General features: G+C 60.2%; 38 protein-coding genes and 1 pseudogene. 11 read left to right on the top strand and 28 right to left on the bottom strand.

Annotation, left to right across the window (positions count from 1 at the left end):
- Nucleotides 1-1,166: 1,166 nt before the first annotated feature.
- Nucleotides 1,167-2,447, bottom strand: a complete 1,281-nt coding sequence (locus AWB72_RS16650) for an integrase domain-containing protein (protein ID WP_244285654.1) — start codon at nucleotides 2,445-2,447, stop codon at nucleotides 1,167-1,169.
- Nucleotides 2,448-3,513: 1,066 nt separating this feature from the next.
- Here AWB72_RS16650 and AWB72_RS16655 point away from each other — a divergent pair.
- Nucleotides 3,514-4,683 (top strand): acyltransferase family protein, encoded by a 1,170-nt coding sequence (locus AWB72_RS16655; protein ID WP_087128326.1) that lies wholly within the window; start codon nucleotides 3,514-3,516, stop codon nucleotides 4,681-4,683.
- 76 nt (nucleotides 4,684-4,759) lie between these two features.
- On the opposite strand, the gene AWB72_RS16660 is transcribed toward AWB72_RS16655, so the two are convergent.
- The 6 genes from AWB72_RS16660 to AWB72_RS16685 form a co-directional block, all read right to left on the bottom strand.
- Nucleotides 4,760-6,184 (bottom strand): DUF2142 domain-containing protein, encoded by a 1,425-nt coding sequence (locus AWB72_RS16660; RefSeq protein ID WP_087128328.1) that lies wholly within the window; start codon nucleotides 6,182-6,184, stop codon nucleotides 4,760-4,762.
- A gap of 100 nt (nucleotides 6,185-6,284) precedes the next feature.
- Nucleotides 6,285-6,635: an EamA family transporter gene (locus AWB72_RS16665; protein ID WP_087128329.1), complete on the bottom strand. Its 351-nt coding sequence runs from the start codon at nucleotides 6,633-6,635 to the stop codon at nucleotides 6,285-6,287.
- Nucleotides 6,632-7,681 (bottom strand): glycosyltransferase family 2 protein, encoded by a 1,050-nt coding sequence (locus tag AWB72_RS16670; protein WP_087128331.1) that lies wholly within the window; start codon nucleotides 7,679-7,681, stop codon nucleotides 6,632-6,634. The genes AWB72_RS16665 and AWB72_RS16670 overlap by 4 nt, the downstream gene beginning before the upstream one ends.
- A gap of 967 nt (nucleotides 7,682-8,648) precedes the next feature.
- Nucleotides 8,649-9,398 carry an ABC transporter ATP-binding protein gene (locus AWB72_RS16675; protein ID WP_087128333.1) on the bottom strand — a complete coding sequence of 250 codons (750 nt, stop codon included), beginning with the start codon at nucleotides 9,396-9,398 and terminating at the stop codon, nucleotides 8,649-8,651.
- A 1-nt stretch (nucleotide 9,399) separates the two neighbouring features.
- Nucleotides 9,400-10,179 carry an ABC transporter permease gene (locus AWB72_RS16680; protein ID WP_087128335.1) on the bottom strand — a complete coding sequence of 260 codons (780 nt, stop codon included), beginning with the start codon at nucleotides 10,177-10,179 and terminating at the stop codon, nucleotides 9,400-9,402.
- A 173-nt stretch (nucleotides 10,180-10,352) separates the two neighbouring features.
- Nucleotides 10,353-11,771 (bottom strand): DUF2142 domain-containing protein, encoded by a 1,419-nt coding sequence (locus AWB72_RS16685; protein WP_159459374.1) that lies wholly within the window; start codon nucleotides 11,769-11,771, stop codon nucleotides 10,353-10,355.
- A gap of 152 nt (nucleotides 11,772-11,923) precedes the next feature.
- Between AWB72_RS16685 and AWB72_RS16690 the strand changes: the two genes are divergently transcribed.
- The gene (locus AWB72_RS16690; protein WP_087128392.1) at nucleotides 11,924-12,871 is read left to right on the top strand and encodes a glycosyltransferase family 2 protein; all 948 of its coding nucleotides are present in this window, start codon (nucleotides 11,924-11,926) and stop codon (nucleotides 12,869-12,871) included.
- A gap of 2 nt (nucleotides 12,872-12,873) precedes the next feature.
- Nucleotides 12,874-13,278 (top strand): GtrA family protein, encoded by a 405-nt coding sequence (locus AWB72_RS16695; RefSeq protein ID WP_087128338.1) that lies wholly within the window; start codon nucleotides 12,874-12,876, stop codon nucleotides 13,276-13,278.
- Nucleotides 13,279-13,295: 17 nt separating this feature from the next.
- Here AWB72_RS16695 and AWB72_RS16700 read toward each other — a convergent pair whose 3' ends face one another.
- The 7 genes from AWB72_RS16700 to rfbB form a co-directional block, all read right to left on the bottom strand.
- Complete coding sequence (locus tag AWB72_RS16700) at nucleotides 13,296-15,149, bottom strand: glycosyltransferase (protein WP_087128339.1); 1,854 nt, start codon at nucleotides 15,147-15,149, stop codon at nucleotides 13,296-13,298.
- Between the two features lie 17 nt (nucleotides 15,150-15,166).
- The gene (locus AWB72_RS16705) at nucleotides 15,167-18,754 is read right to left on the bottom strand and encodes a glycosyltransferase (protein WP_087128341.1); all 3,588 of its coding nucleotides are present in this window, start codon (nucleotides 18,752-18,754) and stop codon (nucleotides 15,167-15,169) included.
- 90 nt (nucleotides 18,755-18,844) lie between these two features.
- Entirely contained in the window at nucleotides 18,845-19,792 is a 948-nt protein-coding gene (locus AWB72_RS16710; protein WP_087128343.1) for a glycosyltransferase family 2 protein, read from the bottom strand.
- A gap of 21 nt (nucleotides 19,793-19,813) precedes the next feature.
- Nucleotides 19,814-20,692 (bottom strand): dTDP-4-dehydrorhamnose reductase, encoded by an 879-nt coding sequence (rfbD, locus tag AWB72_RS16715; protein WP_087128344.1) that lies wholly within the window; start codon nucleotides 20,690-20,692, stop codon nucleotides 19,814-19,816.
- Entirely contained in the window at nucleotides 20,689-21,240 is a 552-nt protein-coding gene (gene rfbC / locus AWB72_RS16720; protein ID WP_087128346.1) for a dTDP-4-dehydrorhamnose 3,5-epimerase, read from the bottom strand. Before rfbC ends, rfbD begins: the two co-directional genes overlap by 4 nt.
- A complete protein-coding gene (gene rfbA, locus AWB72_RS16725; protein ID WP_087128348.1) occupies nucleotides 21,225-22,118 on the bottom strand; it encodes a glucose-1-phosphate thymidylyltransferase RfbA in 894 nt (297 codons plus the stop codon). The genes rfbC and rfbA overlap by 16 nt, the downstream gene beginning before the upstream one ends.
- A gap of 10 nt (nucleotides 22,119-22,128) precedes the next feature.
- Nucleotides 22,129-23,190: a dTDP-glucose 4,6-dehydratase gene (rfbB, locus tag AWB72_RS16730; RefSeq protein WP_087128349.1), complete on the bottom strand. Its 1,062-nt coding sequence runs from the start codon at nucleotides 23,188-23,190 to the stop codon at nucleotides 22,129-22,131.
- Nucleotides 23,191-23,534: 344 nt separating this feature from the next.
- On the opposite strand from rfbB, the gene AWB72_RS16735 reads away from it, so the two are divergent.
- The 3 genes from AWB72_RS16735 (at nucleotide 23,535) to AWB72_RS29750 (ending at nucleotide 26,009) form a co-directional block, all read left to right on the top strand.
- Nucleotides 23,535-24,398 carry a symmetrical bis(5'-nucleosyl)-tetraphosphatase gene (locus AWB72_RS16735; RefSeq protein ID WP_087128351.1) on the top strand — a complete coding sequence of 288 codons (864 nt, stop codon included), beginning with the start codon at nucleotides 23,535-23,537 and terminating at the stop codon, nucleotides 24,396-24,398.
- Nucleotides 24,399-24,715: 317 nt separating this feature from the next.
- Nucleotides 24,716-25,354 (top strand): RNA-guided endonuclease IscB, encoded by a 639-nt coding sequence (gene iscB / locus AWB72_RS29745; protein WP_342065766.1) that lies wholly within the window; start codon nucleotides 24,716-24,718, stop codon nucleotides 25,352-25,354.
- Nucleotides 25,260-26,009, top strand: a complete 750-nt coding sequence (locus tag AWB72_RS29750) for an HNH endonuclease (RefSeq protein WP_342065748.1) — start codon at nucleotides 25,260-25,262, stop codon at nucleotides 26,007-26,009. The genes iscB and AWB72_RS29750 overlap by 95 nt, the downstream gene beginning before the upstream one ends.
- 40 nt (nucleotides 26,010-26,049) lie before the next feature.
- Here AWB72_RS29750 and AWB72_RS16745 read toward each other — a convergent pair whose 3' ends face one another.
- The 6 genes from AWB72_RS16745 to AWB72_RS16770 form a co-directional block, all read right to left on the bottom strand.
- On the bottom strand, nucleotides 26,050-26,865 hold the full coding sequence (locus AWB72_RS16745) for a lysophospholipid acyltransferase family protein (protein WP_087128353.1): 816 nt from the start codon (nucleotides 26,863-26,865) through the stop codon (nucleotides 26,050-26,052).
- 3 nt (nucleotides 26,866-26,868) lie between these two features.
- A complete protein-coding gene (locus AWB72_RS16750; RefSeq protein ID WP_087128355.1) occupies nucleotides 26,869-28,146 on the bottom strand; it encodes a dihydroorotase in 1,278 nt (425 codons plus the stop codon).
- Nucleotides 28,147-28,156: 10 nt separating this feature from the next.
- The gene (locus AWB72_RS16755) at nucleotides 28,157-29,218 is read right to left on the bottom strand and encodes an aspartate carbamoyltransferase catalytic subunit (RefSeq protein ID WP_087128357.1); all 1,062 of its coding nucleotides are present in this window, start codon (nucleotides 29,216-29,218) and stop codon (nucleotides 28,157-28,159) included.
- 78 nt (nucleotides 29,219-29,296) lie between these two features.
- Nucleotides 29,297-29,812: a bifunctional pyr operon transcriptional regulator/uracil phosphoribosyltransferase PyrR gene (gene pyrR, locus AWB72_RS16760; RefSeq protein WP_087128359.1), complete on the bottom strand. Its 516-nt coding sequence runs from the start codon at nucleotides 29,810-29,812 to the stop codon at nucleotides 29,297-29,299.
- The gene (ruvX, locus tag AWB72_RS16765; RefSeq protein WP_087128360.1) at nucleotides 29,799-30,245 is read right to left on the bottom strand and encodes a Holliday junction resolvase RuvX; all 447 of its coding nucleotides are present in this window, start codon (nucleotides 30,243-30,245) and stop codon (nucleotides 29,799-29,801) included. Before ruvX ends, pyrR begins: the two co-directional genes overlap by 14 nt.
- A complete protein-coding gene (locus AWB72_RS16770; RefSeq protein WP_040050817.1) occupies nucleotides 30,242-30,820 on the bottom strand; it encodes a YqgE/AlgH family protein in 579 nt (192 codons plus the stop codon). Before AWB72_RS16770 ends, ruvX begins: the two co-directional genes overlap by 4 nt.
- A 30-nt stretch (nucleotides 30,821-30,850) precedes the next feature.
- On the opposite strand from AWB72_RS16770, the gene AWB72_RS16775 reads away from it, so the two are divergent.
- Complete coding sequence (locus AWB72_RS16775; RefSeq protein ID WP_087128362.1) at nucleotides 30,851-32,356, top strand: cryptochrome/photolyase family protein; 1,506 nt, start codon at nucleotides 30,851-30,853, stop codon at nucleotides 32,354-32,356.
- Here AWB72_RS16775 and AWB72_RS16780 read toward each other — a convergent pair.
- Both AWB72_RS16780 and AWB72_RS16790 read right to left on the bottom strand, forming a co-directional pair.
- On the bottom strand, nucleotides 32,353-33,744 hold the full coding sequence (locus tag AWB72_RS16780) for a FimL-related protein (protein WP_087128364.1): 1,392 nt from the start codon (nucleotides 33,742-33,744) through the stop codon (nucleotides 32,353-32,355). The genes AWB72_RS16775 and AWB72_RS16780 overlap by 4 nt on opposite strands.
- Before the next feature lie 269 nt (nucleotides 33,745-34,013).
- Nucleotides 34,014-34,184, bottom strand: coding sequence for a rubredoxin (locus AWB72_RS16790; protein ID WP_025527884.1), 171 nt, complete (start codon nucleotides 34,182-34,184; stop codon nucleotides 34,014-34,016).
- Nucleotides 34,185-34,462: 278 nt separating this feature from the next.
- Here AWB72_RS16790 and AWB72_RS16795 point away from each other — a divergent pair, with 278 nt between their 5' ends.
- The 3 genes from AWB72_RS16795 to AWB72_RS16805 all read left to right on the top strand — a co-directional run bounded on the left by AWB72_RS16795 (nucleotide 34,463) and on the right by AWB72_RS16805 (nucleotide 36,656).
- Nucleotides 34,463-35,338, top strand: a complete 876-nt coding sequence (locus tag AWB72_RS16795; RefSeq protein ID WP_087128367.1) for a hydroxymethylpyrimidine/phosphomethylpyrimidine kinase — start codon at nucleotides 34,463-34,465, stop codon at nucleotides 35,336-35,338.
- A 67-nt stretch (nucleotides 35,339-35,405) separates the two neighbouring features.
- The gene (locus AWB72_RS16800; protein WP_087128369.1) at nucleotides 35,406-36,182 is read left to right on the top strand and encodes a DUF72 domain-containing protein; all 777 of its coding nucleotides are present in this window, start codon (nucleotides 35,406-35,408) and stop codon (nucleotides 36,180-36,182) included.
- A 39-nt stretch (nucleotides 36,183-36,221) separates the two neighbouring features.
- A complete protein-coding gene (locus AWB72_RS16805) occupies nucleotides 36,222-36,656 on the top strand; it encodes a hypothetical protein (RefSeq protein ID WP_087128370.1) in 435 nt (144 codons plus the stop codon).
- Nucleotides 36,657-36,767: 111 nt separating this feature from the next.
- Here AWB72_RS16805 and groL read toward each other — a convergent pair whose 3' ends face one another.
- From groL to AWB72_RS16830, 4 genes are all read right to left on the bottom strand, one after another.
- Nucleotides 36,768-38,408: a chaperonin GroEL gene (groL, locus tag AWB72_RS16810; protein WP_040050823.1), complete on the bottom strand. Its 1,641-nt coding sequence runs from the start codon at nucleotides 38,406-38,408 to the stop codon at nucleotides 36,768-36,770.
- A gap of 96 nt (nucleotides 38,409-38,504) precedes the next feature.
- The gene (locus tag AWB72_RS16815) at nucleotides 38,505-38,795 is read right to left on the bottom strand and encodes a co-chaperone GroES (protein ID WP_006999126.1); all 291 of its coding nucleotides are present in this window, start codon (nucleotides 38,793-38,795) and stop codon (nucleotides 38,505-38,507) included.
- 1,093 nt (nucleotides 38,796-39,888) lie between these two features.
- On the bottom strand, nucleotides 39,889-40,764 hold the full coding sequence (locus AWB72_RS16820) for a lipid A biosynthesis lauroyl acyltransferase (RefSeq protein WP_087128393.1): 876 nt from the start codon (nucleotides 40,762-40,764) through the stop codon (nucleotides 39,889-39,891).
- Nucleotides 40,765-42,256: 1,492 nt separating this feature from the next.
- Complete coding sequence (locus AWB72_RS16830) at nucleotides 42,257-44,188, bottom strand: PAS domain-containing hybrid sensor histidine kinase/response regulator (RefSeq protein ID WP_159459375.1); 1,932 nt, start codon at nucleotides 44,186-44,188, stop codon at nucleotides 42,257-42,259.
- A 219-nt stretch (nucleotides 44,189-44,407) separates the two neighbouring features.
- Here AWB72_RS16830 and AWB72_RS29440 point away from each other — a divergent pair.
- Nucleotides 44,408-44,790: pseudogene (locus AWB72_RS29440) on the top strand (hypothetical protein).
- 267 nt (nucleotides 44,791-45,057) lie between these two features.
- On the opposite strand, the gene AWB72_RS16840 reads toward AWB72_RS29440, so the two are convergent.
- Nucleotides 45,058-45,354, bottom strand: a complete 297-nt coding sequence (locus tag AWB72_RS16840) for a response regulator (protein WP_244285655.1) — start codon at nucleotides 45,352-45,354, stop codon at nucleotides 45,058-45,060.
- A 293-nt stretch (nucleotides 45,355-45,647) separates the two neighbouring features.
- The coding region (locus AWB72_RS16845) for a response regulator (protein ID WP_342065760.1) at nucleotides 45,648-46,050 on the bottom strand (403 nt) is incomplete at its 5' end.

Below are 46,050 nucleotides of genomic sequence, written 5' to 3' on the forward strand. Positions count from 1 at the left end.
GCGTCGCGTTGTGACAGGCGGGCATCGAGTTATTCCCAGCTTCTGCGGTACGCCTCGCGCGGGAACAGCGCGTCGCGAAACGCGAGCTCCTTCAATCCCTGGAGTTTGCGCTTTAGGGAGTCAATGAAGTGGCGGTAATCAAGCGCGTGGCGGTTGTCGTGCGCACGTGAGCCGCGAGCGGTGCTGTGGACAGAACGCCGGACACGTACAGTCGAGGCGATCGCCGTTGCACGCCTCAGCCGGTGGCCCCTCAGGCGCGCCCGCACACCGCAAGTATTGCGGGCCCGACTTTTAGGGCGAGCAACGCTCTCCGGAGAGCGTCCCACTGCGTTGCCCGGGCAATTCAACCCGTTGATCCGTATAGGAAATCCGCTTGTTACAAAATGCGCCGGATATTCACACCCCCCTTATTCGGCTCACTTTTCGCCATGCGGAATGGCGGTTGCGCGGCATGGATCCGGCTGTTCATGGCGATTACAACGGCATGACACGCTGGAACAGGCGGCGGGCCTCGGTACTTTCGCCGCCAAAGGAAGTCGCCGACCGTTCCTCGCTTAACCGAGATCTCACAATGTAAAAAGTGTGCCGGATAAGGGGGATGTAAATATTCGGCACGTTTTCTAACGGGCCGATTTCCCATAGGAACCAACGGGTTGCCATTTCCTGCACCGATGGTGGGACGCTCTCCGGAGAGCGTTACTCGACGCTAAAGTGCGGGCCCGCAGTGTTGCGCCGCTATGACAAGATCCAGTTGGCTAGACACGAAACACGTCGTCCGAAGCCGGCGCCGTCGAAGGTCCGGTCTGTCTTGGCTATGCTAGTCCACCCAAGTTTCTGGGCAGCGGACGTGGATGAGTGTAGTGACGAGGTAGTCGCACAGTTGCATCACCACAGTCGTCGCGGGTCGAAGAGGTTCGGACCCGCGCGATCGCATGGTCACCCTCGTCCCGGAAAAAGCGTGCACTTTGGCCGGGCAACTCGTGCGACTACCGCGAAAGACGACGAGCGACGCGGTGTAGGCTAGCGCACGGCGTCTGCCTCGCTTGCGCAGGGAATTGTTTCGATGACCGTTCATCGAAACAAGCGTCGACCCTCGACTTTCGCCCGATATGCGAAATCCGTCGCCACTGATGACGACTGCCATGTCGCCCATGGCGACGGTAACCCTATTCAGCAAGCAGTGAAAGCTGGTCCGGCGTGGCGTTGCTGATCGTCTGAGCCAACCGTGGCCCTTGGAGGAACTCGTTAGGCGCGGATGTTACCGGTGCTTCGATCTCGCCGGCGTTTGCAGGCGTAACAGTCGGCAAAGGACCGCCTTTTGCAAGTAACCGATAAAGCGCCTGCCTTGAAATTCTCAGGCGCTTTGCGGCCTCTGATTTGACGCCGTTCGCCGCATCAAGAGCGGCGATCGCCTGCTCGAAGCTCACCACAGGTCGCGACAGGCGCTCCGCCGTCGCGAAGGTTGAGATGTAGGCTGTCGCCTTCGATGCCAGGCTATGCCCCGCGGCTTCGACCAGCTGTTGCATGGCCCTTTGGTGAAGTTCCGGATCGGGCCGATGATCAGGCAGTTTGATCGGTGCCGGCACCCCGGTTATAGCCTCGTACATCTTCTGGAGGTAAGCGTGGCGCAGTCCGTGAACCGTGACGCCCAAGCCACTACGCGTGATGCCCTCCTTCTGGAGAACGTGGTAGAAATGGCGGTACCACCGCTTGAGCGACCATGGCTCCGGAATCATTGAACCGGTGCGCGGATTCGCGAGCCTCGCTGCACGGATGAGGACTTCGTATTGCCATTCAGCATCGATCGGCACGAGCCGGGGCCTGCCGCCCTTCGTACCATCGATGACGTGCAAGTGGCCCGAAACGCGCAGGCATTGCAGTGGACGCAGAAGCATGCTTTCTTGCGCGCGCAAGCCGAACGTCGCTTGCAGTTCGACTTGAATGGCGACCCACCGATCATGCTCGCAGAGCCGGGAGATCACTTCGTTGACGTCAACGTTAGCCGCCTCCCAGGATTTATCTTCCTGCGCGACGTAATAGCGGCGATAACCGTCGGGCCGCTTGATGTAGTCATCGACCGTGCCCACGAGCTGGTGCTTTTTCATCCAGGCGGCGAGCGTGCGCCAGTAGGTCAGTTTGTTTTCGACCGTGCCGGGCGCCTGGTCTTTTTCCGCGACCCAAAGCTTCACGAGAAACGCGATGTGCTTTTCGGAAAGGTTCCAAGGCGACTGTAGAGCGAAGCCGCCCTTTCGCAGTTCGCGAAAGCCGGCGATCAGATGCCGTACGCGATAGGTCTGCGTCTTGATGGAGATTGCGTTAGACGTGACGCGCGTCGTGCTGTGGGGTTTCGATAGGTGCCGATTGAAGAGTTCGGCGAGCTCTTTGGTGAGCCGCTGAGGCAGCCCTGCATTGTCCAACAGGGGTAAAAAGTTGAATTGGATCTTCATGACCGTCGCATCAAAAGCGACGTTCTCACCTATCAGAAGAACGTCCCGGGTTGTTGGAATACTGCACGCTTTGCTTTCCGGGATCTTAGAGATCAGATTTTCGATTCACCCGGCGCAGGGAAGCACTGCCGCCTGATGATCCATGCGCCGGACGAACCGATGCACGGCTACTTGACCGCAGGCGTAAGCCCGTCGAGCCAAGCAATTCCTTTTGCGCTTTTTGGTATCGGCAGCGCGAGCCGACAAAATGGGATATAGAAATCCGCACTCAGGGTGCAAGTGATTTCCCGTCTTGCGAGCTTGTTCATCACGATCGCCTCGATTTGGAACCGCGCGATTCAAGCTTGGCGAGAGTCGCCCTCGACGAAAGGCATAGGTGACGTTCGCACTGTCCGTGCGAAGTTGTTCTCAGACGATGCGAAACTGCGTTTCGCTTGGAAAGCCAATGCTAGCGCCGTTCTCGGAGCACTCAGTTTTCGGCACGGCGCACATGGCCAAGATCGCAGGGTCACTGCGCGGGCGAAGAAAGTAGCGTCCGTCGGACGCTGCGAGGACAGAGACGTAGTGCATTGCACTAGGGTCGATGCGTTGGAACGCGGATAGGTGAATAAGATGATGCGCCCAATCGCGCTCGAACGTTGGCGGAAAGCTTGCGATTTTGCTATCTCTTTCAGGCTTTTCCGTCAGACACCGGTCGGTCGAACGTGACCGGTCCGGGCCGATCGGCCGATCGTCATGGATACGTCGCGAAGCGTCCCGAACCGGTTCTCAAATGCGACTGCAGACATGACCGTCCACCGGCGATTTGGTAGCAACTAAGTACGTGCGTCTGGGGTTTTGTCTCTACATCAGGGAAGCGGGCGCAGTGGCGCAGTCGCACTCCGCGTTACTGCGCTGCGTGGAGCCAAATCCGTTTGAGCCAACGGCTCGGTTTGGATCCGTCCCTTCCGGAACCTTTACGTAATCTCCTCTACGCAACAGTAGTGTGATGCGTGAAATTAAGGCAGACTGTCGCGTCTTTTGCTCGCCTGACTTGATAATACTATCCCGCTGATCACTGCCCGAAATGACTATTGGATCCACGTCCGCCATCACGACCAAAACGGTCAAACTCGACTTCATTCAGGCTTTGCGTGGAATAGCCGCCCTGGGCGTCGTACTGTGCCACGCGCGTTTCCGTGTGATGGACACGCCCTGGTGGGACTTCGCGCAACGCTATGTCGTCTGGGGCGCGGGTGGTGTCGACCTGTTTTTCATCATCAGTGGCTTCATCATGGTGTACACCACTCGCAACTCGGGTGGTTCCGCGCGCGATGTGGTCCGCTTCGCGCTGCGACGATTTGCGAAGGTCTGGCCGCCCTACGCCCTCGTATCGATCGTTTCGATTTTCTTGGTATCGAGCGGATGGACCTACGTTAGGCACGAAAGCGGGCACTTATTCCGCAGTCTTCTGTTCCTTCCGATCAAAGCTGAAGAACCCATGTATCTCGGCGCCGGAATGATGCCCCTGCCAGTGGGTTGGACACTGAATTTCGAGGCGTATTTCTACGTTGTGTTTGGTATATCGATGCTATTCCGGCGCATGCGATGGGTGGCGTTTTTCGGTTGGATGCTCCTGACCCTCGTTGCCCTACCCGCGATTCAGGGCCAACTGACATTGATCCCGCTCGTACAGATGGGGTTCCGCTCCGCCTATCTATCGATGATCACCAATCCCATCATTTGGGACTTCGTTGCAGGCGTGCTGATTGGTTTGGTGTTCTTGTCTGGACTTGTCATCACGGCACGTGCCGCTTGGCTACTTTTGGTGACAGGCTTGACGATTGCGCTGTGGGGCTTCGCCGGGAATATCGGCATTGTTGCCGGAATAGCGCCAGGTCTGCGCGGATGGGGCGGATTTTCGATCCTCATCGTGCTCGCGTACGCGATGCTGGTGAAAGTTCACACGCTGCACGTCCCGCGATCATTGGTTGCCCTCGGCGACGTGTCGTTCACCTTGTATTTGATTCACGGCCCGGTCTTCGCGCTGATCGACCGCTTCTTTGCTCACGTTCACCATCCTGAACTATTGCAAACGTGGGCCAACGCCTTTTTGTCCACCGGATTGTCGGTCGTGGCTGCTGCCGCCGTGGGAGGTCTGCTTGAACGGCGACTTCACGATGCTACGTTGAGCCGACTGCTTAAGCTGTTCTCATTGCAGAAGACGGTGCGCGCAACGGACGGGATTGCTCGTTGAGACGGCATAGTTATCTGGGCAACGGGCCGAACATGCCGTTGCCCAGATTCGACGTCATTCTTATCTTGCTCAGGCTTTAGAGATAGAAACGCTGCAGTACCGCTTTCAACACCTCTACGTACGAGTAGATCGGAAAAGCCATTAGCAAGGCTATTGCGATCGCCCTGAGTTGGATTCCGTCGCTGGCGTACACGGGCTCCTCCGCCCTCCGCGCTACCGCCATCGATGTAGCAAGCGCGAGCAACGGCGCTAGCCCGAGAAAATATCGTCCTTGTACGCCTTCGACGACATCTTTACCCACCGGCGTCCAAAACAGATAGAGCGATCCAAAGATCATGCCAAGACAAGCTAGACACGCAAGCACGACGACGCCTGCGTTCAAGAGCGAATGGACTGTGATCCGCCTCAGTTCGAACACCGGAAGAATAAGCGCCAGAAGAAAACTGCCAAACGCAACGCGGTAGTACGCTGTGTTCATATGCGTATCCAGCCAGCCAAGAACGCCGACAAAGCTCTCCCAATAAAAGGCGCCCCACACTTTGAACGTCGCCAGCGCAATGTGCGGAACACTCTGCAGGTGCGAGAGAAGGAAATGTATTTGCCCTGGAATCGAACGCGGAGGTGTTACGGCGATCCATGCCGTATAGCTGAACAGCTTGGTGACGGCAACGGATAGCAGCCCGGTTCCGACGGCCGCAATCACGCGCCGCAGCGGATGATATGGGGTTTCTTCGACGCCAAACCGAAGCCCCGGCAAGAACGCCAACAGCAATAACCCGACATAAGGCGGCCGCGCCGTGATACACAGCGTCGCCAGCAATGCCCCGGCGACGAGGTTGCGTGCAAGCAGCACGCGATTATCATGTTGGAACCGATCCGCATACGCGATCAGCAGGAAGCACGCGGGGATCAATAGTACTTCGTCGCTGACGGAAGAGAAGAGCATCAACGCACAAGGCAGCAAACCCACGACGAAGATCGCTAAGGCAACGCGCCGCGCCACGAATATTGCCCACGCCGTAAGCGCAACGCTAACCAGAAGATCGAAGATGCATGCGAGCGTGTAGGTTCGTACCACAGGCTGATTCAGCGCACGGCCAACTCGGAAGGCAAATGCTTGCGGGAGATAAGCATAAGCGGGATAGATCGCCGAACCGGGAAACTCGGCGTCCACCTTATGGCCGGTCCATTGCAGGCCGATCGTGCGGGCGCGCCATGCCGCGTCGTACTTCTTATCGGTCCGCGTAGCCATGGGAAACATTATCTTCGCCAGGTCAACCAGGGCCGAATCCACTTCGCCCCCCGATGAATTGCCTATTCGCTTCGCGATTATCCCGCCGTCCGAGACCTGGAAAGCGCGGTACACATGGAAGATCGCGTCCGGCGTCTGCAGCGGTGGCGTGACCACCGCAAGGTACAGTCCGGTCGGAACAGCAAAACAGACGTAAAAGACGGCAAGCTGTTGCCGGGCCAGGTTGGCAAATCGTTTAAGGTAGCTCATGAATCAGCAGATGCAGTGGCGAGCCAGGCGCGACCGCCGTCGCGCAAGGGCACGTGTCGGCCAAACGGCGAGGAAGAGATGTGCGTCGACTGAACCAGCATTAGCCAAAGCGGCTGGTTACGATCAGTCCGCACATGATCATGATCGTTCCAATCAGGTAACCGCGCGTCAGCGACTCGCCAAACGCAAAATGGCTCGCAATGGGCACGATGACGAAGCAAAGTGCCATGAAGCTATACGCTCGATTGAGCGAGACGAAACGCAGGAGATTGATCCACAGCAGTGTCGCCACGGCATAAATGACGAGGGCGCAAAAAACCGTGACCAGCGCGCGGGGGGACATCCAGGTGCCTGCCGCCTGAATTTCCAGGCCGGCTTTCTTGAACAGTAGCTGGCCACTCGCAATAATTGCGACGCACGCTAACGTCCAGATGATCTGCAAAAAGGTCATGACGCTTTAGGGTTAGTTGTTGACGTCGGCGTGTCGTTCGCTTCAACTGCGTCCATCACTGCATGTTGTCCGTCTAGCGTTCGAGGCAGCAAGCGACCGATCGGCCTTGAAGGCGTGTTGGCGACGTCGTAATTCAGGAAGCTAAGGATCAATTGCAGTCCGATGAGGATAGGAAGCGCGGCAACCATGATCGTGCCGAGCGGCGTAGGGATATGGCTTGAAATGGCGGAGATCCAATGCGAGACGCCAAATGCTAAACCAAAAAGCAGCAAGAGCCCACCGATAACCAGTTCGAATGTGGCCGCTGTCATGTCGCGGAGAAAATAGTTATAAAAAATCCGCTTGAAAAGATTGCTGGCGTGTTTTCCAGAAAACTCGAACAGCACTTTCGATATTTTCAAATTCGATTCTTCGTCCGCGTAATGCGCATCCATGGGAACATCTGCGACGACCGCGCGCAATGTATTCAAGCGAAACAGCATGTCCGTTTCGAAGAAATAGCGCTGACTGATTTTATCGAGTGGTAAATGACTGGCAACCTGAGCGCTGATTGCAGTATAGCCATTGGTTGGATCGAACACATTCCAGTAGCCAGTGGAAATCTTCGTCATGAACGACAAACCCGCATTGCCGATCAGCCGTGCCTTGGGCATCCGGCCAATATGTGTGAGATCGTAGAAGCGATTACCCTTGGTGTAGTCCGCCCAGCCTTCAATGATCGGAAGCGCGAAATACGGCAGAAGGGCAGGATCCATTTGCCCGTCGCCATCGATTTTGACGATCACGTCTGCGCCATTTTCGATTGCCGCACGGTAACCAGTCATAACCGCACCGCCCACGCCCAGATTTTGCTGGTGATACTCGATCCGCACGCGCTCATCGTTGCAATTGTCGCGGACGAAGTCTCCGCTCTTTACCGGACAGCAGTCATCGACCACGTAAATCTGCGATACCTCAGGGCCGATTTTCTCGATCACGCCCAGAATGTGCTCTTTGACCTTGTAACTGGGAATTACGACAGCGATGATGGTGCGCTTTTTTCGCACGATGAATCCCGTAACGTAAGCGGACCTATCCCGCGTTTATTGAGCGAAGCTTGAGCCGTAACAAGCCCGGAAATGTTCGATTTCGAGGACGTCGCGCCTTGCGCATTCCAGCGAGGTCACGTGCAACCCAAATCGGGATAACACTTTACCCGTTAGAGTGCGTTCACACAATCGCGCGCCCAAGCGGTCGTTGACTATTTGCGCAACACGTGCTAGCTGATAGCGCCCGCGATACTTGGCCCGTTCTGTCGGACTTTTTTTGGGTCTTGCCTGAACGGACGGCAACTCACTGTGCCGCGCGAAGGACCTGGCCTTGATGTCTGCGCGTAAGGTCCTGAGCAACAGACGAACTATCATCCTGCTGCAAGACCGCGAGCAACGCGTCGATTACGCCGATATTGTGACGCTTGATACAGAAGTCCATCAGGATCAGTAGGTCCGACACCTGAGACAACGACTTGGTTGTCCAGAAAGATTAGGTATCCACGATGGACGGCAGCCATCCGGACAGGTTATGCCGGTGAATACGTTGCAAGGCAAGCGGCATATCGATATATTCGCGAGACTGCAACGCATGCGCGAACTCGACCGTCTCAAAGTCGCTTTGCTTCGCACTTCGCAAAAGCGAGCTCCGAAAGTCGAGGGCAGCCTGAAGTAAGGAGCGCGCCGATCAGCCAAGGCGCGAACGGAACAATGCCGAACTGGGCGCTCGGACCATAGATACAGATACGGTGCGCGCGCCAGAAGAGCGGTGCTAACTCCGGGTCCAGTAGTGAATCAATCAGCCGGCAATCGGACAAGTCCGCAGCGAAATGTGGTGTCGCAAGCTTCATCTGCGTGCGCTCCGACCTGTATTTTAGTGTTGAATTTTGAATGCTTCGAGCATAGATCCGAACTGACCGAACGTCCGATAATCCCAGCGCAGTCGCACGCCGCGCCGCGAACAGAGCCCCGTCGTCGATTCTGGCTATTTCACACTGGCTTCGTAGGCGGCAAGCACTTCCTCGGTCGCCCCGAACATCCGCACGTTGCCCTGTTCCAGCCACAGCGCCTTTTCGCACGTTTTGCGGATGGTCGCATTGTCGTGCAACGCAAGCACCACAATCTCGGAACGCTCGTGGAGCTCCGCCAATCGCTGGTTAGCCTTTTCCTTGAAAGCGGCATCGCCAACGCCCATGACTTCATCAAGCAAAAGGATATCAGCGTCCACCGCAGTGGATATGGCAAAGCCCAGCCTGACACGCATCCCACTCGAATAGGTTCGGATGGGGAGATCGAGAAAGCTGTCCAGTTCCGAGAACGCGGCGATTCCCTCTTCCTTCTCGGCAATCTCCTCGTCCCTCATGCCAAGAAGAAGACCGCGCAGGCGAATGTTCTGCCGCCCAGTCGAGTTTTCATCCATACCGAGGCTGATATCGAGCAGCGGCACCGTCTTGCCTTGCGTCTCGACGACGCCTGATGATGGCGCGTAAATGCCCGCAAGCACACGCAGCAGCGTCGATTTTCCTGCGCCGTTATGCCCGACTAGTCCGAGTCTGTCTCCGCTTTCGATGCGAAACGAGAGATCGTTCAGTGCTCGCAATACCACCGTGTCGGAACGTTCATTCACGTCCGAATTACGATTGCGCAACGAAGCGAGCCGCTTTTTGAGCGAGCGACTCTGCACGTCATAAATAGGCAAGTCCAGTGACGCGTTTTTAAGGGCGATGTAAGCCATTTCAAATCCAATACGGAATGCGCTTCTCGAAACGCCCCGTAAGCACGAGCGCGATTACCCACCCAATCACGGCAACGCCGGCGCACACAGCCCAACTGAGCATGCTCGGAAAGACACCAACAAGCGGACTGCGCACCAGTTCGATGAAATAGGCGAGCGGATTGAATTCGACGATCCACGAGAATCGGTTGAGCGACGTCGGCTTGTAGATAATGGGCGTGACGTAAAACGCGACTTGCAGCAGCGCAGCGATGATCTGCGGCAAGTCCCTGAAGCGCGCGGAAACGAGCGCAGCGAGCATCGCAATCCAAGTCGCGTTCAGCAGGAAAAGCGCGAAACCGGGAATGATGAGAGGCAGGGCGCGGAAGTCGCGTACTCCAAAAATGAGTAGCAGCGCGACAACTATGATGAGGTTGTGGCCCAGAATGACCGTATTGCGCCACAAAACCTGCAGAATGAAAACCAGGCGTGGTGTGCGTATCTGGCGTATATACGTGGCGCTATTAATGTATGCGAGTGCGCCTTCGCTGACGATGGAGGAGAACATCGTCCAAAACACCAGGCTCACTGCGAGGAACGGCAGGTAGTCGTGCATGTCCTGACCGAATAGCGTGCCGTATACGAGCCCTATGGATGTCACCATAACGCTGGTGCTGATCGTGAGCCAGAAAGGCCCTATGCGCGAGCGAGCGTAGCGCTGCCGAATCTCGAGCCAGCCGAGAAGCATCCAGAGACGCCAACGGACAAGGCTTTCGCGCAGATCGCAGATTGCGACGTACATGCTAGTTATTCTCTAAGGGAAGATATGCGATGCCGCGACAACCACCCGCGACAAACCCGCATTGTAACTGATGCGTCTCCCGGGGAACGTTGAGCTCGGCAGTCATCAGACCTTCAACGGTGTCCGGTTCGCACGGAGTGTGCCGACCCGTTGGGTGGAGCGCGTTTTAGCGGTCATTGCACATAGAACCGGTCGATGATCGTCGTAACCGCCTGCTGAAAAGCATAAAACGGCAGGGCAAGCACGATGAGCGTCAGCACCCGCCTTAGAAGTGCAACACCCTTGCTATCGTTGCGCCAACGCAGGTTCAGCTTGGGCATGGCGAGCGCCAGCAGCGGGAGGAGCGCCGTGAGATAGCGCCCTTGCACACCCTCCACGACCCACTGCCCCACCGGCGTCCACGTGAGATAAAGCGCAGCGAAGGTCAATCCGAAGCAGATGAGCATCGGCAAAACGAGCATCAGCCGCCGCCTGTTGCTTGCCTCATCGAACGAGTTGCGATCAAGCGACGTAGCGATCAACGCGGCGACGCATGCCGCGCCGGCCGCCAGGTAGAAGCTTCTGGTGAGCGGCGCATCCAGCCAGCCGAGCACACCGGTGAAACTGGTGAAATAGAACCAGGCGTTGGTGCGCAGAGTCTCAAGCGCAATCGTGAACACCGCTGCCGGATGATGCTGCAAGAAATTGAGTTGCCCGGACACTGAGCGAGGTGGGCCGGGTGGGAGCCACGCTGGCGACTGAAAGACTTTCATCGCTATGAAACTAGCCGCGCCCGTCGCAACCGCGATGGCGATCCGCGTCCAGCAACGATAACCCTCGCCCTTTGCCACTCGCAGTCCGGGGTAAAACAGCAGAAGCGCGAGCGCGCCGTACGGCGGACGCGCCGAAGCGCATAAGGCAACCGCGGTGCCGAACACCCATCGCCAACGACCTTGCAACACCCATTGCAGCGCGACGAAACGCTCGAAATACGCGATCGTCAAGAAGCATAGTGGAATCATGACGACTTCCTGACTCACGGATGCCGAGATCATCATCGTGGTCGGCAACAACGCAAGGAAAAAAATGAAGCGCGACGACGTTCGCGCAACTCGCAGCGCCCAAGCGGTCAGCAGCATGCTTACCAGTAAGCCCACCAGGCAGGTCAGCCTGTAAGTGCTCCACACGGTCATATGCAATGCACGACCGACCGCCACAGCCAGCGCTTGCGGGACGTATGTGAAGGCCGGATAGATTGCCGTATTGGGAAAACCGGTCTCGATGAGTTCGCCAGTCCACCGAAGCTGCCGCACGGACTCGGCCAAGGCGCGGTTCGCCTTGACGTTGGCGCGCGCTTTAATCGGTTCGTACGTGGTTGCTAATTTGACGGCGTTCGAATCGATTAGCCCGCCCGATGTCCCATCGAAGCGATAGCCCCGCCACTGACCTTCTGATATCTGAATCGCGCGATAGAAATGGTTGGCGGCATCCGGCGTCTGAAAAGGCGGTGTTGCATATACCAAGAACAACCCGAAAGGCATCGCGAAGAAAACATAAATCCTCCACAGTGGAAGCCGGTCGATCTCAGCGAGAAACGCTCCAATTGATCGCATGTGTCGGTGTGGCGCGGGCGGGCCGTTGCAGGACGCCATCGCCGCAGATTGGGAAAGTCCGGATTGTACCGAAGGGCAGACTGCCTATTCACCACAAGCTTAGCTATACAATACGTCAGTCATCGCGGCCCATGCCGATTATCCGGATCATCATGCCCAATCGTTACCCTGACCTGCGAGTGGCCGTCGTCATCCCTTGTTATAACGAAGCGGCCGCCATCGCCTCGGTGATCCGTGATTTCAAGACTCACTTACCAGCAGCTTCGATCACGGCTTTTGATAACAATTCGACGGACGGCACTGCGGACATAGCGCGCGGCGCCGGTGCACGAGTCGTCGCGGTACCGTTCCAGGGGAAGGGAAATGTCGTGCGGCGCATGTTCGCGGACATCGACGCAGACGTCTATGTCATGGCCGACGGTGACGCGACATACGACGCAGCCGTCGCCCCTGAGCTCGTCGATACATTGATCCGTAACAAGCTCGACATGGTGGTCGGCTCCCGCCTGAGTGACGAACAGACCGCTTACCGGCTGGGACACCGGTTCGGCAACGTCATGCTGACGCAATGCGCTGCGACCATCTTCGGGAAAACGTTCAAAGACATGCTTTCGGGGTACCGCGTGTTCTCCCGCCGTTATGCCAAGACGTTTCCTGCGCATTCGAAGGGCTTCGAGATCGAGACCGAACTCGCGGTACACGCGCTGAGCATGCGCATGCCGGTTGCCGAGGTGGCGACCAACTATAAGTCGCGCCCCGAAGGGTCGCACAGCAAGCTGAACACATATCGCGACGGTTTCAGGATTTTGATGACCATCATTCGGCTATTTAAATCCGAGAAGCCGTTTGCGTTCTTCACAGCCGGTTTCGCCATCTGCGCCGCCCTATCCGTGGCTCTCGCGATTCCGGTCTTTCAGACGTTCATTGAGACCGGTCTCGTACCGCGCATTCCGACGGTCATCCTGAGCAGCGGTTTGGCGATGGTTGGCGCGATACTGCTGATCTGCGGCATCGTGCTCGACACGGTCACCCACGGCCGCAATGAGAATAAGCACCTCGCCTATCTTTCGATTCCCGCATGGGACCCGAAGGACGATTGAACATGAGTTCGCAATTTCTGCGCTTCGCTTTTGCGGGCGGCGTTGGCTTCCTGGTCGACGCGGGCGTGCTTTATGTGATGCTCCATCTCGGCGTTGGCCCGTATGCCGGGCGGCTGGTCTCTTTCCTTTGCGCTGTCTTTGTGACGTGGCGGATAAATCGGCGCATCACGTTCGCGGCAACGAATAACCGTTCGATCTGGCGCGAGTTCTATGAGTATCTGCTTGCCATGATCGGCGGCGGCGCGTGCAACTACGGTGCATACGCGCTCGCGCTAAGACTTTTGGGCGCAGATGTCTGGACGCCGCTAGCGGCTGTGGCTGCGGGCTCCATCGCTGGCATGGCGGTGAATTTCATGCTCGCGAAGCTTTGGGTGTTCCGCCACAGCCAAGCGGGCGACCAGCGCTAGCCGCTCGGGGGTCGCCATTACTCGAAGCGGCCGATTCGCGGCGGAAAGGCGAGGCCAAACGTTGCGCCCGAGGCTGGGCCGCCAAGAGCGAGATTCGGGTTGTAGCCGCGGTCATTTGCAAGTTCCGCAGGCGAACGTTCAAATGCCGGACCGTGCCCGCGCGCGGCAAGGTGCGCGTGAATCGTCACGCCGGCCCTCGGCACAAAAACATTGCGCAAACCGCGTTGTGCAACGCGCCGGCACAGCGATACATCGCGGGAAAAGTTTTCGTTGCTCGTCCGATCGAAGCCGCCCGCCGCGATAAAGTCGGACCGACTTATCACCGCGCAGGACAGAGACACAGCCGATACAGTCTGAGTGAGCATGGCGCGGCCGAAGTACCCCGCGCCGCGTCGCGTGATGCCCGCGTGAATCGGCACGCCGCCATCCTGTGACACCAACACTAGCCCGCCTGCGTAAAGATTTTCATCCGGCTGCCACAACGATGCACCCACGACGCCGACATTTTCGCGGCACGCGAGCTTCATCAGCTCATGGAGCCATGACGGGTCCGTCACTTCGACACGTTCATCAACGAAGCAAATGTAGGCATCGTCGACACGATTGACAATATCGTCGATTGACTCGACGATCGACGCGCATTTCAACGACGCGACCAGCTGCGTCAGCGCTTCCTGTGTGTCCGCATTTAACCCGCAGGCAACACCGGCAACGATCGACAGGCGCCGGTTCGCATACCGGGTACGCGAGACGATGCTTGTCACGCAGCGACGCAAGGCGTCCATGTCTCCCCCGTGCGCTATCAAGATGTGAACGGTTGGCGGGACGGCAGGCAAGCCGTAGTCGATCCGGACAAACGGAAATTCGGCTTGCGGCGCGACAACTGTGGCGTTGGTATCCGTCTCGCGCAGATGATCGGAGATCGCCCGCACGGTTGCCATGACGGCGTACGGCTTCTCTTCCACGCTAACCGCCGTGCTGCCTTCGATCGTCCTCCAGTGATACAAGACGTGCGGAATATGCACAACGGCGGCATCGCCGGCCAGTCGCACGCAACGCAGCAACAAATCATGGTCCTGGCTGCCTTCTAAACCTTGGCGGAAACCGCCGACATCGCGCATGAGTTGCGTCTCATACACGCCTAAATGAGAGAACGCGTTGTGTTGAAGAATCAGCTCTGGGTCCCAGTCCGGCTTGAAATGCGGCGTGTGCCGGTGCCCTTCCTCGGAAAGCTTGTCTTCATCACTGTAGAACAGTCGTGCCGCGGGATGCGCATGGATATATTTGGCGACGACGCCCAACGCGTGGGGCGGCAGGACGTCGTCATGGTCAAGCAACGCCACGAACGGTCCACGTGCGAGTTCCAGCGCGCTGTTGCTTGCTTCAGAAATATGACCGTTCACCGCGCGATAGATTATGCGGATGCGTGCGTCGCGTAGCGCGTATTCGCAGAGTACGGCGCGCACGTGAGGGGCCGTGGAGGCATCGTCCGCTATACAGAGCTCCCAATGCGGATACGCCTGGCGCAACACCGACTCGATCATTTCCCGCAAATAGCGCTCTGGCGTGTTGAACACTGGCACAACGACCGAGATGAGCGTATCGATGCCGCCCTCCTCGAGTTGCCGTCGAAACGTTGAAAGCGCAGCGTCGTCGGGACTATCGTATGCGCCGATCCACTTCGGGTATCGGCCTGCCTCCTGCGACACTCCCCCGATGCGCCGCGCCGCGCCGCGCAATCCTTCGCGCCGGATCAGACGGACGGTCGCCCGTGCCGCAGACATCATGCCGCCGGCATCGCGCATCTTAGTTAGCGCACCGTGGAAGCGCTGCCCGGCCTGCGCAAGGCGGCTTTCTGCCTTCTTACTCATGAGAATCCGGTGACACGTCAGAACGACATGGTCGCGGCCGCAGGCTGTGCGGCACTCGCGGCTGCTTCCTTCAGTAATGCGTGCAGTTCGACGGCTTGTTCGTCGAACAGGCGGATGCGGTCCTTATACGGATTGCGATAGCCATCAAGCCTTCGCGGATCGTCAAGCAAAGCGGAGATAGCCGCCGTAAGCTCTGCGGGGTCTTCTGTCAGTGCGATCACCTGTCCATTTTCGCCCTCCACGATGTCTTCCACGGCGCCCCCCGCGTCGGTCGAGATGACCCACACGTCACGAACCAGCGCCTCACGCACCGTCATGCCGAAGCTTTCCTTGCACTGCGTTGGGAAGAGCAGTACGTCGATCCCGGCGAAGAATTGGTCAATATCGTCCTGAGTGTAGGCCGGCACCACATGCAGCTTGCCCTTAACCTTCCAGGTGTGCGTCTCGATGGTGTGCATGCCCAAATTTCGCGCGTTATCCACGACGAACAGTTCATAATTCGAGCGCGGCAGTCGCCTGAACGCATCCTTGATGAGTTGAGCGCCCTTAATGGGCGTTTCACCGCCGACGTAGCCGAAGCGCAGTGAGCGGCCGGACAGCGGCGGACGCTCGATGTGCTTCGCGGGCGCCATAATGCCGTTCTTGTTGAGCAAGATCTTCGCGGGATCGAAGCCGTTATCCGCGTAAAGGCCACGGAAGAACTCGCTTGGAGCGAGCAGCATGGCCGCCGACTTGAGGATGTCGTGCAACCGGAACTGCCGATACGTGTTGAGACCGGCATCATCGACGCACTTGGAGCAAATGTTCAGGTCGATCTTGCGCTGGAAGCAATAGCGATGCTCGCCGGTGATCATGAATTGCCGGCCGCATATCCACCAGGCATCGTGCAATGTGGCGACGTAGGGAATTTTTTCTTCCTGACATACTTCGGCAATGCTTGCGCCGATGCCTTGAATGCTGTGCAAGTGGACCACGTCAGGGCGAACTGCACGCACGGCTTCGCGGAACGCTTTCACCGACTTCGGATTCTCAAAACCGTATGCCGGATCGGCCTCCTGCGGCAGTCCCATACCAAACACGCCTCCTGCGCGCGCCTCATAGCGCTGAAGAGCGTACGCGTGCACCTCGTTTGCAGGCAGCGACGTGAACATGACGTATTCCATGTCCTGCGTGTCGTTGATACGCTTCGCCATCGCTTCAGCGATGATCGTGGCGCCCCCGAAACTGCGCGGCTCGAAGTAGACGTTGACGCCGAGAACGCGCAACTTCTTCCGCTCCGTTTTGTATGGCGCGAGAACCGGCGCCACCTGGCGCTCGGAGATGGATTGCGGTGAATAGTCGGCCAGAACGTGGTCGTAAGCGCGGGCAGCCATGTCATGCCGAAGTTCGGCATCTTCGATTAGTGCGAGCAATGCGTCGCTCCAACCTGCTGGCGTTTCAGCCAGGAAACCCGTATCGCCGTGGCGAATCGCTGTCTTGAACGCGGCTGCGGGCGAGCAGACGGATGGCAGCTTGACGATAGAGGCCTCGAGATATTTGATGTTCGACTTCGCATCGTTGAAGATGCTGTTCTCGAGCGGCGCTATGCTGATGTCGCACTCGGCCAGCCGGGCCAGATAATTCGGATAACTTGAAGACGGCAGCCGCTCGATTTGCGAGGCGACGTCCGCATAATCGTCCGGCAGCCCGAGTTCGCCGATGATGCGCAACTTGACATCGGGCCGCTGCCGCAAGACCATCTTGATGCCCGCTGCCGCGACACGAAAGTCTGCATCGTGCGTCTTGGTCCCCGAGCCATAGACGATGCGCACGAACTTGTCCTTCCTACGCCTGCTTGACGCGTTGATCGTACTAGCCGTGCGCACCGTTTCCTCATCGAGCGCATTCTCGATCACGAACGTCTTCTTGACGCCTGCATCGATCATGGCCTCCGACAAGCCTTGTGTCGATGCGATGCTGTAATCACATGCGAGCATGGCCGCGCGGTATAGTGGAACACCCGCGAGCACTCCACGCTTGGCCTCTAGTCCAACGTCCCGTAAGTTCGAGTTGAGAATGTACTTCTCAGCATCAAAAATCAGGTCGTCGACTTCCCAGAACGTCACGAGACCCAATGCTTTGGCGCGCTCGATCATTGCCATAGGGCCCGGAAAGCCGGGCACGCGGTAAAAAATGACCATCGAGTGCGTCTGCAGCAAGCTCATGCACGACTGCGTGTCGGTCCAGCTCGCCACCGAGCAATCGACGCCGAGGCTCTCGATCATGCGCTGTTTCTGTGTGACGCGATATTTCAGGCACTGAGGAATGCTCGTCTCAGCAATGATCAGCACGCGCAACGCGAGGCGCTCCATCGCGGGCAGAATGGGCAATACCGATTCGAAAGCGGGCGCCATCAACACGCCGCCAGCGCCGCCCTCGCGCAGCAACCCGGAAATGCCGCGCCGTCGCGACGTTTCAACGATCTTGCGCAGCGTCGCGTTCCAGCCATGCTGATTTATGGAGTTTCGAACGATGGCTGAGAAGTGGCGCATCCGCGACAGCGCTGTTCGGGGACGACGCATCGAAATCGAGGCAGCGCGGACTGGCGCCGTCAGCCGCCATGACGTGGACGTGCGCAACGCAACCACTTCTTCGTTGGCGCGGGCCAGCGTCTCGTGCGCAAGCTTTCGAGCGTCCTGCTCCATGGCGAGTTCGCTCGCCAGATCTTCGGAGCGCAATGTCTCGTGCTCCAGTTCGAGCTCCAGGCGCCGATGCTCATCCTTGAGATCGGCGAGTTCGGCCATGTAGCGGTCACGGTCCTCAGTCGCGCGGTCGAGCAAACTATGCGTCGCCTCCAGTTCACTGATGCGTTCGCCGAGCGTGGTGCGCGTCTCATTTTGCGCCTGTTGCAGAGCAATTGCGCGGCCGAGTCGCGCATAGATCTCGCGCGTTCCATTGCCTGCATCGTCCGTCGCATCGAACAGCGAGCGCAATGCTTGGGGAATCTCGGTGCCGACAGCCAGGACGCCAAGACCATAGCCATGGAGAAATTCGAAACAAGGGTAGCGATGACTCAGTTCCGACCACAAGCGCCAAACACCGAAGTTTCGTTCACGGACGTTTGTGTCGTGTAGAAGGACGATCCCGCGGACAGACATTTTCCTGAGCCAGCTTTCGAAGTCGTGCCGCGCACTTTCGTAGTCATGCTGGCCGTCGATATGCAGCAGGTCAATGGAGCCGTCAGGAAAGTGTGCGAGCGCATTATCGAAACTGGAACGGATCAGGCTCGAGAATCTAGAATATGTGTCGTTGTTGTATTGGGATAGATCGAGAAACACCGACTCGTCATAACGTCCGGCGTGGTCATCACCGAGCCATGTATCGACGGCATAACAGCGCGTCGAAAGCTCCAGCCGTTCGACAGCCTGACACCAGACTCCGTATGAAAACCCGTTATGGGTGCCGAGTTCAACGATCGTTCCTGGACGCAGCACGCTCATCAGCCAGAACGCGAACGGAGCATGCTCCAGCCACGCCGAGCGTACGATGCGCGCTGGCCACCAGAACGACTCCGGTTTTACCAAGTCAATGCTCCTCGATTCTGACCGACTTTCCATTTCCGCCATTCCCGATGTCCAAGAGATTTTGTTCCGGCCGAATCGCTTTCGGCTACAAAAAAGTTATAACAAACGGCACGCGCAGGCGCCGCTTGACGGCTAGCGTAGTTTCAGTGGACCGAGCCTGCCGCGCAGACCGTCCGCTATACCGTTGCATGCCATTGTTAAATGGCGCCACCGAGGTTGGAGAAACAGGGCGTAGATCACGAGCCGAACAGGCAACTTCACCAGTTCGCTCGATTTCCACGACCAGGGAATGTCGCGCCTGAGGATGAGCGAAACCGCGTTCCTGAAAAGATAGTAATGGCGCGTGGGGCTATGCGACGGATATGCGCGGCCGAAGACGCGCACAGGTTCGCCACCGAGCGAATGGCGCATGTGAACCCATGGGATGCCATATAGACTGAAGCCCTTCCTCTTTGCCCGGATACACCACTCGAGATCAACGAAATCGATGAACAGGTCATCCTGCATCGGTCCTATGCGGCTCCACAAGCGCAGGTTCACACACGATCCCGAGCTGATGAGAAAGTCTGTGTGGACGGGCGTCGAACCGAGCGCCGGAATGCGCAGCAGGCGGCCGTGCGCGAAACGCACAAAGGGCGTTGGAGTTCTACCGCCCAGGCGATCGTCGACATATGCGGGGCCGACAAGCGCCGTCTGAGGATCGGCCCGCAAGAGATTCGACATGGCGCGCGGCAACTCGATCAGCAGATGCTCGTCCGGTGCACTGTCCTGATCGAATAGCAGCGCCACGTCACAACCGATTTCAAGCAGACGCGCCACGCCCCGATTCAAGGCGGTGGCAATACCTTCATTGATGCCGCTGGGAAGATAGTCCACCCTCTGATCCAGGTTGCCATTGCAGCCCGGCGCGCTGCCTTCCGTGTTGTCGATCACCACGCAGCGTACACGCTTCGCCAGTTCGTTCGCGTTGCGATAGCACGCCGCGTCGGGGTGATAAAACACGACGACGGCCCCGACGCGCAAATTGATCCCCGCGTGTCCGTCCGCGCGAAGACCATCGTCAGGTTGCGCTGTCCTCATCTCCGCATCCCGAATACAGCGTTAGCGGGCGAGACATAGTGAAAGCGCGTCGCGCCAGTCCGGCGCTTCGAGACCAAAGACCTCGCGCAGTCTCGCGCCGGACATTCTCGAATTAGCGGGCCGGATGGCAGGCGTCGGATAAGCCGACGCCGGAATAGGCTTTACTTCCGGCCTTTTCTCCAACGCCGACAATTCGAAAATCGCCTGCGCAAACCCATGCCACGAAGTCGATCCACCCGCCGTCAGGTGATACACGCCCGACTTCTCCGCCCACCAGCCGTCACCTGCCGCAACGCTTTGCGCCAGCACATTCGCCGTCAACGCCGCGATGGTCACCGACCACGTCGGCGCGCCGATCTGATCCGCGACGACGCTGAGTTCATCGCGTTCCGCGCCGAGCCGCAGCATCGTCAGCAGAAAGTTCTTGCCGCGCGTGCCGTACACCCAGCTCGTGCGAAAAATCAGATGGTCGCAGCCCGAAGCAGCGATGGCCTGTTCCCCGGCGAGCTTGCTCTTGCCATAGACGTTCTGCGGATTGACGGCATCTTCTTCGACGTACGCACCTTCTTTCGTGCCGTCGAACACGTAGTCGGTCGAATAATGCACGAGCGCCGCGCCCACGCGCTTCGCCTCTTCTGCGAGCACGCCGGGCGCTTCGCCATTGGCGCGCATCGCGGCGTCGACATCGGTTTCCGCCTTGTCCACCGCCGTATATGCGGCGGGATTGACGATCAACGACGGCTTCAATTCGCGCACCACGCGACGAACCTGATCGAGATCGCCGAGATCGAGCCGGCTACGATCGACCGCGACCACGCGACCCAAGCCCTGCAGCGTCCGCGCCAACTCAAACCCGACCTGACCATTGACGCCGGTCAACAGAATCGTGCGTTCGCTCATGCGAACACCTCAGCTTCGCCCAGCCGCTTCCCCGCCGCATCCTTCGCCGCGAGCATCGGTTCGAAGTCGATCGGCCATTCGATGCCGATCTCCGGATCGTTCCAAACGATGCTTCGCTCGTGCGCCTGATACCAGTAATCCGTCGTCTTGTAGAGAAACTGCGCCGTCTCCGACAGCACGACGAACCCGTGCGCGAACCCCGGCGGCACCCACAACTGCCGATGATTCTCTTCCGACAGATTCACGCCCACCCACTTGCCGAAGTTCGGCGAGCTTTTGCGGATATCGACGGCGACATCGAACACTTCGCCCTCGACCACGCGCACGAGCTTTCCCTGCGCATGCTGAATCTGATAGTGCAGCCCGCGCAGCACGCCTTTCGCCGAACGGGAATGGTTGTCCTGAACGAACTCGACGCCCGCTTCCACCTGCTCGGCGAACTCACGCGCATTGAAGCTCTCGTAAAAGAAGCCGCGGGCATCGCCGAACACCTTCGGCTCGATGATCTTGACTTCTGGCAACGCCGTTGCCGTTACCTGGATGGCCATGCGACTTGGTCCTTCGGAAGATTGAGCAAATATTGACCGTAGCCATTCTTCGCGAGCGGCTTGGCGAGCGCGAGCAGTTGTTCGTCGCCGATCCACTGCTTGCGGTAAGCGATCTCTTCAGGACACGCGACCACGAGCCCTTGGCGCTTCTGCAGCGTCGCGATGAAGGTCGCCGCTTCGATCAGCGAATCGTGCGTGCCCGTGTCGAGCCACGCATATCCACGGCCCATGATCTCGACATCCAGCTTTTGCTGTTCGAGATAGCGCGAATTGACATCGGTGATTTCGAGCTCGCCGCGCGGCGACGGCTTGATGTCCGAGGCGATGTCGCAGACGTTGTTGTCGTAGAAATAGAGCCCCGTCACCGCGTAATTCGAGCGCGGCTTCGCAGGCTTTTCCTCGATGGAGAGCGCGCGGAACTTGTCGTCGAACTCGACCACGCCATAGCGCTCCGGATCGTGCACGTGGTACGCGAACACCGTCGCGCCGTTCGTGCGGGCGTCGGCGCTTTCGAGCTGCTTCGCGAGATCGTGCCCGTAGAAAATGTTGTCGCCGAGAATGAGCGCCGAAGGATCGTTGCCGACGAACTCCTTGCCGATGATGAACGCCTGCGCCAGCCCGTCCGGCGACGGCTGCACCGCATACTGGATGTTCATGCCCCACTGGCTGCCGTCGCCGAGCATCGCCTCGAAGCGCGGCGTGTCCTGCGGCGTCGAGATCACCAGCACGTCACGGATGCCCGCGATCATCAGCGTCGACAGCGGATAGTAGATCATCGGCTTGTCGTACACGGGCAGCAGCTGCTTCGATACTGCATGTGTGATCGGATAAAGCCGCGTGCCGGACCCGCCGGCGAGAATGATGCCTTTGCGCGCCATGTCGTGCTCCTTATGCGCGCTGCGCGTAGTTCGTTTCGACCCACTTCCGGTATTCGCCGGAAGCGACTTCGTCCGCCCACGCCTGATTGTCCAGGTACCACTGGACCGTCTTCGCGAGGCCGGTTTCGAACGTTTCCGCCGGCTTCCAGCCGAGTTCGCGTTCGAGCTTGCGGGCATCGATTGCGTAACGGCGGTCGTGGCCCGGACGATCCTTCACGTAAGTGATCTGATCGCGATACGAACCGCTCGCCTTGGGCTTTTTCTCGTCGAGCAAATCGCACAACGTATGCACGACTTCGAGATTCTTCTTCTCGTTCCAGCCGCCGACGTTGTACGTCTCGCCGGACTTGCCGTTGGCCAGCACTTCGCGGATGGCCGAGCAATGGTCGCCGACGTACAGCCAGTCGCGCACGTTCTGGCCGTCGCCATAGACAGGCAACGGCTTGCCCGCGAGCGCGTTGGCGATCATCAGCGGGATCAGCTTCTCGGGGAATTGATACGGGCCGTAATTGTTCGAGCAGTTCGTCGTCAGGACCGGCAGGCCGTACGTATGGTGATACGCGCGCACCAGATGGTCGGAGCCGGCCTTCGTCGCGGAGTACGGGCTATTCGGCGCGTAAGGCGTGGTTTCGGAGAATTGCGGATCGGTCGCGGACAGCGAGCCGAACACTTCGTCGGTCGAAACGTGCAGGAAACGGAAGGCTTGCTTCTTGGCTTCCGGCAACGCGCTCCAGTACATGCGCGCGGCTTCGAGCAATGTGAACGTACCGACGACATTAGTCTGTACGAAATCGGCCGGGCCGTGGATGGAGCGGTCGACGTGACTTTCCGCAGCGAAGTGAAGGATGGCGCGCGGCTTATGCTTCGCGAGCAGATCATCCATTGCTGCGCGGTCGCAGATGTCGGCGCGGACGAACAGATGGCGGGCGTCGTCCTTCAAAGATTTCAGGGTGCCGAGATTTCCCGCGTACGTCAGCTTGTCGACGTTGAGCACGGGTTCATCGGAGCCTTTGAGCCAATCCAGAACAAAATTGGCACCGATAAAGCCGGCGCCGCCCGTCACGAGAATCATAAATACCCTTTTGGCAGCCTAGTCCAGATGGACTACGAACACACGCGCATTGCGTGAAAAATTGCGTATCGAGCGAAATTGCGCGCAACTCACGGAATTAATTACCGGACGCGATCACAACCCCGCCATGCGGTTAGGCGCCAATTATAAAGCCACGAAGTGCAAAAACTACATGGCTAACAACTTGATACAGCCTTTCGCCGACCGAAACGCGCGACGGGCTGTCGCTGCGAATACTTGTCGGCAGACGCTCTTCATTGCCTGTTTCATAATGGCCGGATCATCCACGCGACGTTTCTCCAAGCATTGCACAACGCGCTTCGCATACACGGCATACATCCTCAATGACCGACGCATCCAATAGCCGCTCCGCCCCCCTAGTCTTCGGCGACCTCCAGGGCTGCTGCGACCCCTACCATCGTCTGCTCGGAAAAGCCGCACCGTCGCCCGAAACGCCGCTCTGGTTCGCTGGCGACCTCATCAACCGCGGCCCGAAGTCGCTCGAGACGCTGCGCGAAGTGATCGCGCTCGGCCCGCGCGCGACCGTCGTGCTCGGCAATCACGACCTGAACCTGTTGTCCGTCGCGGCCGGGCTGCGGAAGCCAAAGAAAGGCGACACGCTCGACGACATCCTCGCCGCGCCGGACGTCGACGATCTCATCGACTGGGTGCGGCACAAGCCGGTCGCCCATTACAAAGACGGCGCGCTGATGGTTCACGCGGGCGTCGTGCCGCAGTGGGACGTGACAATGACGCTCGAACTCGCGCACGAGCTGGAAGCCGCGTTGCGCGCGCCGAACTGGAAATCGACGCTCGCCGATTTGTACGGCAACGAGCCGCATCGCTGGGAAGATTCGCTGACGGGCATGGATCGCCTGCGGGTGACGTACAACGCACTGACGCGCATCCGCTTCTGCACGGCGGAAGGCGCGATGGAGTTCGCCAACAACGGCGGCCCCGATACCGCGCCGCCTGGCTATATTCCGTGGTTTGACGCACCGAACCGCCGCACGCAGGATGCGACGATCGTTTTCGGACATTGGGCCGCGCTAGGCCTGATGATCCGCGACGACGTGTTGTGCCTCGATTCCGGCTGCGTTTGGGGCAACAAGCTGTCAGCGGTACTGCTGACAAAAGATCCCGCCGGACGGGTGGTCACGCAGGTGAGTTGCGCGGTCAATCACCCCGGCACACGCCGGAGCTCCTGAAGTATTCACGAGGTCGAGATTGACCAGACCCAGCGCTTTAGGGCGCTACGTTGTGTGGAGACAGTACACTCACCGTCGAATGCTTCCTCAGTTCGACGCTCTGGAAGTCGCAGCAGCAGACAAGCCCCGGGTAGGTACGAAACGGGCTGCGACGGAAGCGAAAGCTTCGCCTGCCGCACAAGATGGTCGAGGGGAGCCATACCAGAAGGTATGCGTCACTAGGCCCGTAAGGGCACCCGCGCCGGACGGGTTTCGGCTGCAGTGACAGCGGAGTCGTTGTGGCTGTTTTTGTATTGGACCGAAAATGTCAGCCGTTGATGCCATGCAGCGAAAAACGCGCAAGGTTATTGCTCGTGCGCGGCCGCGCACATGTACATCGCGTGATGCCATTTGTCATCCGGCTCATGGACCGCGAAAGAGTCACGAGCCAGTTGCAGCCATTGCGTGTCAAACTCGACCCGGGCAGCAAAGTCACCGGGCTCGCGCTCACACGCGACAGTGAGACGGTTCACACGGCGACCGGCGAGCTTCATCGCGGCGCGGCCGTGCTTAACCTGTTCGCTCTTGTTCACCGCGGTCGGCAAATCAGTGAAGCTCTAACGGCCCGCCGAGCGATGCGTCGGTGGCGCCGCGGCAAGCTGCGTTACCGTTCGCCGCGCTTTTTAAATCGTTCGCGGTCTCCCGGCTGGCTCCCACCGTCCCTCCAACATCGGGTCGATACCACGATGGCGTGGGTGAAGCGCATCATGCGGTGGGCACCGGTAGTGGCGCTATCAAGCGAACTGGTCCGCTTCGACATGCAACGCTTGGAGAACCCGGAAGTCAGCGGCGTCGGATATCAGCAGGGCACCTTGGCAGGCTATGAAATCCGTGAATACTTGCTGGAGAAGTGGGGCCGGCATTGCGCCTACTGCGACGCGAAAAACACTCCGTCAGTTAGAGCACATCGTGGCTAAGTCTCGCGGTGGCAGCGACCGTGTGTCCAATCTAACGCTGGCCTGCGAGCCTTGCAATAGGGCGAAAGGCGCGCTGCCCATTGAAGAGTTTTTGGCCAAGCGGCCGACGCGGCTCGCGCGTATTCTGGCTCAATCAAAGCGTCCGCTGAAGGACGCGGCAGCGGTGAACGCGACGCGATGGGCGTTGAGCAACGCACTGAAGGCAACCGGTATGCCATTGGAGCTTGCGTCAGGCGGACGCACCAAGTTCAACCGGGTGGCACTGGGTGTACCGAAAACGCATGCCCTCGATGCCGCTTGTGTCGGCGCACTGTCTGGGCTGACCCACTGGAAGCGGCCCACACTTTCAGTGAGCTGCACCGGCCGCGGCAGTTATCAGCGCACGCGACTTGACAGGTATGGCTTCCCGCGGGGCTATATGACACGGACAAAGCGCGTGCACGGCTTCCAAACTGGCGACATCGTGCGCGCTGAAGTACCGACCGGCAAACGGGCCGGCACGCACGTAGGCCGGGTAGCGATTCGCGTCAGTGGGAGCTTCAACATTCAGAAGGCCAGCATTGTGGTGCAAGGCGTGGCGCATCGTCACTGCCAGTTGATCCAACGAAGCGACGGCTACGGATACGCAACGATCCCTTTTCCCGAAAGAACCTAATGCGAGCCCTGCCGCGCATAGCCCGCAATCCCTTCCAAGCTTAAGTGCCGGAGCGTTCCACGCGCTCGGATGACGAGGTGGAGATTGTGTTGCCAGTCAACACGTCGGCCGCAATAGCCGGCGCGCCGCGCATGCGCTCCAGCGCGGCCTGAACCGCCACCTGCGCCTCGCTGGCGAGCAAGCGCCGCTCGGCACCGGGCGCAAGCGGATCGCACACGTAGAGATGCGCGGTCACCGGGCCGCCGCGCAAGAGCGCATCGAGCGAATCGTTGAGCGACATGTCGCCGATATAAGCCGGCGCGGTCGTCTGTCTGCCGCGCGCATCCTCGTACATCAAACAGACGGGCTGCACCGGACACGACGCCGACACCGCCGCCTGAAACAGGTTCGCGTGAAACGGCAGCAGCGACACACCATCGCTCGTGGTGCCTTCGGGGAACACGAACATCGTTTCGCCCGCGAGCAGCCGGTCGGCGAGTTCGTGCATGATGCGCTTCGCGTCGCTGCGCTTCTCGCGCTGCACGAACACCGTGCCAAGCTGATCCGCGAGCCACCCGACCACCGGCCACTTGCGAATCTCGGCTTTCGAAACGAACGGCGTCGGACGCCACGCGTTGATCACGTAGATATCGATCCACGAAACGTGATTGCCGACGACGAGCACGCCCGCATCGAGCCGCGCGCCGTCGTTATGCACGACGAGCTTCATGCCCGCAAGCCGCAGCATCTCCAGCGACCACGCGCGATTCATTGCCATGCGCTCGCTCGCCGTCGCGTGTGGAAAGCGCCGCGCTACGATCCACGCGCCGCGCAACAAATGAACCGCCAGGCGCAGCTTGCGCAACACGAACTTCATGAATCAGCGGGTCTCGAAGGCGAGATGTCCGCCGACGATCGTCGCGCGCACGCGAGCCGGCAGTTCGTAGCCGAGGAACGGCGAATTGCGCCCCTGGCTCTTGAGCTTCGCCGGATCCACACGCCACGACGCGTCCGCATCGAACACGCAGACATCCGCCAGCGCGCCCGTCGCGATGCGCCCCGCCGGCAGCTTGAGCACATCGGCGGGCGCGGACGTAATGCGCGCCAGCGCCTTCGCGAGCGGCACGTTCGCCTCGCGCGCCCACTTGAGCGTCAGCGAAAGCAGCAGTTCAAGGCCGGTCGCGCCGGGCGTCGCTTCGGCGAACGGCAGCAGCTTTTCGTCGTCGTCGAGCGGCGTATGGTCGGAGCAGATCGCGTCGATCGTGCCGTCTTCGAGCGCGGCGCGAATCGCTTCGCGGTCGCGTTGTTGACGCAGCGGCGGATCGAGTCGGAATTGCGAATCGAAATAGCCGATGTCGATATCGGTCAGATGCACGTGATTGATCGTCACGTCGCACGAAACGGCGAGCCCTTCGGCCTTCGCCGCGCGCACGAGCGCCACGCCCGCCGCTGACGACAGATGCGACAGATGCACCCGCGCGCCCGTCACGCGCATCAGTTCGAAGATGGTGTGCAGCGCGATGGTTTCCGCCGACACCGGCACGCCCGACAGGCCGAGCCGCGACGCCACCGCGCCGCTCGCCGCCACGCCGCCGCGCGACATGTACGCGTCTTGCGGACGCAGCCACACGGTGTAGCCATACGTCGTCGCGTATTGAAGCGCGCGCTGGAGCGTGCGGGTATCGACGATCGGGTTATCCGCCTGCGAGAAGCCGACACAGCCCGCTTCCGTCAGTTCCACCATCTCGGTGATGCTCTCGCCCTTCAGCCCGACCGTCAGTGCGCCCAGCGGATACACATGCGCCTGATGCAGCTTCTGCGCGCGGAACTTGAGCATTTCGACGAGGCCCGGCTCGTCGAGCGTCGGATCGGTGTCGGGCGGGCAGACGAGGCTCGTCACGCCGCCGGCCATCGCCGCGGCCATTTCGGATTCGAGCGTCGCCTTGTGTTCGAAGCCCGGCTCGCGCAGACGCGCCGCCAGATCGACGAAGCCCGGCGCGACGTACAGCCCCGTCGCATCGATGACCTTCGCCGCGTTGAAATCGGCGGGCGCTTCACCGATGCCGACAATCCGCCCCGCCGCGATGAATACGTCCTTGCGCGCTTCCGTGCCCGCGGCCGGATCGATGATCGTGCCGCCTTGAATCTGGATCTTCATGTCGTCTTCGTTAATCGCTGTTGCCGGCCACGATGCCCATCACCGCCATGCGCACGGCGATGCCAAACGTCACCTGATTCAGAATCACCGACTGCGGGCCGTCGGCCACTTGCGAATCGATTTCCACGCCGCGGTTCATCGGGCCCGGATGCATCACGATCGCATCGGGGGCGGCGAGCGCGAGACGCTCGGGCGTCAGACCCCAGCTCTTGAAATATTCCTGCGCGGACGGCAGCAGCGCGCCGCTCATCCGCTCATTCTGCAGGCGCAGCATGATGATGACGTCGACGCCCTTCAGCCCTTCGTCGAGGTTGTGATAGACGTGCACGCCCATCTGGTCGAGATTGCTCGGCAAGAGCGTGCGCGGACCGATCGCGCGCACTTCCGGCACGCCCAACGTCGTGAGCGCATGAATGTCCGAACGCGCGACACGCGAATGCAGAATGTCGCCGACGATCGCCACGCGCAGCTTCGTGAAGTCGCGCTTGTAATGGCGGATCGTGTACATGTCGAGCAGGCCTTGCGTCGGATGCGCATGACGGCCATCGCCCGCATTGATCACGTGGACGTGCGGCGCGCAATGCTCGGCGATCAGATACGGCGCGCCGCTCGACGCATGACGCACGACGAACATGTCGGCGTGCATCGCGGAGAGATTGTTGATGGTGTCGAGCAGCGATTCGCCCTTGCTCGTCGACGACGCGTTGATGTTCAGATTCAGCACGTCCGCCGACAGGCGCTTCGCCGCGATCTCGAACGTGGTGCGCGTGCGCGTCGAGTTCTCGAAGAAGAGGTTGAACACCGATTTGCCGCGCAGAAGCGGCACCTTCTTCACTTCGCGGTCGGTCACGCTCACGAACTGCTCGGCGGTATCGAGAATGTGCGTGACGATCGAGCGCGGCAAGCCTTCGATGGTCAGAAGGTGCTTCAGCTCGCCGTTCTTCGTGAGCTGCGGATTGCCCTTCAGAAAGCCGTAGCGGAACTTGTCCGCGGCCTTGTCGCTGAACTTGTCGCTGAGCTTGTCGGATTCCTGCGCGCCCGGTTCGGCGGCGCTCTGGGTGGCGGTGTTCATGGTGATCCCAGGTGATTCTTTGGAAGGAGACTTCGAGGCGCGGGCCGCGTCTTACACGCTCGCCGCGCCTCGCGTGCGTCAGTGCGCGCGCGGTTCGGTCGTGAAGGCGAAGGTGCCGCTGCCCTCGCGCGTGAGCACGAGGTCGTCGCTCGCCGGCACGTCCACGCTGCCGCCGACGAAGCGCGCTGCAATCGGCATCTCGCGCCCGCCGCGATCCGCGAGCACCGCGAGATCGATCGACGCCGGGCGGCCGTAATCGTAAAGCTCGTTGATCGCCGCGCGCACGGTGCGGCCGGTGGACAGCACGTCGTCGATGAGCACGATGCGCCGGCCGTTCACATCGAACGGAAGCGAGGTCGGGCTAGCCTGGCTGTGCAGCCCCTTCTTCGCGTAATCGTCGCGATGCAGCGCCACATTCACCACGCCGAAATGCGGCGCGTTCAGGTCTTTCGCGAGCCGCTCGGCAAGCCACGCGCCGCCGCTGTAGACGCCCGCCAGCACGGCGCCGTCCTCGGCCGCGAGCGACGCGCCGTAAGCCGCGCGAATCTGTTCGACGAGCGTGCGATAAAGCGCCTCGGCGTCAATGGAACTCATGATCGTCGGGAAGTCCGTCGAAATATTGTTGAAGGATGACGCGCGCAGCTTCGGCGTCGATGTCGTCGAAGCGGCCGCGCGCGTTCGGGCGCACGCCGCGCTCGCGCAGATCGGCTTTGGCATCGACAGACGAATAGCGCTCATCGATCCATTGCACCGGCACGTTGAAACGGCCGTTCACCTGATTGCCGAAGCGCTTGGCGAGCGCGCTCATTTCGTGCGGCGTGCCGTCCGGATGCATCGGCATGCCGACGACGATCGCGTCGGGCTTCCACTCGTCGAGCAGCTTGCCCACTTCCTTGAAACGATAGTCGCGGTCGCGGTTTTCCAGCACGACGAGCGCGCGCGCATTGCGCGTCAACGTATTGCCGACGGCGACACCAATGCGTTTCTCGCCATAATCGAATGCCAGCAGCGTGGCTTCGCGGCTCATGCGTGCCCTGCTTCGCCGGACAACATGGAACGCGACACGCCGAGCAGCGAGAGCGCCGCTTCGAGCCGGTCTTCGGCGGGCACTTCGAAGATGATGCGCGGATCGGCCTCCACGGTGAGCCAGCCGTTCTTCGAGATTTCCTCTTCGAGCTGGCCCGCGCCCCAGCCCGCGTGGCCGAGCGTCAGCAGGAAGCGCTCGGGGCCCTTGCCGCTCGCGACCGCTTCGAGCACGTCCTTCGACGTGGTCATGGCGAGGCCGCCGGGCACGCTCATCGACGAGCTATAGGGTTCGCCCTCGCCCGCTTCGTGCAGCACGAAGCCGCGCTCGGTCTGCACCGGACCGCCGAAGTAGACGGGCAAATGGACGAGCGGCTCGATTTCGAGCTTGAGGTCGATGCGGTTGAAAAGCGATTGAAGGTCGATGTCGGTCGGCCTGTTGATGACGAGACCCAGCGCACCGCGATCCGTGTGATCGCAAAGGTAGACCACCGTTCCCGAAAACGTCGGATCGGCCATGGAGGGCATGGCGATCAGGAACTGGTTCGTCAAATTGATGCGATCGGAAGTCTTGGACATAATTCAGGATTTTAACAAAGGCGCCGCCGGATGGCCGACTTTGATCTGGGTCTTATGTGGTTCAGGCGGGACCTGCGCACGGCGGACAATGTTGCACTCTATCACGCGCTTACGCGCTGCCGTCGCGTGCTGTGCGCGTTCGTTTTCGACCGCGAAATCCTCGATCCGCTCGCGCGAAACGACCGCCGCGTCGCGTTCATTCACGCGAGCGTCGTCGAGCTCGATCGCACGTTGCGGGAGGCTGGCGGGGCGCTGATCGTGCTGCACGGCGTGCCGGCCGATGCGATTCCCGCGCTCGCCCGCGAATGCGGCGTGAACGCCGTTTTTGCGAACCGCGACTACGAACCGTCCGCGAAAGCCCGCGACGACGCGATCGCCCAAACGCTCGCGGGCGCGGGCGTGCCGTTCTTCAGCTTCAAGGATCAGGCGATCTTCGACCACGACGACGTGCTGACCGGCAGCGGCAAGCCCTACACCGTCTTCACGCCGTACAAGCGCAAGTGGCTCCAGACGCTGACGCCGGACGCGCTTGCGCCGTATGCGTCGGAGGATCATCTGCACGCGCTGACAAAGCCGCCGGCAAAGGCCGACAGCGGAGTTCCGTCGCTCGCGGAAATCGGCTTTCCCGATGCCCACGCGCCCGCGTTTCCGCCCGGCACGAGCGGCGCGTACGAACTGTTCGACGACTTCCGCGATCGCATGACGGACTACGACCGCGCCCGCGATTTTCCCGCGCAGAAAGGCCCGAGCTATCTCGGCGTGCATCTGCGGCACGGCACGGTGTCGATTCGTGCGCTCGCCCGCGTCGCGCACGACGCCCAGCGCCACGGCGACCGGGGCGCGGCCACGTGGCTTTCCGAACTCATCTGGCGCGATTTCTACTTCGGCGTGCTGCACCATTTTCCGCGCGTGGGCATGCCGGGCGATCATCGCGCGTTCAAGCCGGAATACGATCGCATCGAATGGGAAACGGGCGACGCCGCCGACGCGCATTTCGCCGCGTGGTGCGCGGGGCAGACCGGCTACCCGCTCGTGGACGCCGCCATGCGCCAGATCAACGCGTCCGGCTACATGCACAACCGTCTGCGCATGGTGACGGCGAGTTTTCTAACGAAGGATCTCGGCATCGACTGGCGGCGCGGCGAGGCGTATTTCGAGGCGCAACTCAACGACTTCGAGCTGTCGTCGAACAATGGCGGATGGCAGTGGGCCGCGTCCAGCGGATGCGACGCGCAGCCGTATTTCCGCATCTTCAATCCGGTCACGCAGTCGCGCAAATTCGACGCGGCGGGCAACTTCATTCGCCATTACGTGCCGGAACTGGCGGGGCTTTCGGACCGCGACATCCACGCGCCGTGGCTCGCGAAGCCCGACGCGCTGAAGGCGGCGAACGTGGCGCTCGGCGTGGATTATCCGGCGCCTATCGTCGATCACGACGCCGCGCGCAAACGCACGCTCGCGCGCTACGACGTCGTGCGCGGGCCGGGCAAGCGCGCCGTCATCGAAATCGATGACGACGAAAGCAGCGACGACTAGCGGACGATGGCCGCGGGCCGCTCGATCATCGCGGTGAGCGCGACGATCGACGCGCGGCCTTCCGACGGTGCAATGCCGGCGGCCGCCTGATGCAGCATCGAACGCAAAGTGTGGGCGGCGCGTTCGGGAATGGCGGCGTCGAGCGCGGCGGCATCACCCTGTTCGGCGCCGTCGCCCTGATGTGCGATGCGCCGCCACGCGAGCCCGAGCATGTCCGCGAGCAACGCGACGTGCCCGAGCCCGAGCGCGCACGCCGCCGCGCCCAGCCGATGCGACGCGTTGGCCGCGTGCAGCGCGGTAGCGGCATCGACGGCGCCGGCTTCGCTCGCCTGCGAACCGCGCTCGACGAGCCCTTCGATCGCCGCCTCCGCGCTTTGCAGAAAGTCTTCGTACGCCGCCGCGTTCACGCGCAGCACGCCGAGGTCGCGCGTGAACGCGTCGCGCGTGCCTTCTTCGCTCGCCTGCGCCGCGCTTTGCTCCCACGCTGCTTCCGATGCGGGCGTCGCCGCGACATGCCACGTCACGGTCAGACCGTAGTCGCGCAGCACGTCGACGTGCTCGGCGTCCTCGGGCGTCGCGCCGTACAGCGCGAAATCGCGCCAGAGCAGCGCGAGCGTCGCGCGCACGAGCGAACGCGGCGCGAACGACGACGCATGCGCCTGATCCGCGAGCACCAGATTGAATCGGGCGTAGAGACGTTTGGCGTCGGCATGACTCGAAGCCGGCGATGCGTCGCCGCGCGAGCGCAACGCGCGCACCGTCGATGACGCGAGCCGCCAGAAATCGTAAGGATCGGAACCGGCCAGGTCCGCGAGGCAGGCGTCCAGACGCGCAAAGGTTTCGTCGGCTTCGGCTTGCGTCTGACCGGCGGGCGCGCGCAGCAGACCGAGCAGCGTCTGCTCGTAATGCGCCCGCACCCGCGCGAGCCTGTCCGGTGCGATGCCCCGCAGCGTCGCGGGCGCGATTGCGCGGCCAGCGAGCGCGAGGTCATCGTAGGAAACCGGCGCGATGCGCGTGTGCGCGGCGAGCAGCGCGTGCAATCCGCGATAGTGATCGAACAGCTCGGTCGAGCACGACAGCTCGCGCAGATTGTGACGCTCGACGGCTGCGCCGAACACGGATAGCGCGCTTTCGACGCGCTGACGCGTGCCCTCCGACTCATCGCCGAGCGGCGCGACCAGCGCGAGCGCTTCAGCGAAACGCTGCGCGGGGAGCCATCCGGCCGAATTCAGCGCGGCGATCGCGCGCCGAAGCGCCGGCGCTGTCTCGCCCTGCCGCTGGAACGCGTGCAACGCGTCCGCGAGCGCCATTTCGGCGAGTCGCACGGAACCGCCACGCGGATTCGGCAGTGCTTCGATCGGAACGGGTAGATCGGGACGAGAGGTCATAACGGGCGCTCACAAGCCGGATCGCGTGCGCGGCGATGCGCCGGCGCGCGGGTGAACTGCATCATGGACGGGCGCAAGTGCCCGCTTTTCCGAAAGCGTATGCGTTTCTGAGCCGATGCGCGAGCCGATGCGCAAGCCAGCGCGCGAACCGATGCCGGAAATGGACTTTCCCGCGCGTCACGCCGCCGAACGACTTCCGCGCTGAAACGCAGGCCGCAAAAAACACGCGCCGCATGACGTAAGCCATGCGGCGCGGGAGAGCATGCAGATCAGATCTGGACCATCTCGAAATCTTCCTTGCGGGCTCCGCATTCGGGACAGGTCCAGTTGATCGGAACGTCTTCCCAGCGGGTGCCCGGCGCGATGCCCTCTTCGGGCAATCCCGCCTCTTCGTCGTAGATCCAGCCGCAGATCAGGCACATCCAGCTTCTGTATTCCATACTTATGCCGCGTCGATTGATCGGTTTAAATTAGGACATGATGGTACCGTGTTGCCGAGTCGATGCCTAGCAAGCCGCCCCGCCGCCGTTCTCCCGAATAGCGGGACGACAGCGCCCGCGCATCGAAAAAGCGCGGATGCGACAGCAGGCGGGCGGCAATAGGACGCATAATCGAACATGGCCGGGCAGCGCGCGCGAGTGCGACGCATTCCCGGACCGCTCCGTTCCACTTGCGCCATCCAATTCGTATCAAAACATCGAAAATGTCCGCTTTTGCCATGACCGGCGACTCTCCACCGATCGTTCTGACCTTTGGCCTCTCGGACCCGACGGGCGGCTCGGGCTTGCAGGCCGACTTGCTGACGCTCGCGAGCATGGGCTGCCACGGCGCCACGGTGCTGACCGGCTACGCCGTGCGCGACTCCGCGAGCTGCGACGAAGTGAACGGTCTCGACCCCGACGCCGTCGCCACGCAGGCGCGCATGTTGCTCGAGGACATGCCGGTCGCCGCGTTCAAGATCGGCGCGGCGACGCGGGCGGAAGTCGTATCGGCGATCGCCGAAGTGGTATCCGATTACGACGACGTTCCGCTGATCCTCGCGCCCGACTTTACGCTCGATGACGAACACGTGCTCTCGGCCGACGAATTGCGCGAATCGCTCGCCGATCTCCTTGTGCCGCAAACGACCATGCTGATCGCCGATCACGCCACGCTCTTGCAACTCGCGCAGCCCGACAGCGACGCCGAAGCGCCCACGCTCGATTCCGCGATTTCCCATATTCTGTCGCAGGGCTGCGAGTACGTTCTCGCGATGGAAACCGGCACGCACCGGCACGTGAACACGCTGTACAGCGAGGAAGGACAGGTGCGGCAGGACATGTGGGATCGGGGGCTGCATCGCGTGATGGGCCTGACGGATACGCTGGGCGCGGCCGTCGCGGCGCTGCTGGCCAACGGACAGGAGCCCGCCGAGGCCGCCCGCGAGGCGCAGGAGTACGTGTTTCAGGCCGCGCGCGCGGCGTTCCGTCCGGGCATGGGCGCGTATCTGCCGGACCGCTTCTTCTGGGCGCGTTCCAACGATGCCGACGACGAGACCGACGCATCCGCGCTCTCCGACGAATCGGCCGGGCTGCCGGGAGAAGCGCGGCACTAAGCAAAACAAAAGCAGAAGCAGTGAACCGAGGTAGCAGGAGACCACACAAGGGAGGCTTCGCGAGCGCATGCCGTATCGATTGCCCCATCTGCACAAGCCCGGCCCGCAAGGCGCGATTCGCGTCGGCTGCGCGGGCTGGTCACTGACGAGCGCCGTCTCCTCGAGTTTTCCGGACGAAGGCTCGCACCTCGAACGCTACGGGCGCGTGCTCACCTGCGTCGAGATCAACTCCAGCTTCTACAAGCCGCACCGCGAGCAGACTTACGAAAAGTGGGCGCAGAGCGTGCCGGAATCGTTTCGATTTTCGGTGAAGCTGCCCAAGGCGATTACCCACGACGCGCGGCTCCTCGAGACCGAACCGCTCATCGAGGATTTCCTGCACGGCGCCACCCTTCTCGGCGACAAGCTCGGCTGCTGGCTCGTGCAGCTGCCGCCGAGCCTGCCCTTCGAGCACGATCTGGCCAACGCGTTCTTCAAGGCGCTGCGCGAGCGCACGAAGCTGCCGGTCGCGTGCGAGGCGCGGCATCCGACGTGGTTCACGGCGGAGGCGGCGGCGCTTTTGAAGGCGCATCAGATCGCGTACGTCGATGCCGATCCGATTCCCGACGATTGCGAGATCAAGCATCGGGCGGACGCGTCGCTCGTGTATGTGCGGCTGCACGGATCGCCCGAGCTCTACAAGTCTTCCTACGACTACACGTATCTCGACCATCTCGCGCATACGCTGCATGCGCGCGCGAAGAAAACCGCCGAGGTCTGGTGCATCTTCGACAACACCGCGCAAGGCAACGCGCAGCCCAATGCGCTGCATCTGATGGAACGATTGCGGATTCATCACCGCTGAACGCGGTTCAGGTTTGCCTTTTCCATACGGAGAAGCCCGATGCACAAGCCGGCACGATGGACCGCACGCCTCGTTCAGGCCGCGATGTTCGCCTCGCTCTTTCATTTCGCGCTGCCTGCGCAGGCTCAGACCAGCGCGCCGCAAGTTCCGCCCGCGACGCCCGCCGGCGACGGCACGTTCCTGCTGACCATCTTCCTGAAGCATGATCAATCGAAGCCGCTGCCGAAGATAAACGAACAGTTGAAGGAGCAAGGCTTCTTCAAGACGTTTCCGCCGCCGGGCGTCGAAGTGGTGTCGTGGTACGTGATGATGGGCATCGGCCAGGTGGTGACGCTGCGCGTGCCCGCCGAGCGGCTGCGCGAAGTGAATCGCGCGATCGAAACAACTGCGTGGGGCGGCTACAACACGGAGTTCTATCCGACCTACGACTATAAGGCCGCCGCGCAGAACCTGCGCGATCAGATGAACAAATAGTGCCGCGTTTTCGATGGACGAAGAAAAACCCGCATCGCTGCGGGTTTTTTTCTGGCATGACGCGAGCCTCTTTCGAAGCTCGCGCCGATGTAATTCGGCTCGGAAGCCAGATTACATGTCCATGCCCATGCCGCCCATGCCGCCGGGCATGCCGCCAGGCATCGGAGCATCTTCCTTCGGCAGTTCGGCGACGGCTGCGTCGGTCGTCAGCAGCAGGCCTGCCACCGATGCCGCGTTTTGCAGCGCCGTGCGCGTCACCTTCGTCGGGTCGACGACACCGGCTTCCACCAGGTCACCGTACTCGCCGGTTGCCGCGTTGTAGCCGTAGTTGCCCGAACCCTGAGCAACAGCCGCCACCACGACGGAAGCTTCTTCGCCGCCGTTCGTGACGATCTGGCGCAGCGGCTCTTCCATTGCGCGCAGGACGATCTTGATACCTGCGTCCTGGTCGGCGTTCGCGCCCTTCAGGCCGTCGATTGCACGGCGAGCACGGATCAGCGCAACACCGCCGCCTGCCACGATGCCTTCTTCCACAGCTGCGCGCGTGGCGTGCAGTGCGTCTTCGACACGTGCCTTCTTTTCCTTCATTTCGACTTCGGTCGCAGCACCGACCTTGATCACTGCAACGCCGCCGGCCAGCTTGGCCACGCGCTCTTGCAGCTTTTCACGGTCGTAGTCCGAGGTCGCTTCTTCGATCTGCTTGCGCACTTGCTTCACGCGAGCTTCGATGTTCACGGCTTCGCCAGCGCCGTCGATGATCGTCGTGTTTTCCTTGCCCACTTCGATGCGCTTCGCCTGGCCCAGTTCAGCCAGCGTTGCCTTTTCGAGCGTCAGGCCGGTTTCTTCCGCGACGACTTGACCGCCGGTCAGGATCGCGATGTCTTCCAGCATGGCCTTGCGACGGTCGCCGAACCCCGGAGCCTTGACGGCGACGGTCTTCAGGATGCCGCGGATGTTGTTGACGACGAGCGTTGCGAGCGCTTCGCCTTCGACGTCTTCAGCGATGATCAGCAGCGGACGGCCAGCCTTCGCGACTTGTTCCAGCACCGGCAGCAGATCGCGGATGTTGGAAACCTTCTTGTCGTGCAGCAGCACGAACGGGTTTTCCAGAACGGCGACTTGCTTGTCCGGGTTGTTGATGAAGTACGGCGACAGGTAGCCGCGATCGAACTGCATGCCTTCGACGACGTCCAGCTCGTCTTGCAGCGACTTGCCGTCTTCGACGGTGATCACGCCTTCCTTGCCGACCTTGTCCATTGCTTCAGCGATGCGCTCGCCGATGGACGTGTCGCTGTTCGCCGAGATCGAGCCGACTTGCGCGATTTCCTTGTTCGTCGTGCAGGGCTTGCTGATCTTGCGCAGTTCTTCGATTGCAGCGGCAACCGCCTTGTCGATACCGCGCTTCAGGTCCATCGGGTTCATGCCCGATGCGACGTACTTCATGCCTTCGCGAACGATGGATTGCGCCAGGACCGTAGCGGTCGTGGTGCCGTCGCCGGCGTTGTCACTGGTCTTGGAAGCGACTTCCTTGACCATTTGCGCGCCCATGTTCTGGAGCTTGTCCTTCAGCTCGATTTCCTTCGCGACCGAAACACCGTCCTTGGTGACCGTCGGGCCGCCGAACGAGCGCTCGAGCACGACGTTGCGGCCCTTCGGGCCCAGCGTGACCTTGACCGCGTTGGCCAGGATGTTCACGCCTTCGACCATCTTGGCGCGTGCGGAATCGCCAAACGTGACTTCTTTAGCTGCCATATCCAGACTCCTTGATTCGTTTCAGTGTGCTCCGGCTTCGGCGCGGCGCGCTGCGTAGCGCTGCCTCAGTGGCGAAGCCGATTGCAGGAAGGATGCTTACTTGACCAGAACGGCCATGATGTCTTCTTCGCGCATGACGAGCAGTTCCTGCCCGTCGACCTTGACGGTCTGGCCAGCGTACTTGCCGAACAGAACGCGGTCGCCGACCTTCACGTCGAGGGCGATTTGCGCGCCCTTGTCATCGCGCTTGCCCGGGCCGATGGCCAGGACTTCGCCTTGATCCGGCTTTTCTGCCGCTGCTTCCGGAATCACGATGCCCGATGCGGTCTTGGTTTCCTGGTCCAGACGTTTGACGATGACGCGATCGTGCAAAGGACGAAGGTTCATACACACTCCTCTCTTGAATGAGACTGAAAACGCGGGAAAACCCGTCTTTTAGGTGAAAACCCGCCGGACGGAAATCTTGTTAGCACTCTCGTGCCGTGAGTGCCAATTATATGGACGGCATTTGACAATTTCAAGGAGCTAGCTGCCCGGGGGAGTTCTTTGGTGTCGAAGTTCACCGTACATTGATGTTGAGATCCTAACTTTGAACTTTGCTCACTCAACTCTGAACTTCTACCGAGCATCCCAGCCGGCTGCGGGGTGGGCTTTTCTTGACGAAACAATAGCTTAGTGGATAGCTCGTGGTTCTGCGGTGCCCGCACCAACCGGCTAACGCCCGCGGTTTTTAGGTGGCCTCCCGCACAAACGTCGGAGGTCGCCGACTCAGTAGGGTAAACCTCGTGGATTAGAGCCCGCGTATCGCTTAAGTGTGAACGGCCATGAAAACGACGCGCCGTGTAGCGGCCGCTCAACACCGAGAAGTGGCCCCTTTTTACATCTGAAAACCGGCTTGAATCGGTTTTACGACTAAGCTGGGGCACCCGTAGATTGCCGCAAGGTTGTCTGGCGCCAAGGAGAGCGGAAAGTTCGCATTCGCTGCGGGCTTCTGGTCGATCATGGACCGACACTCACAAAGGACGGAGCGCGTGCAAGTGATCGGATTAGCTGTCGATTCCGCTGGTCTCTTACAGGAGCGGAATTCGTTGTCCACGAAGGTGCTGATACGAACGACTGCCGCGCTACGGAAGTGAGCGGCACGCCGACAAGATCAGGTCAGAGGGTGAAGGCAGCTGGCGCCCATGAACGGCCGTCGAGGTCGTCGTCCAGTTCGGCTATCGGAGGCCCCGTCCCTCCCGGCTCAATGACCGTTATCCGGCGATCAGTTTGGCGCCGGCACTGCCGCAAGTCGGCCACCTCCGGACGTTGGCCTCCGCCGTCACGCGGACGTTCGAACGTCGTCTCGGCCCAGGCAACGGACCTTCGTGAGCGGACCATGTCCGTCGGCTTGTCGGTCGGCACAACCGTTCTTATTGGTTTCGCACGCCGGTTTCGATAGCTTGCCTGCAATAGAAAAACGAGCTGGGCGCATGCGCGATCAATAAACCGGAGGCATGCCCTCTGGACGATGTTTGAAGCGTCGATGCACCCAGTAGTACTGGGCAGGAATCTTCAGTATCTGGGTCTCGAGAAACGCATTCATGCAACGCGCATCATTCGTATCGCTTTCCGATGGAAAATCGCTGAGGGGCGCAAAAACGCTCAACCGATACCCTTTGAAATCCGGCAGCACTTCCGTGACGAACGGCACAACGCGCGCGCGCCCTATTCTCGCAAGTCGCGAAACAGAGGTTAGCGTGCACGCCGGGATGCCAAAAAATGGCACAAAGACTGAGTTTTCGATGCCATGGTCCATGTCCGCAGCAAGCATGACCGGTTTGCCCTCTCGAAGAAGTCGCACGATCTTTCTCGCGCTGGTCGAACGTTCGATCATTTCTGCGCCGAATCGGCCCCGCTGCCGCCTGGCTAGATCACAAAGACGAGTGTTCGACATGTGCGTGAACAACGACGCGACTGGCATCTTCTGTGAGTAACGCATGCACCCGACCTCGATGCCCACGAAGTGAAACCCCATAAAGATCGTGGGCGGCGCATCGCGGTCCTCGAGATCAATCGCGCTTTCGACCTGGACAAGGCTTCGGATCCTTCGCGCGCTACCAAACCATTGCACGCCTCGTTCGAGATAACTGCGGACGACCTGCCGGAAGTGTTCCCTCGCAAGCTCATCGCAGTCAGGTTCCGACTTTTCCGGAAAGCAGAGGCGCAGGTTCACAAGGACTATGTGTTTGCGGCGACTGGGAAGCGCATATAGGGCCGCGCCGATCGCGCTGCCAAGCCTGGCGATTAATTGGTAAGGAAGTAACGAGAGCGTGCGAAGTAAAGCTACGACGAGCAGATGACCGAGTTGCTGCAAGACCTGCTCCTGTGTCGCGGACAGCCAAGCTACCTGGAAATGCTTCCATTCGCTGACCACAAACGTTGATCCATAAAATTTCCAGGGCGAAGTCGCTGTCCTGGCGTGTCCCATTTAAGGGGTGCGTCGATAGGGGCTAAGTCAAACTCCGGCCCGACTTCATGGTGCTGTCCACGCGACGGCTGGTGGAAGCGGCGAAGATTGGCCGGGGTGTGGACATCGTAGTTGGCCTTTTCACGGTACCGCGAGCCAATGGAGTATCGCACGCTGCTGCGGGCGAATGGGCTTTGAGCACGACCAGGAACCTTCCTGAGTCTTGCGATGAAATTAGAAGCGTTCTGGTTGGATTGCGGCGTGGACGGCTACGCACAACTGACTGCCACCGCGCGTCCTGACTGCGCTTTCCAGCGCTCTTTACCTTCGAAAACTGAAAATTGGTGTATTTGCGGAAAGGCTAGCAGCCGAAACGAAGGCTATCACAAAAGCACGGGACGGAACTCGCCGTCGGCTTTGGCGGAGGACAGGTAGCGGGCGACAGCCGCGCGGGCTGTCAGGCCTGCGTACCAGGCCCGCAGCGCGGCGAGCGACGCAGCGTCCGGAAAGTGCGGCGAGGCAGGTGCAGCGAGCGTAGGCGCCGGAGACTGAAGCGTTCTCATGCCTTCCAGTTTAGGCACGAAATCAGGCGATTACGATAAGAAGACTTATCGCAACGGCACAGCGTGGAAGCACATCTGTAACCGGAGCCATGCTTCGGCAAGTCGTCGCAATCCTCGAACAGCGGCCGTCCGGCGGAGACTATTGGCTCTGGAGGACCGGCTCCGGACAGACAGCAGCCCGCAAAGCGGTCAGTCATCCGAACCCAGATTTTGCGAACGGGTTGCCACTAAGCCGCCGTTGGGCACCTAACCCAACCGGCCAACTTCTGCTGTTCTCTTGTACTGTGTAAAAGTCACGCGACCGGCTGGTCTTTCTTCGGAACCTGACCTTGAGCTCGCCTTGCGAGCATCGGCCATAGCCACCGTTCCCCCCGAAAGGCGGCGACAGCGCAGTGCGTATCAGTCGCTCGCGACTTGGAATGTGCCAGAGATCTGCAACCCGTCAGCCGAGGGCCTGACAACTTTCGCGCAGCCGTGCTTTCAGACACCGTGAGCAATCCCTCGTTGACAAAGCTAAGACAGTTGGAGGGAATGGAATTTGTTCGTTGGAATGCTATACGAGCGTAGCGGCCATAACAGCCGGATTAGATACGACTGAGGCCTTTTTGCTCAAGTCGTTTCCCGGGTATTCCGCACCATTTCGCAAGGCTAATGAAGTGCATCCGCTGCATCGCAGTTGCCTGCCCGCACAATTTGAGTTATCACCGATGCCATTCCTCTGTAAGCCAAATGCACCGCTTCAAGTCTTTCGTTTGGACGGCCGCTGACTGGTCTCACGTGGCGGAGCCTGTCAGAAATCGAACAAAGCCTCGGACACTGTTAAACCTACACATAAATTACTTGGGACGGGCGGCGTCGAGTAGCCTCAGCAATTGACCTATATCGACTGGCTTAACTAAATGATGCTCAAATCCGGCCGTCATGGTTCGTAGCCGATCCTCCGCCTGTCCATACCCGGTGACTGCGATAAGCATAGGTCTTACATCGCCTTTTTTTCGAATTTGTCCAGCTAATGCGTACCCGTCCATATCAGGAAGGCCAATATCGAGCAATGCTACGTCAAATCGGCGAAGATCAGCAGCGCCGATGGCGGACATTGAGTCGTACACTACCGTTACGTCATGGCCCTCCGCTTCGCAGAGCAGGGCTAGCGAATCAGCTGCATCATGATTATCGTCAACGACAAGAACCCGAGCAGGCCTAGCAGGAGACACCGGTTTACCAGGAGGCAAAGGGCCATGAGCAATGTCGGTCTGTTCATGGTTCAAAAGCGGGAAGTTGATAGTGACAGTAGTTCCTTGCCCGGGGCCGGGACTTTCCAGATCAATGTCCCCGTTGTGCAACCGCACTAGCTGCTTTACTAACGAAAGACCGATACCGAGGCCTCCTTCTGACCGATCAAGCGTACGCTCACCTTGTGAGAAAAGCTCGAAGATATGGGGAAGCAATGTCGGGGAGATTCCACTCCCATTATCACGAATCACGATGACAGCGACCTGACTTGAGGCGTGCACCGCGATTTCAACCTGCCCCTCTTCCTGCGTGTACTTACTCGCATTGTTCAGCACGTTGACAAGTATCTGCGAGAGCCTGGCGGCGTCCGCGCAAATCCAAATAGGGTCTGGCGGTAGGGTCACCGTGACATTTTGCTTACGTGCCTTCGTCATCGAGGCCACGGTCTCGACTGCTCCATATATAGATGAGCCCACAATAAGCGGTGTTAGCCGAAGCTTGATGCGACCATGTGTGATTCGGGATACGTCCAGCAGGTCGTCTACGAGGCGGGTCATATGGTCAACTTGACGACTAATCATGCCGACAAGTTCCGCCTGCGGCACGGGGCCCCCTCTCTCCATTAGTGTGATGGCGGATTTCATTGGCGCCAAAGGATTGCGGAGTTCGTGAGCAAGCATTGCAAGAAACTCGTCTTTGCGCCGGTCCGCATCACGCAGCTTTTGTTCTGCTTCTTTGCGCGCCGTAATATCGCTAGCTGCGCCGATCCACTCGTAAATATTCCCAGCGTCGTCGAGCATAGGAACGGCCCTGGAAATCACCCATCCAAAGTCTCCACTCGCCCGTCTCACGCGATGCTCAAGGTGATAAACGGATTTGGTACGAATCGCTTCATCTACTGCCGCTTTCAGCGGTGGCTGATCGTCGGGAGGAATGAAATCGTCCAGCCAAAGGGCATCGGTTACGACGACATTTTTCAGAATCCCACGTCCCTCTAGTGGATGCAGTTCTGTCCAATTCGGGTTAATGCGGTAGATGACGTCCTCCGTCGCGTTGGAAAGAGCACGAAACCGCTTTTCACTTTCTTCCAACGCGTTTTGGTACCGAAATTGCTCGGTAATGTCGACCGTCGTATGCAGAATACATGCGATCTTGCCGGCTTCGTCATGTATCGGTGTGTTTGTCGCGGCCCAGAAACGTTCCTCGTATGCCACCCGTCCATTCGCGTCTTCAATTCGGATGGGATACCGCTGTGCGGGGAGGCGATCAGACTTTCCAGTCTCACGGACGCGTGCGAGGGATCTACGGAGGGCTCTTTCACCTGTGTCCTCTGCGTCGTTCGGATTTCCTGGAAAAGCGTCAAACAAACTCAAGCCAACCAAATCTTCCCGTCTACGCGATGATGCTTGGAGAAACGCGTCGTTGACTGCGAGGATGGTGGCTTCAGGGTCAGGCGAAAGCAAATAGTTGCCGGCCGGCGAGCTGTTGAAAACGATTTCGAAAATATGCGGTGTAAGCATCGTCCTATGGCCCATGGTGAATCCGTGCGAATTAGCACATTTCAAGAAAACGCAAGTTTGATTCCATGACCGCGTTGCCGGGGCCGCCATGTCCCGGTTCCCATGGTGCGCTTGCGGGACTGGCAGCAGCCGGCATCATTTCGCGCAACCGGGCGCTCGAGGCTGCCGGAGAGAAGAACGGTGACTAATACGGCGATCCTCGGACTAGTTCAGTAAGCGGCCGGGCAACTCACCTTGATCGTAGTTGAAGCGCTTGGGAGTATCGTGTCCACCAAAGCGAATAAGCGGACAACGAAAGGTTTCCTTCGCGAGATCATGCACCTGTTGGCGGAGGTCACTCGCCTGGCGGTCGATCACAACATGAGCGCCCGGGCGCGCATCGTTGAGATCATCTTCCGTCAGGAGAAGGCGTACGACATCAGGATGGGCACCACGATGGTCGAGGACCGTGTGTGTGCGCCGCAGCTCGAAGCGGCGATGGCCACCGTCATGGGTCTCCTGCCGGCCAGCTCAACATATTCGTTGAGGCGGTCACGCAGGAGGAAATCGACCTTCACTTCGGTGTGTACGAGCGGATGCTCGCCGAGAAGCTCGGTACAGTTTCGCCGATACGGTAACTTCGGCACTCGAACTCGGCGCTGGGGGGCAGTGCTTCATTCGTAGGCGGCAACGACGCTCCCCTCCTTGTTTAGCCGAAGTCGACCAGCAAAGGAAGGGGAGGTCGCGGCGTCGGATCTTGCGCAGCGCAAGAGTGCATCCACATCTAGGCCGAACCAGAAAAGGCACCATCAGGCCGCTTCGCGCAGCTTTACGCAAGGCGGCTTTTTCTTTGGCGCTGTGATTTCGGTAGCAATGCCATATTGCTCTTTAAGCTCGCGCCCGCGTCACCGCATAAACATCGCGATCAGCTCGATCAACTGGCTGTGGGCTACGCCTTTTTGCAGGTAGCCATCGAATTCGTCATCCTTGATCTGGCGTCGCACCTCGCTTTCGTCCAGTGCGGTATAGGCGATGATCGCGATTCCACTGGTGCGTGGATCATGCCGTAGTACGCGCGCGGCCTCGATACCGTTGCATTCCGGCATGGAAACATCCATCGGAATGACGTGCGGCATCCACATTTCCGCGGCAAGGATGGCTCCCCGGCCATTGAAGGCAGTGCGGGGCTCAATCTGTTCCAACGACAGATATGTCGCGAGAGCCAGTGCCCCGCTCGGTTGTCATCGACGATCAGGACGCGAGGGGGAACGCCGTTGATGGCAACGCGGCGGGTGGTCCAGGGCAAGGCGAAACGGAGGAAGGCGCGGAAAGGTGGAATCAACATCTCGAACTATTTCTATGGACGCCGCAGTCGGTGTGCCCGCCCCTCGATTTGCACGGCAAGAGGCCGTGTTTGGTCCGTCGGAATTATGGCGTGCCGTTCGGTGATCTGGTTTATTATCGCTGCGTTGTTGTTAATACAATGTCAACGCAATCAAGAGCGCGAAGCGGCCGCGCGTCGAAGCGGGGAAACGACGTTTGCGCGCTCCAGATCACGCTCGCCAGCCGCAGCGGAATGCGCGATCAAGACTAGATCCGAGGTTTTCCTGTTCTCCCGCAGGCGGCCGGCCACGTCCAGCCCTGACATGTCGGGCATCCAGATGTCCAGCAAGACGATTTCCGGCCGCCACCGCGCAGTGGCGTCAATCGCCGCCCCTCCGCCATAGACTGCAGCGGCGTCGAATCCGCTTAGGCCCAGCACCATGCTGATGGCGTCCGCCGTATCGACATAGTCGTCCAGTAATGTTGCGCGCAACATTACTGGATTTATGTGTAGCGCGCGGTTATGTGGAGGGGTCGTGCAGCAAGGCAAACCCGCCTGGTTTGAGCATTCCTTG

This window comes from Caballeronia concitans (genome assembly GCF_001544615.1).
Lineage (GTDB): Bacteria > Pseudomonadota > Gammaproteobacteria > Burkholderiales > Burkholderiaceae > Caballeronia > Caballeronia concitans.

Excerpts from the sequence above, each read along its gene's own strand:
- ruvX (WP_087128360.1), bottom strand. The coding sequence starts at position 30,245 with ATGAGCCGCGAAGCCACGCTGCTGGCATTCGATTATGGCGAGAAACGC.
- AWB72_RS16770 (WP_040050817.1), bottom strand. The coding sequence starts at position 30,820 with ATGTCCAAGACTTCCGATCGCATCAATTTGACGAACCAGTTCCTGATC.
- groL (WP_040050823.1), bottom strand. The coding sequence starts at position 38,408 with ATGGCAGCTAAAGAAGTCACGTTTGGCGATTCCGCACGCGCCAAGATG.
- rfbC (WP_087128346.1), bottom strand. The coding sequence starts at position 21,240 with ATGGCCATCCAGGTAACGGCAACGGCGTTGCCAGAAGTCAAGATCATC.
- AWB72_RS16665 (WP_087128329.1), bottom strand. The coding sequence starts at position 6,635 with ATGACCTTTTTGCAGATCATCTGGACGTTAGCGTGCGTCGCAATTATT.
- AWB72_RS16800 (WP_087128369.1), top strand. The coding sequence starts at position 35,406 with ATGCCGTATCGATTGCCCCATCTGCACAAGCCCGGCCCGCAAGGCGCG.
- AWB72_RS16690 (WP_087128392.1), top strand. The coding sequence starts at position 11,924 with ATGCCCAATCGTTACCCTGACCTGCGAGTGGCCGTCGTCATCCCTTGT.
- AWB72_RS16790 (WP_025527884.1), bottom strand. The coding sequence starts at position 34,184 with ATGGAATACAGAAGCTGGATGTGCCTGATCTGCGGCTGGATCTACGAC.
- rfbD (WP_087128344.1), bottom strand. The coding sequence starts at position 20,692 with ATGAGCGAACGCACGATTCTGTTGACCGGCGTCAATGGTCAGGTCGGG.
- AWB72_RS16675 (WP_087128333.1), bottom strand. The coding sequence starts at position 9,398 with ATGGCTTACATCGCCCTTAAAAACGCGTCACTGGACTTGCCTATTTAT.
- AWB72_RS29750 (WP_342065748.1), top strand. The coding sequence starts at position 25,260 with ATGAAATCCGTGAATACTTGCTGGAGAAGTGGGGCCGGCATTGCGCCT.
- AWB72_RS16780 (WP_087128364.1), bottom strand. The coding sequence starts at position 33,744 with ATGACCTCTCGTCCCGATCTACCCGTTCCGATCGAAGCACTGCCGAAT.
- AWB72_RS16815 (WP_006999126.1), bottom strand. The coding sequence starts at position 38,795 with ATGAACCTTCGTCCTTTGCACGATCGCGTCATCGTCAAACGTCTGGAC.
- AWB72_RS16650 (WP_244285654.1), bottom strand. The coding sequence starts at position 2,447 with ATGAAGATCCAATTCAACTTTTTACCCCTGTTGGACAATGCAGGGCTG.
- AWB72_RS16755 (WP_087128357.1), bottom strand. The coding sequence starts at position 29,218 with ATGAACACCGCCACCCAGAGCGCCGCCGAACCGGGCGCGCAGGAATCC.
- iscB (WP_342065766.1), top strand. The coding sequence starts at position 24,716 with ATGCCATGCAGCGAAAAACGCGCAAGGTTATTGCTCGTGCGCGGCCGC.
- rfbB (WP_087128349.1), bottom strand. The coding sequence starts at position 23,190 with ATGATTCTCGTGACGGGCGGCGCCGGCTTTATCGGTGCCAATTTTGTT.
- AWB72_RS16700 (WP_087128339.1), bottom strand. The coding sequence starts at position 15,149 with ATGAGTAAGAAGGCAGAAAGCCGCCTTGCGCAGGCCGGGCAGCGCTTC.
- AWB72_RS16705 (WP_087128341.1), bottom strand. The coding sequence starts at position 18,754 with ATGGCGGAAATGGAAAGTCGGTCAGAATCGAGGAGCATTGACTTGGTA.
- rfbA (WP_087128348.1), bottom strand. The coding sequence starts at position 22,118 with ATGGCGCGCAAAGGCATCATTCTCGCCGGCGGGTCCGGCACGCGGCTT.
- AWB72_RS16775 (WP_087128362.1), top strand. The coding sequence starts at position 30,851 with ATGGCCGACTTTGATCTGGGTCTTATGTGGTTCAGGCGGGACCTGCGC.
- AWB72_RS16685 (WP_159459374.1), bottom strand. The coding sequence starts at position 11,771 with ATGCGATCAATTGGAGCGTTTCTCGCTGAGATCGACCGGCTTCCACTG.
- AWB72_RS16695 (WP_087128338.1), top strand. The coding sequence starts at position 12,874 with ATGAGTTCGCAATTTCTGCGCTTCGCTTTTGCGGGCGGCGTTGGCTTC.
- AWB72_RS16660 (WP_087128328.1), bottom strand. The coding sequence starts at position 6,184 with ATGAGCTACCTTAAACGATTTGCCAACCTGGCCCGGCAACAGCTTGCC.
- AWB72_RS16795 (WP_087128367.1), top strand. The coding sequence starts at position 34,463 with ATGACCGGCGACTCTCCACCGATCGTTCTGACCTTTGGCCTCTCGGAC.
- AWB72_RS16750 (WP_087128355.1), bottom strand. The coding sequence starts at position 28,146 with ATGAAGATCCAGATTCAAGGCGGCACGATCATCGATCCGGCCGCGGGC.
- AWB72_RS16830 (WP_159459375.1), bottom strand. The coding sequence starts at position 44,188 with ATGGGCCATAGGACGATGCTTACACCGCATATTTTCGAAATCGTTTTC.
- AWB72_RS16805 (WP_087128370.1), top strand. The coding sequence starts at position 36,222 with ATGCACAAGCCGGCACGATGGACCGCACGCCTCGTTCAGGCCGCGATG.
- AWB72_RS16710 (WP_087128343.1), bottom strand. The coding sequence starts at position 19,792 with ATGAGGACAGCGCAACCTGACGATGGTCTTCGCGCGGACGGACACGCG.
- AWB72_RS16735 (WP_087128351.1), top strand. The coding sequence starts at position 23,535 with ATGACCGACGCATCCAATAGCCGCTCCGCCCCCCTAGTCTTCGGCGAC.
- AWB72_RS16655 (WP_087128326.1), top strand. The coding sequence starts at position 3,514 with ATGACTATTGGATCCACGTCCGCCATCACGACCAAAACGGTCAAACTC.
- AWB72_RS16745 (WP_087128353.1), bottom strand. The coding sequence starts at position 26,865 with ATGAAGTTCGTGTTGCGCAAGCTGCGCCTGGCGGTTCATTTGTTGCGC.
- AWB72_RS16680 (WP_087128335.1), bottom strand. The coding sequence starts at position 10,179 with ATGTACGTCGCAATCTGCGATCTGCGCGAAAGCCTTGTCCGTTGGCGT.
- pyrR (WP_087128359.1), bottom strand. The coding sequence starts at position 29,812 with ATGAGTTCCATTGACGCCGAGGCGCTTTATCGCACGCTCGTCGAACAG.